The organism is Methylobacterium mesophilicum SR1.6/6, from assembly GCF_000364445.2.
In the GTDB taxonomy this organism is placed as follows: Bacteria; Pseudomonadota; Alphaproteobacteria; order Rhizobiales; family Beijerinckiaceae; genus Methylobacterium; species Methylobacterium mesophilicum_A.
Genome location: NZ_CP043538.1, coordinates 921,022 through 977,700, shown reverse-complemented (window position 1 = coordinate 977,700; position 56,679 = coordinate 921,022). Strand labels below are relative to the sequence as shown.

At 65.5% G+C, this 56,679-nt stretch carries 51 protein-coding genes and 1 pseudogene (2 of these 52 cut by a window edge); 18 read left to right on the top strand and 34 right to left on the bottom strand.

The window, feature by feature from the left end; translation table 11 throughout:
* Window positions 1–43 carry the beginning of a hypothetical protein gene (locus MMSR116_RS04495; RefSeq protein ID WP_010685051.1) on the bottom strand. The gene continues 125 nt to the left of window position 1, outside the view, so 43 of the gene's 168 nt are visible here — the first part of the coding sequence; its start codon is at window positions 41–43; the stop codon falls past the left edge of the window.
* Window positions 44–358: 315 nt separating this feature from the next.
* On the opposite strand from MMSR116_RS04495, the gene MMSR116_RS04490 reads away from it, so the two are divergent.
* Window positions 359–1,234 (top strand): methionyl-tRNA formyltransferase, encoded by an 876-nt coding sequence (locus MMSR116_RS04490; RefSeq protein WP_010685050.1) that lies wholly within the window; start codon window positions 359–361, stop codon window positions 1,232–1,234.
* 453 nt (window positions 1,235–1,687) lie between these two features.
* Here the strand turns inward: MMSR116_RS04490 and MMSR116_RS04485 are convergent, their stop codons facing one another.
* From MMSR116_RS04485 to MMSR116_RS04465, 5 genes are all read right to left on the bottom strand, one after another.
* Window positions 1,688–3,214 (bottom strand): glycosyltransferase family 61 protein, encoded by a 1,527-nt coding sequence (locus tag MMSR116_RS04485; protein WP_083920263.1) that lies wholly within the window; start codon window positions 3,212–3,214, stop codon window positions 1,688–1,690.
* A gap of 123 nt (window positions 3,215–3,337) precedes the next feature.
* A complete protein-coding gene (locus tag MMSR116_RS04480) occupies window positions 3,338–4,186 on the bottom strand; it encodes a hypothetical protein (protein WP_010685047.1) in 849 nt (282 codons plus the stop codon).
* Between the two features lie 66 nt (window positions 4,187–4,252).
* Window positions 4,253–5,374, bottom strand: a complete 1,122-nt coding sequence (locus tag MMSR116_RS04475) for a DegT/DnrJ/EryC1/StrS family aminotransferase (protein ID WP_010685046.1) — start codon at window positions 5,372–5,374, stop codon at window positions 4,253–4,255.
* Between the two features lie 12 nt (window positions 5,375–5,386).
* Window positions 5,387–5,791 (bottom strand): sugar 3,4-ketoisomerase, encoded by a 405-nt coding sequence (locus MMSR116_RS04470; protein ID WP_010685045.1) that lies wholly within the window; start codon window positions 5,789–5,791, stop codon window positions 5,387–5,389.
* A gap of 193 nt (window positions 5,792–5,984) precedes the next feature.
* Entirely contained in the window at window positions 5,985–7,850 is a 1,866-nt protein-coding gene (locus tag MMSR116_RS04465) for a glycosyltransferase family 61 protein (protein WP_010685044.1), read from the bottom strand.
* Between the two features lie 229 nt (window positions 7,851–8,079).
* Between MMSR116_RS04465 and MMSR116_RS04460 the strand changes: the two genes are divergently transcribed.
* From MMSR116_RS04460 to MMSR116_RS04430, 9 genes and pseudogenes are all read left to right on the top strand, one after another.
* Window positions 8,080–8,841 carry a hypothetical protein gene (locus MMSR116_RS04460; protein WP_010685043.1) on the top strand — a complete coding sequence of 254 codons (762 nt, stop codon included), beginning with the start codon at window positions 8,080–8,082 and terminating at the stop codon, window positions 8,839–8,841.
* Complete coding sequence (locus MMSR116_RS04455; protein WP_010685042.1) at window positions 8,838–9,845, top strand: NAD-dependent epimerase/dehydratase family protein; 1,008 nt, start codon at window positions 8,838–8,840, stop codon at window positions 9,843–9,845. The genes MMSR116_RS04460 and MMSR116_RS04455 overlap by 4 nt, the downstream gene beginning before the upstream one ends.
* 79 nt (window positions 9,846–9,924) lie before the next feature.
* Window positions 9,925–10,323, top strand: coding sequence for a DedA family protein (locus MMSR116_RS32465; RefSeq protein ID WP_244625599.1), 399 nt, complete (start codon window positions 9,925–9,927; stop codon window positions 10,321–10,323).
* Window positions 10,320–10,526 (top strand): hypothetical protein, encoded by a 207-nt coding sequence (locus MMSR116_RS32460; RefSeq protein WP_244625598.1) that lies wholly within the window; start codon window positions 10,320–10,322, stop codon window positions 10,524–10,526. The genes MMSR116_RS32465 and MMSR116_RS32460 overlap by 4 nt, the downstream gene beginning before the upstream one ends.
* Window positions 10,526–10,993, top strand: a complete 468-nt coding sequence (locus tag MMSR116_RS32455) for a hypothetical protein (protein WP_010685041.1) — start codon at window positions 10,526–10,528, stop codon at window positions 10,991–10,993. Before MMSR116_RS32460 ends, MMSR116_RS32455 begins: the two co-directional genes overlap by 1 nt.
* A gap of 173 nt (window positions 10,994–11,166) precedes the next feature.
* Window positions 11,167–11,583 carry a hypothetical protein gene (locus MMSR116_RS04445; RefSeq protein WP_010685040.1) on the top strand — a complete coding sequence of 139 codons (417 nt, stop codon included), beginning with the start codon at window positions 11,167–11,169 and terminating at the stop codon, window positions 11,581–11,583.
* A 370-nt stretch (window positions 11,584–11,953) separates the two neighbouring features.
* Window positions 11,954–14,182, top strand: coding sequence for a glycosyltransferase family 2 protein (locus MMSR116_RS04440; protein WP_244625597.1), 2,229 nt, complete (start codon window positions 11,954–11,956; stop codon window positions 14,180–14,182).
* A 220-nt stretch (window positions 14,183–14,402) separates the two neighbouring features.
* The gene (locus MMSR116_RS04435; protein ID WP_010685038.1) at window positions 14,403–15,455 is read left to right on the top strand and encodes a hypothetical protein; all 1,053 of its coding nucleotides are present in this window, start codon (window positions 14,403–14,405) and stop codon (window positions 15,453–15,455) included.
* Between the two features lie 314 nt (window positions 15,456–15,769).
* Window positions 15,770–16,854 (top strand): annotated as a pseudogene (locus tag MMSR116_RS04430) (IS630 family transposase).
* 12 nt (window positions 16,855–16,866) lie between these two features.
* Here MMSR116_RS04430 and MMSR116_RS04425 read toward each other — a convergent pair.
* Window positions 16,867–17,621, bottom strand: a protein-coding gene (locus tag MMSR116_RS04425) for an IS5 family transposase (protein ID WP_106428284.1) whose coding sequence is annotated in 2 segments (ribosomal slippage) — window positions 16,867–17,297 and window positions 17,297–17,621 — 756 coding nt in all. Because the reading frame shifts where the segments join, the coding sequence is not laid out codon by codon here.
* Between the two features lie 369 nt (window positions 17,622–17,990).
* Here MMSR116_RS04425 and MMSR116_RS04420 point away from each other — a divergent pair.
* Window positions 17,991–18,212, top strand: a complete 222-nt coding sequence (locus tag MMSR116_RS04420; protein WP_348529338.1) for a hypothetical protein — start codon at window positions 17,991–17,993, stop codon at window positions 18,210–18,212.
* Between the two features lie 627 nt (window positions 18,213–18,839).
* On the opposite strand, the gene MMSR116_RS04415 is transcribed toward MMSR116_RS04420, so the two are convergent.
* The 7 genes from MMSR116_RS04415 to MMSR116_RS04385 form a co-directional block, all read right to left on the bottom strand.
* On the bottom strand, window positions 18,840–20,486 hold the full coding sequence (locus tag MMSR116_RS04415; protein ID WP_010685036.1) for a GDSL-type esterase/lipase family protein: 1,647 nt from the start codon (window positions 20,484–20,486) through the stop codon (window positions 18,840–18,842).
* A 12-nt stretch (window positions 20,487–20,498) separates the two neighbouring features.
* A complete protein-coding gene (locus MMSR116_RS04410) occupies window positions 20,499–21,743 on the bottom strand; it encodes a hypothetical protein (protein WP_010685035.1) in 1,245 nt (414 codons plus the stop codon).
* 562 nt (window positions 21,744–22,305) lie between these two features.
* Window positions 22,306–22,626: a cupin domain-containing protein gene (locus MMSR116_RS04405; RefSeq protein ID WP_010685034.1), complete on the bottom strand. Its 321-nt coding sequence runs from the start codon at window positions 22,624–22,626 to the stop codon at window positions 22,306–22,308.
* Window positions 22,623–23,354, bottom strand: coding sequence for a glycosyltransferase family 2 protein (locus MMSR116_RS04400; protein WP_010685033.1), 732 nt, complete (start codon window positions 23,352–23,354; stop codon window positions 22,623–22,625). The genes MMSR116_RS04405 and MMSR116_RS04400 overlap by 4 nt, the downstream gene beginning before the upstream one ends.
* Window positions 23,351–23,977, bottom strand: a complete 627-nt coding sequence (locus MMSR116_RS04395; RefSeq protein ID WP_010685032.1) for an HAD family hydrolase — start codon at window positions 23,975–23,977, stop codon at window positions 23,351–23,353. Before MMSR116_RS04395 ends, MMSR116_RS04400 begins: the two co-directional genes overlap by 4 nt.
* Window positions 23,974–24,582 (bottom strand): hypothetical protein, encoded by a 609-nt coding sequence (locus MMSR116_RS04390; protein ID WP_010685031.1) that lies wholly within the window; start codon window positions 24,580–24,582, stop codon window positions 23,974–23,976. The genes MMSR116_RS04395 and MMSR116_RS04390 overlap by 4 nt, the downstream gene beginning before the upstream one ends.
* Entirely contained in the window at window positions 24,579–25,307 is a 729-nt protein-coding gene (locus MMSR116_RS04385) for a glycosyltransferase family 2 protein (protein ID WP_244625674.1), read from the bottom strand. Before MMSR116_RS04385 ends, MMSR116_RS04390 begins: the two co-directional genes overlap by 4 nt.
* Window positions 25,308–25,673: 366 nt before the next feature.
* Here MMSR116_RS04385 and MMSR116_RS04380 point away from each other — a divergent pair, with 366 nt between their 5' ends.
* Complete coding sequence (locus MMSR116_RS04380) at window positions 25,674–27,653, top strand: hypothetical protein (protein WP_010685029.1); 1,980 nt, start codon at window positions 25,674–25,676, stop codon at window positions 27,651–27,653.
* Window positions 27,654–27,735: 82 nt separating this feature from the next.
* Here the strand turns inward: MMSR116_RS04380 and MMSR116_RS04375 are convergent, their stop codons facing one another.
* Window positions 27,736–29,103: a coagulation factor 5/8 type domain-containing protein gene (locus tag MMSR116_RS04375; RefSeq protein ID WP_010685028.1), complete on the bottom strand. Its 1,368-nt coding sequence runs from the start codon at window positions 29,101–29,103 to the stop codon at window positions 27,736–27,738.
* 330 nt (window positions 29,104–29,433) lie between these two features.
* Between MMSR116_RS04375 and MMSR116_RS04370 the strand changes: the two genes are divergently transcribed.
* Window positions 29,434–30,033 carry an acyltransferase gene (locus tag MMSR116_RS04370; RefSeq protein WP_010685027.1) on the top strand — a complete coding sequence of 200 codons (600 nt, stop codon included), beginning with the start codon at window positions 29,434–29,436 and terminating at the stop codon, window positions 30,031–30,033.
* A gap of 13 nt (window positions 30,034–30,046) precedes the next feature.
* Here the strand turns inward: MMSR116_RS04370 and argC are convergent, their stop codons facing one another.
* From argC to MMSR116_RS04340, 6 genes are all read right to left on the bottom strand, one after another.
* Window positions 30,047–30,997 carry an N-acetyl-gamma-glutamyl-phosphate reductase gene (gene argC, locus MMSR116_RS04365; RefSeq protein ID WP_039893825.1) on the bottom strand — a complete coding sequence of 317 codons (951 nt, stop codon included), beginning with the start codon at window positions 30,995–30,997 and terminating at the stop codon, window positions 30,047–30,049.
* A 163-nt stretch (window positions 30,998–31,160) separates the two neighbouring features.
* On the bottom strand, window positions 31,161–31,646 hold the full coding sequence (gene rpsI / locus MMSR116_RS04360) for a 30S ribosomal protein S9 (RefSeq protein WP_010685025.1): 486 nt from the start codon (window positions 31,644–31,646) through the stop codon (window positions 31,161–31,163).
* 2 nt (window positions 31,647–31,648) lie between these two features.
* Window positions 31,649–32,110 (bottom strand): 50S ribosomal protein L13, encoded by a 462-nt coding sequence (gene rplM / locus MMSR116_RS04355; RefSeq protein WP_010685024.1) that lies wholly within the window; start codon window positions 32,108–32,110, stop codon window positions 31,649–31,651.
* Between the two features lie 444 nt (window positions 32,111–32,554).
* On the bottom strand, window positions 32,555–33,151 hold the full coding sequence (locus tag MMSR116_RS04350; RefSeq protein WP_010685023.1) for a CoA-binding protein: 597 nt from the start codon (window positions 33,149–33,151) through the stop codon (window positions 32,555–32,557).
* 30 nt (window positions 33,152–33,181) lie between these two features.
* Window positions 33,182–34,468, bottom strand: coding sequence for a nucleotide sugar dehydrogenase (locus tag MMSR116_RS04345; RefSeq protein WP_010685022.1), 1,287 nt, complete (start codon window positions 34,466–34,468; stop codon window positions 33,182–33,184).
* Between the two features lie 100 nt (window positions 34,469–34,568).
* The gene (locus MMSR116_RS04340) at window positions 34,569–35,987 is read right to left on the bottom strand and encodes a M20 family metallopeptidase (RefSeq protein ID WP_010685021.1); all 1,419 of its coding nucleotides are present in this window, start codon (window positions 35,985–35,987) and stop codon (window positions 34,569–34,571) included.
* A 316-nt stretch (window positions 35,988–36,303) separates the two neighbouring features.
* Between MMSR116_RS04340 and MMSR116_RS04335 the strand changes: the two genes are divergently transcribed.
* From MMSR116_RS04335 to MMSR116_RS04325, 3 genes are read left to right on the top strand one after another with little or no spacing between them, the layout of a single operon-like run.
* Window positions 36,304–38,094 (top strand): peptide ABC transporter substrate-binding protein, encoded by a 1,791-nt coding sequence (locus MMSR116_RS04335; protein ID WP_010685020.1) that lies wholly within the window; start codon window positions 36,304–36,306, stop codon window positions 38,092–38,094.
* Window positions 38,095–38,110: 16 nt separating this feature from the next.
* Window positions 38,111–39,070: an ABC transporter permease gene (locus MMSR116_RS04330; protein ID WP_010685019.1), complete on the top strand. Its 960-nt coding sequence runs from the start codon at window positions 38,111–38,113 to the stop codon at window positions 39,068–39,070.
* Window positions 39,036–39,968 carry an ABC transporter permease gene (locus tag MMSR116_RS04325; RefSeq protein WP_039893821.1) on the top strand — a complete coding sequence of 311 codons (933 nt, stop codon included), beginning with the start codon at window positions 39,036–39,038 and terminating at the stop codon, window positions 39,966–39,968. The genes MMSR116_RS04330 and MMSR116_RS04325 overlap by 35 nt, the downstream gene beginning before the upstream one ends.
* A gap of 304 nt (window positions 39,969–40,272) precedes the next feature.
* On the opposite strand, the gene MMSR116_RS04320 is transcribed toward MMSR116_RS04325, so the two are convergent.
* The 5 genes from MMSR116_RS04320 to MMSR116_RS04300 form a co-directional block, all read right to left on the bottom strand.
* Complete coding sequence (locus tag MMSR116_RS04320) at window positions 40,273–42,762, bottom strand: hybrid sensor histidine kinase/response regulator (protein WP_158168512.1); 2,490 nt, start codon at window positions 42,760–42,762, stop codon at window positions 40,273–40,275.
* 1,136 nt (window positions 42,763–43,898) lie between these two features.
* Window positions 43,899–45,149 (bottom strand): CAP domain-containing protein, encoded by a 1,251-nt coding sequence (locus MMSR116_RS04315; protein ID WP_158168510.1) that lies wholly within the window; start codon window positions 45,147–45,149, stop codon window positions 43,899–43,901.
* 279 nt (window positions 45,150–45,428) lie between these two features.
* A protein-coding gene (locus MMSR116_RS04310; protein ID WP_085988030.1) for an IS630 family transposase occupies window positions 45,429–46,372 on the bottom strand; the annotation gives its coding sequence in 2 pieces (ribosomal slippage) (window positions 45,429–46,036 and window positions 46,036–46,372; 945 coding nt in all).
* 222 nt (window positions 46,373–46,594) lie between these two features.
* Complete coding sequence (locus MMSR116_RS04305) at window positions 46,595–47,734, bottom strand: peptidyl-alpha-hydroxyglycine alpha-amidating lyase family protein (RefSeq protein WP_010687199.1); 1,140 nt, start codon at window positions 47,732–47,734, stop codon at window positions 46,595–46,597.
* Between the two features lie 95 nt (window positions 47,735–47,829).
* Window positions 47,830–48,789: a TAXI family TRAP transporter solute-binding subunit gene (locus tag MMSR116_RS04300; protein ID WP_010687198.1), complete on the bottom strand. Its 960-nt coding sequence runs from the start codon at window positions 48,787–48,789 to the stop codon at window positions 47,830–47,832.
* A 417-nt stretch (window positions 48,790–49,206) separates the two neighbouring features.
* On the opposite strand from MMSR116_RS04300, the gene MMSR116_RS31580 reads away from it, so the two are divergent.
* Window positions 49,207–49,905, top strand: a complete 699-nt coding sequence (locus MMSR116_RS31580; RefSeq protein WP_202882063.1) for an amidohydrolase family protein — start codon at window positions 49,207–49,209, stop codon at window positions 49,903–49,905.
* Entirely contained in the window at window positions 49,800–50,330 is a 531-nt protein-coding gene (locus tag MMSR116_RS32450; protein ID WP_432419901.1) for an amidohydrolase family protein, read from the top strand. The genes MMSR116_RS31580 and MMSR116_RS32450 overlap by 106 nt, the downstream gene beginning before the upstream one ends.
* A 175-nt stretch (window positions 50,331–50,505) precedes the next feature.
* Here the strand turns inward: MMSR116_RS32450 and MMSR116_RS04290 are convergent, their stop codons facing one another.
* From MMSR116_RS04290 to MMSR116_RS04255, 8 genes are all read right to left on the bottom strand, one after another.
* Window positions 50,506–50,772, bottom strand: coding sequence for a hypothetical protein (locus tag MMSR116_RS04290; protein WP_010687197.1), 267 nt, complete (start codon window positions 50,770–50,772; stop codon window positions 50,506–50,508).
* 14 nt (window positions 50,773–50,786) lie between these two features.
* Window positions 50,787–51,263 carry a hypothetical protein gene (locus MMSR116_RS04285; RefSeq protein WP_010687196.1) on the bottom strand — a complete coding sequence of 159 codons (477 nt, stop codon included), beginning with the start codon at window positions 51,261–51,263 and terminating at the stop codon, window positions 50,787–50,789.
* A 4-nt stretch (window positions 51,264–51,267) separates the two neighbouring features.
* Complete coding sequence (locus MMSR116_RS04280) at window positions 51,268–53,205, bottom strand: thiamine pyrophosphate-binding protein (protein ID WP_010687195.1); 1,938 nt, start codon at window positions 53,203–53,205, stop codon at window positions 51,268–51,270.
* A gap of 821 nt (window positions 53,206–54,026) precedes the next feature.
* Window positions 54,027–54,323: a DUF6166 domain-containing protein gene (locus MMSR116_RS04275; RefSeq protein ID WP_010687193.1), complete on the bottom strand. Its 297-nt coding sequence runs from the start codon at window positions 54,321–54,323 to the stop codon at window positions 54,027–54,029.
* Entirely contained in the window at window positions 54,320–54,538 is a 219-nt protein-coding gene (locus tag MMSR116_RS04270; RefSeq protein ID WP_010687192.1) for a hypothetical protein, read from the bottom strand. The genes MMSR116_RS04275 and MMSR116_RS04270 overlap by 4 nt, the downstream gene beginning before the upstream one ends.
* Before the next feature lie 28 nt (window positions 54,539–54,566).
* Window positions 54,567–54,956 carry a hypothetical protein gene (locus tag MMSR116_RS04265; protein ID WP_010687191.1) on the bottom strand — a complete coding sequence of 130 codons (390 nt, stop codon included), beginning with the start codon at window positions 54,954–54,956 and terminating at the stop codon, window positions 54,567–54,569.
* A gap of 64 nt (window positions 54,957–55,020) precedes the next feature.
* Window positions 55,021–55,812: a sterol desaturase family protein gene (locus MMSR116_RS04260; RefSeq protein WP_010687190.1), complete on the bottom strand. Its 792-nt coding sequence runs from the start codon at window positions 55,810–55,812 to the stop codon at window positions 55,021–55,023.
* 370 nt (window positions 55,813–56,182) lie between these two features.
* Window positions 56,183–56,679, bottom strand: partial view of an MFS transporter gene (locus MMSR116_RS04255; RefSeq protein WP_010687189.1) — the 3' portion only. Its footprint extends 928 nt past the window's final position; the window shows 497 of its 1,425 coding nt (coding positions 929–1,425); its start codon lies beyond the right edge, outside the window; its stop codon occupies window positions 56,183–56,185.

The window sequence follows — 56,679 nt, the reverse complement described above, 5'->3', positions numbered from 1 at the left end:
AGTGCCGTAACAGTCTCCAAAACCGGTCGTAATCGTTGCTCAAGGCGCTATAATAACGCGATTTGGCAGCGAGCGTGCGCCGTAGCCTTCCGAGCCCCTTCGCTGATGGTTGGGCCTCTCTGCTTCCCTGAACTGGCTAGAGCGGACGCGCAACTTGCTCATGGGGTAAAGAACCCGCTACCTGCGCTCACTGAGCTGTCGGCGAGAGGCTGGTATGAAAATAAACTCTACCGCTTTCGTTGATCCGTGGGCACAGATCGCCGCTGCCAACCACCACCTTAGCCGCCACCGACACTCAGTAGACTGCAACTTCCGAGATATGGACCTTCTGCTGCCAGCGTAAAAAAGAGCATCTCACATGATTGATAAGCCGACAGTAGTTCTTTGTGGGAAAAACATAGTTTGTAAAGAGAGTTTGTCGCTCATACATAAATATTCCGATAAATATGAAGTGTATTATGTGTATGCGGAAAAAGATTACGACTCGTCCAAGCCCATCATTGATCTTGCAAATTCGCTCGAGGTAAAGGTATTTTGCGTTCGTAATGCCAAAGAGCTGACAGATTTTTACATAATTTCAAAACCTGCCCTTTTGGTGTCGATCCAATTTTCAATAATACTATCGCCGGAGGTAATTGAAGCCGGCAGAGATAGGCTTATAAATCTTCATTTTTCGCCTCTCCCGCTTTATCGTGGGATGGCGCCAATTACCCATGCAATATTGAACGGTGAACCGCGTTTCGGCGTAACGCTGCATATAATAGATAGTGGAATAGACACCGGCGCGATTATAGATCAGGCGGTTTTTGACATACAAAAAATGTCAAATCGAGAAGTTTATACTTCTTGTGAGTGGGCTGGAATAGAACTCGTTAGGTCGAATTTGGATAAAATATTAACAACAATTGGCCTTCGGTCTCTAACCAGCTTGTCTCATGAGCAGGATGACAGCATCGCCACCTATTACGGGCAGTTCGATATCGACTATAACGACAGTGTAATTAACTTTAACCGGACTGCACATCAAGTAGAGCGATTTACGCGAGCTTTTACATTTCCTCCCTCCCTCTATCCCCGCATAAAGATCAAAGAACAAATGTACCGGGTTCTTGCACCTCCGACTATCGGCGAGCGCTCCGAGCCCCACAAGCCAGGGATTGTGTTGCGCACTGACCCAGTGACTATATCTAGCCGTGATCGATTTCTCATTTTCAATGAATTGCAAGAGGAATGAACCGAAATCGCTATCCTTAGCGGGCATGTCCTTACAAGATCAGTCAGTAAGGCAGAAGTTTCGAGCGGTTTTTTGGGGGGCCATCTGTAGCATAGGGATATATGCGACGAACGCGAAAGACAGCTTTAGTCAGCGGGTCGATCCGTGTCACCATGGACGTCGACGCGTAGCCTGTCGCAGGGGAGCCCCACTCGAGACAAAGGGTGGGGGGCAGATCAAAATTAGATACGGGGGGGCGGTCAGCTCGCTTTGCCTATGAGTGCCCCGCTTCCAATGCGCTACTCCGAGCAAGTGGTGCGTGAATGGTAGGACTATCCTCAATGGCCCTCAAATGTCGCCAAGACCAGCCGTGATTAAAGACACACCTACGTGATGGCAAGGCCACAAGCACCGCAAAACGGTGCCTCGATTGTTGGGCCGCGTCATCGGCCTATCGCATGAGCTGCCTCGGTCTTATCTGATATTTAGAGATAAAAAATCAGACAGGCTGCCAGTGTCAATGCTAAAATTTGCATGAATTTGCGCAACAGAGGGCGGGCGATTTCGATAAAGATCTATCTTTGGCCCTGGAGTTGCAATCTGGTGATAATCGCAATTTGCGAAGTGAGCGATATTCTGAAATACCGACATCATAGAATGGCGACTTGATAAGGCTATGATCTTTGTGCCTGGGTTGCAAAAAATCATGTTGGTAAAGGCAGCTCCAGTCGGTCCTGCAATGCATTCAGCTGTTCGGAAGAGATTTATTTGCTCTACGAAACTCAAGCTACCAGGATCAATAACTTCGAAACCCCTCTGCAAAAATATATCTTCGACTTCGGCGGCGTTTGTGATGCTGCGCCCGAATCTTCGCGACAGGAAATACCGACCTCGGGATTGACGTATTGCGTCTAAAGGCGTGTTGGAGAGAACACGATCCCTTAGCCATTTTAAGCTAGCATCGCGGAGGCCCGATTTCATCCAGTCCGGTACTTCGCCAGCATCCGGCAAATAATTCATGACAGACGCAGTGTGTAGTAGATCAACCTTCAAAGCTGTATTAGATGGCCGTTTAAATAGTGGGATTCCTGGAAAGATGATGTTGATCGCTTCGTATTGTGAAGGGAATAGGTCGTCCGTGACTACCAAAGGAATTTGATCAATCAAATTGCAACGTTCAAAAATATACCCTTTTGTTAAGTACTCTAGCATAAAATGGAAATAGTTCTTTGCGCAGCGGCCGCCGAGAAGGATGCCTTCAGGAATCGCCTCCGTGATCGCGGGTATCTTTGCAATTGCTGAGGCGCCGGTGCGGTCAAGGTTCAGGATTATATCCTGTTGGCCGGCTACGAACGAGAATTTTGGATCGGCTGCCGGTTCCTCAACGACATATCGGTTTCCGGCCATTATTTGTGCCGTACCAAAAATAGTGGCGTCATTTATTGTGATGTGCGTCAAGGGCGGAATGATTACTTCTCGGCGTCGTGTCTTATTTCTCCAGCCGACCGGATGCACTTCGTTGAAATAGTAATTGGCTTCGGGTTCTATTTGTGTCCGAGTCAACCAGGGGGCATCATCCCTCCAGGCGCGGAACACCCGGAGACGCTGACCGAAATACTCGGCTACGGTAGAATTTTGCAGGACCTCTGCGTCAGTGATTTTTTTAACGACCCTCACGGCAATTCTGCGTTGAAACGGCTTATTGGCCCAATGCAGCTCCTTAAATCGCACTCTGAATATAGCAAGCCATTCAAGGTTTGCTCGGCCGCTCGCCGCATACCATCCCACCACGACAGGTGAAACTACAAACAGCAACCGAGAAATGGTGCTATTGGGAGCGCGAATTGGTGATGATTTCCAATATTTTGCGTAATGTTTGACCGGGTCGACTTTTGCGACCCCTACATCTGAATAATTCGAGAGATAAAATTCTTTGTTTACGACAATTTTTGCAAGACAATGCTTCAATTTATTCACAAATTTGCTTTTATTGAAGAGCATTTATATTAAACCCACAGTAAGATTTGCTTCTTTCTAATCGTAATCTGTTATTTTGCGGAACTTATTGATCAAGTCAATCTTCTACCCGCGCTATGAGAAGCACCCGATAGCTAAATTTGCCAGCTATGCTCCGGTTGTTGCGCCGATCCTGGAATTGGAAGCCTTGGCAAGGCTGTGGAGAATTGAAGCGGCAGGGTACCTGTTAGTGTTGCTTACCGTGTGCTTACCACATATATTCATTGGTAAGTAGAATACCAAGAAAAATGACGTAAGCCATTGCCCAAACCGATGAAGTACTGTTGAATAGGAATTATCAAACTCCTTCTGGGTCAGAAGGCGCGGGTTCACAGTGCGGCCGCCCTCCTCGGCCGAGATGCCGAACGCGAACACGTAATGGAAAACGCTGTAGCAGAGGACGATGTCGGCTTGGCCGATCGCATCCCGGACGGTGTCCCGGTTCGCCGGGAACGCCCCGGCGATCTTCATGGTCACGCCGGCGACGTCGGACAACTGCGCGAGCATTTCCGCGCTATCGACGAGGGCCAGGCGGTGGTTCCGCTCGCGGCACAAGTCGATGAGGCGATGCGGCGGCCCGGCACATCTGGGCCCGATATCCACGATGGTGGCGCCGGTCCCGAGGAGTGCCGGGAGCTTGGCCGCGATGTCGCGGAGGATCGCTTCCTCGAAGCCGTCGCGGTACGTCTCCGGGAAACCGATCCGCTCGTTGGCGGAGAGGTGCGGGTTCTGCGCGAGGGCGCGGAACCCCTCGAAGGTCAGACCGACCTTGGCAAGATCGATGTCGTGCTCGGTCCTGAGGCGCTCCAAGAAGCGCGACGCGCTTTCGGACGGATCGCCGCCGGCAGCGTTCAGGGAAGACGATGACAGGGCGGCCTCCTGTTGTGGTTGGGATTGGCGCGGGGCCTGGGCAATCCCGGCCTCGCCGCGCTCACGGCACCCCGATTCGGGTGGCACGTCGGTCTGTCCGCGGACATTAGGACCGCTGACGGAACCGGGCCCCGCGGCCCGGCGCTGCGAACCTCACGTCGAGGCGGTGCGAGGGTCCGGCTTCGCGGCCGCTTGGCAAGCGCGCACGACGTGCCGGATTTCCGCGTCCTGGAGATGGGGTCCGATCGGCAGGCTTAGGATCTCCCGACCAAGCGTGCGGCCTAACTGGCTCTCCCCGGCGATCGGCGTCCCCGCATAGGCTTCGGCGTCTGCCGGTGCGATCGGGTAGTGGATCTGGGTGCCGACCCCCGCCTGGTCGAGCGCTGCCGCCAGCGCGTCGCGCTGCCCGGACCGGACGACGAACAGATGCCAGACGGGGTCCGTACGCGGATCGAATTGTGGAAGGGCGAGGTCCGTCTCGGCGAGGCCGTCCTGATACGCGGCCGCGACGGCGCGGCGGCGGCTGTTCCAGTCGTCGAGGTGGCGCAACTTGATGCGAAGGAGCGCGGCCTGTAATTCGTCGAGCCGCGAATTTACGCCCTGCTGCCGGTGCACATACTTCTCGCGCGAGCCGTAATTGGCGAGTTCGCGGATCCTGCGCGCGACCGCGGTGTCCGACGTGGTCACGGCCCCGCCATCGCCCAGAGCCCCCAGGTTCTTGCCCGGATAGAAGCTGAACGCGGCGGCGTGCCCGAGGCTGCCGGTCCGCTGTCCGGCGAAGGTCGCGCCGTGCGCCTGCGCGGCATCCTCGATGCAGACGAGATTGTGTCGGTGCGCCAGGGCGCGGAACGCCTCCATGTCAGCCGGCTGGCCGTAGAGGTGGACCGGCATGATGGCCTTCGTCCGGCTGCTGACGGCCCGCGCGGCTCCGGCCGGGTCCATGTTGTAGGTCGACGGGTCCGGATCGACGGAGACTGGCTTCGCGCCGACCTGGCTCACCGCCAGCCAGGTCGCAATGAACGTGTTCGACGGCACGAGAACCTCGTCGCCGGGACCGATCCCGTAGGCCCGCAGGATCAGGATCAGGGCGTCCAGGCCGTTGGCGACGCCGATCGCATGCTCGGCTTCGCAATAGGCGGCGAACTCCGATTCGAAAGCTTCGACCTCCTCACCCAGGACGTATCGCGAACGGTCCAGGACGCGGTGCCACGCGGCGTCGAGGTCGGCGCGGACGGTATCGTGGGTGCGGCCGAGATCGAGAAACGGAACCTTCATCGCGGGCCTCCTCTACCGGCTTCCCACGGCGCGCAGGAACGTGTCGTATTCCCTGTAATAGTCGCTCTCCTCGTAATGCTGCGAGGCTAAGGAGAGACACACTGCCCCACCGGAGAACTCGTCGATATCACGCCACACCATGCGCGGGACATAGAGGCCGATGTTGGGTCGATTGAGCAGAAATGTCTGGCGCGTGTGGCCGTCATCCAAGTGGACTTTGAAGCTGCCAGAGATCGCGATCAGGACCTGCTGCAACTCCTTGTGGCTGTGCCCCGCGCGCACCGCGCCGTGCGAGACATCGTAGATGAAATAGACGCGTCGGATCGCGAACGGCACATCCTTCTCGGCCTCAATGGGTGTCAACGCACCCCTGTTATCGAGGATGTGGCGAAACTCGATCAGGTGTGGCTGAATCATCGTTTCCCTGCCGAAGTCCCGGCTTTCTGACGTCGGCCCTCCACCGCGGAACATGCGATGGAGCGCGATCGAGGGCCCTTCGCGTCTGGCGCGCGGTCCGATGTTGCGAAGCCCTCTAAGCGCAAGTCGGCCGATCCGCAACGGTCCGGTCAACTATACCGAGCTTTGCGAAATAAATGCAATTTCAGGTTTATTATCCCTCGGTCCGACGCGTGAAGGGGAGCGCGCCGAGCAGTCGATCGACGACCGAGCGAGCGATGGGCGGCGGGTGAGGTGGCTGCAGCGGCGATAAGACGGGAGCCGGCCGCGGCAGATGTCCGAGGGCCGCAATCACGGCGCTCGGCGCGACGTGGTAGCTGGCGTGGAAGGCGTGACCATCCTCGTTCGTGGTTGCGCCGCGCAGGAACGTGATTTGCGCGCCGCTGGCCTCGATGAAACTCGTATAGCCTCGGAAGTTGAAGCTCAGATTGGCGTGGATCAGGCCGAGGATCCGGCAGTCCGGGCGGCAGAACAGTCCATTCGTGAGTGCCGAGCTCGACGAGCCGACGATGATGTCGCCGGCGTGGAACGCGTCGACCTGTTCGAGGAACGTCATCGTCTCCGGCGTGATGACCTCGAAGCCGTGCGGCCGCAGCGCCTCGGCGATCTCGACCTCGTTGACGAGTTGGCGCTGCGCGAAGGCCTTGCGCGAGATGAATAGCCTACGGCCGGTGCGGCCGCTCAGGGCCCCGCGCGCGCGGGCGCTGTCGAGAACGCGGGTGCGCAGATCCACCAGGATGTCGGAGGGCCAGATGGTGTCGTAGACCGGCTGCCCCGGCCGCATCTCGAACGGGAAGAAGGCGGGCACCGGTGCGAGGCCGAGCCGGCCGAACGCCACCGGCCGGGGCGGCAGCTTGATGATCGGGCGGTCGCGCGTGTCGAGGAGCCGGACCACCTCCTCGTGGGTCGCCGGCATGTGGTCGTCGATGCAGAGCGGGATGCCGTCCGGGCAGCGCGGGTCGTTGTACGCCAGCATGCGCGGGACGAACTCGCAGAACCAGTGGCCGTAATTCCGGCTCTGGAGCCCGAACATCGACAGGCCGGCCTCGATGGACAGGCTGTCTTCCGGAACCTCGACGAGGGCTCGCCTTTCCCCGAAGGCCGCCATCACGATCTGGTCCGGGTTGACCCCGTCCTGGAGCAGCACGTCCCGCCGGCGGGGATGGGCGGCGAGGTCGTAGATCAGGTAACCGTCCTTCACGACGAGGTTGCTGCGCGGGAAGGCGTGGCAGCCGTCGACGAACGCCAGGTACTGGCTCGGCGCCTCCAGATCCCCGGGCTCGGAGGTGAGCGGCGGCGGCGGCTCGGTGAACTTGAGCCGCGGTGCCTGGATCGGCCTGGGCGGCCGCAACTCCGCGTAGTCGATGCCGGGCCGGCCGGCCAGGGACGCGGCGGCGACCATGTCGTAGCAGGCCAGGGGGCCGGCGCCGATCAGCCGGCGGGTCGTCTCGTGCAGGGCGACGGCCGCGTCGAATTCGCCGGCCTCGATGAGCGCGTCGAGCTGGAGCCGGCGCAGGTTCTTGATCTTCTTGGCGAGCGGGTCGCCGTCCCGCGACACGAGGCCGGGCGCGCCGCCGTTGAGGTCCAGGGCGAGGCGGTAGAACTGGACGCTCGCCTCGGCCTCGCCGCGCAGCTCCAGCAGCCACGCCCTGTCGATCAGGTCCTCCATGATCCGCGGCCGCAGCCGGTTCGCGTCCGGGGCAAGCAGCCGCGCGACGACCGGATCCGCCTCGGCGAAGCGTCCGCGGGCGCAGAGGTCCCGCAGGCGCGCCTCCGCGGCGGCCAGGGCCCAGCGGCCGCCGTCGCGGCCCGCCAGGGTGGCCGCGAGGTCGTAGGCCTGCGCCGCGAGATCGGGCGCGCCGCCGCCGTCCAGCCGGAACGCCAGGGCGTCGAGATGGCGAATCATCGTGCCGGGGCTGCTCCCGGCCGCCTCCGGATCAGCCGCGAGCGCGCCGAGCCGCACGATCAGGTCGGCCTGGCCGCCGCGATGATCTCTGATCAGGTCCAGGAAGTGTGACATGTTCCGCGCGCTCGACCGGCCCGTTCCCGGCCTCGACGTGGTCCCAACCTCGGACGGCCGCCGGCAGAAGCGGGACCGCGCATCGGGCGTCGTGGCAGGAGCCCACCCTTAGCGTCCCGCCGCGGAACTGGTAAATCCCCGTCCCGAACCGGTCAGCCGGGGCATTGCGCGCCGGCCGCGGGACGCGTCATTGGGCCGGCGCGCGGGCGGGAGAGAGGAAAGCCTTCGGATGCCTGAGTCGGGGAGCCTTGAGATCGACGGTGACCGGAGCGCGTCGGTCCGGACGCTGGCGGCCGGCCGGCAGGCGGGGCGCGACGGGGCGCTGTGCGCCATGGAGGCGGTCGCCCATCTTGCCGGCGAGCCGCTCTCGGACCGGCCGGCCTGCGCGTCGCCCGTAATCGCCGCCTACGTCCGCACCTGGAGCGACGGCCTGCCGCAGGCGGCGCGCGACGGCCTCATCCTCCCGCTGCTTCCCCGCCTCGTCGGGACGCGCGGTCCGGAATCCGTCGAGCGACACCGGGCCGGGATGGTGGCCGACTGGCTCGTCCGCGTCCACCTGCCGGCGTGGTTCCACCTCGCCAAGCTGAACGTCGAGGCCGACGTACTGGCCGGCCTGCCCGAGATCCGCGATCTCGGCGACCTTGCCGGGCTGTGCGACGACCTCCGACGCGCCCGCAAGCGGGCGGTGACCGCCAACCTCACCCTGCGCCAGACCGGCCCCTCCGCGCGGGCGGCGGCCTGGGACGTCGCCCAGCGGGCGGCCTGGACGGCGATCCGCGACGATCTGGAGGCGGCCGGCGGGCCGATCCTCGCCGCAGCCTGGGACGCCGCCTACGCGGCGGCCTACGCGGCGGCTCGCGCCTCCGGCAAGGCGCTCCTGGAGCCGACCCGGCGCGCCCTGGAGGACACCGCCCTGACGCTCGTCGAGCGCCTAATCGCGGCGGGCGAGACCGGGTCCGACGGCGGCCGCCCCGCCGATCCGCGGCCATGAGCGGCGACGCCGCCGGCGGGCCGTCCGGGCCGGGGCTCGCGGGCGCCCGCTGCCTCGTGCTGGGCGGCGGCGGGTTCCTCGGGCTGAACCTGTGCAACCGCCTCGCGGCGGCAGGTGCCGAGGTCACGTGCTTCAGCCGCAGCCACCCGCAGGCCGAGGTCCTGGACCGGCGCGTCGCCCGGGTGTCCGGCCAGTTCTCCGACCGCCTCGCCCTCGCCAACGCGGTGGAGCGCCAGGACGTCGTCTTCCACCTGATCGCCGGCTCGATCCCCGAGAGCTCCAACCGCGACCCGTCGGCGGAGCTCTCGGCCGCGCCGATCGCCACGCTGCACCTCCTGGAGATCTGCCGCTCGGCCCGGATCGGGAAGCTCGTGTTCGCGTCCTCCGGGGGCGCGATCTACGGGATCCCGGGGGCCATCCCGATTCCTGAGCAGGCCCCGACCGACCCGATCTCGGCCTACGGCATCAGCAAGCTGATGATTGAGAAATCGCTCTATCTCTACCGGCACCTGCACGGGATCGACTACCAGATCCTGCGGATCGCCAATCCCTACGGCCGCTTCCAGCTCGGCACCAAGCACCAGGGCCTGATCGGCAGCTACATCCACCGCGTCCTCACCGACCAGCCGCTGGAGGTCTGGGGGACCGGCGCGGTGGTGCGCGACTTCCTGCACATCGACGACGTCAGCGATGCCTTCCTGGGGGCTGTCGCCTACCGGGGGCCGCACAAGGTGCTGAATGTCGGTAGCGGCCGGGGCCTGAGCGTCAATCAGGTCATCGCCGAGCTGAAGGCGGCCTTCGGGCGGGACCATCTCCCCTGCGTGCACCGGCCGAGCCGCGCCGCCGACGTGCCGACCAGCGTTCTCGACACCGCGCTGATCCGGGCGGAGCTCGGCTGGCAGCCCCGCGTCCCCCTGCGGGCCGGGCTCACCGGGACCATCGCGTGGATGCACGCCCACTTGGACCAGTCGCGGGCGGCGGGCGCGCGCCCCGCCGCCGGCTGACCGACCGGATCTTCTCTTCGCCCCGGAGCGGCCACGTTTGTCGGCGACAGCGCGCGGCATCGATCCGCGAGGAGAGCCCATGTCCTTCCTGCACGATCTGCCGATCGCGGACCTGATCGCGCATTACGGCTACCTAGCCATCTTCGTCATCATCACCCTGGAGAGCGCCGGGCTGCCCCTGCCCGGTGAGACGGTGCTGCTGACCTCGGCGGCCTACGCGGGCAGCACCGGCAACATCAACATCGCCGTCGTCGTGGCGATCGCCGCGACCGCCGCCATCCTGGGCGACAATGCCGGCTACTGGGTCGGCCGCCGCTGGGGACTGCCCCTGCTCCTGCGCAAGGGGCACCTGATCGGGCTCGACCACGGCCGGCTCAAGCTCGGCCAGTACCTGTTCCGCCGGCACGGCGGGAAGATCGTGTTCTTCGGCCGCTTCACTGCGATGCTCCGGGCCTACGCGGCGGTCCTGGCGGCGTGAACAAGCTCGACGCGCGCCGCTTCATGGCCTTGAACGCCCTCGGCGGCGTCGCCTGGGCCTCGATCATGGGGTTCGGCGCCTACCTGTGCGGCCGGTCGATCGAGAATGTGATGGGCCCGGTCGGCCTCGGCCTGCTGGCCTTCGTCCTGCTGGGCGCCGTCGCGCTGTGGCTCTTCATGCGCTGGCACGAGAGGCGCGCCTGATGGTCGCCGCCGAGGCCGAGATCCCGGGACCGCTCGGCGGGGGGCTCGGCGAGGCGCGGGTCGAGCCTGTCATGGAGCCTGTCCCGGCGCACGGCGGCGTGGACCCGAGCAGCCCCGTCCAGGCGGAGTTCCAGAATCAGATCGAAGCGCTCCTGGCCCAGCGGGCACGCGCGGCGCCGCAGGCCCCCACGCGCGCGGCCGTCCGGACTCGGCGCGTGCCCTGGCCCCTGTGGTTCAAGATCCCCGTGCTGCTCGTCGCCGCCGGCGCCGGCATGGCGGTGATCTCGTGGCACGATGGCGTCACCGGCGGCTTCTACGGGCGGCTAATCGGGCATGTCGGGATCCTCGGCATCGCCTTGATCCTTGTCGTCCCCGTTCTCCTGCTGCTGGTGGTCGGCCGGTGGCTCCCGCGTCCGGAGGACGAGGCCGACGCGGAGTCCGAGGAGGCCGTCGGTCTGGCGGCGTGACTGCCCGCCCCGCGATCCGAGCGCCCCGCGTGCAGGGTTGACCGGTCCCGGAGCCGATCGTACAGCCGGCCTCGACCCGACAGGGGCGCCACGTCGCGCCGGCCTCCGGCCGATCCCGCCGGCGGCCGCGTGCCCGAGACCCGTCGGGCCCCACGACTGAGACGGAGCCGACCTTGGGCGAGGACGTAGAGGCGCTGCGGGCGGAGCTTGCCGAGACCCAGGCGCGGCTCAAGGAAGCGCAGGGCGAGCTGGCCCGGCTGGTGCGCCTCGCCGAGGCGGATCTCCAGCGCCGGCGTCCCGGCGAGCAGTCGAGCGTCGTCGCCTCGTCGGTGCGCCGTCCCGCCGCCAAGGAGGTCGCGGCCCGGATCGCCCGGTTCGCCCACCTCTACCGGGAGGCCGCCGAGGCCACCCCGGACCGCGCCCCGGTCGTGCCCGAGCAGACGATGCTCGCGTGGCTTGAGACCTCCGGCCTGTTCGACCGCCAGTTCTACCTCGCGTGCAACGACGACGTCGCCAATGCGGGAGCCGATCCGATGATGCACTACTACAATCACGGATCGGAGGAGGCGCGCCTTCCCTCGACGCTGTGAGGCCGGTCGACGGCGCGGGCGCGCGGCGGGGTGACCGATCCCGGAAGTCTATGTCCGCTCTGCGATCAATCACGCCAAGTATAAAGCTAGAAGCAAAGCTGATAGACTTCGCGATCGTCTCTATCGGTCGCGTTGACCCTCCCCGTCCCGTGATCTAGGGAGCTGCCAGAAGGGACACGTGCGAGGGATCAGACCTATGCAGGACGGTGCAAGCGCGAGCGCGCCGGGCTCGACCACGGCTCCGCCCGCGCTCGAGCCGTGGCAGGACGACTTCGCCACGATCTACGCGAGCGGCCTGTTCGACCATATCGGCTACGCGACGCGCTATCCCGATGTCGGCCTGACCGACCTATCGCCCCTGGAGCACTACGTGAAGTACGGCGCCCGGCTGGGGCGCCGGCCCCGGGCCGACTTCACCGCGCCGCCGGACGAGACCTTCGACGGCAGCTTCGTCAATCCCTTCGCGGCCTTGATCCGGGCGCGCGCCGAGACTCGGGCCGCGCCGGTCTGGAACCGGCCGGTCGTCTCGGTCCTGTGCATCAGCTATAATCAGGTGGCCTTCATCCGGCAGACGCTGGAGAGCATCCTCGGCCAAGCCACGGACTTCCCCTTCGAGCTGCTGGTCGGCGACGATCGCTCCACGGACGGGACCGTCGAGATCATCGCCGAGTACGCCACGCGCCACCCCAACCTCGTGGCGGTCCTGCGCAGCGAGAATCTCGGGCCGAACAGGAACTTCGCCGACCTGACGGCCCGCGCCCGCGGCGAGTTCGTGGCGATCTGCGAGGGCGACGATTACTGGACGGACCCGCACAAGCTCCAGCGGCAGGTCGATTTTCTGCGCGCGCGCCCGGAATTCACCCTCTGCTTCCACCGCGTGCGCGTCGTCTACGAGGACATGCCGGGGGTCGACGAGCTGTACCCGAAGCAGTGCGGCCCGCAGCCGTCGCTGTCCGACCTCGTGGCGCACAACTTCGTCCAGACCAACAGCGTGCTCTACCGCTGGCGCTACCACGGCGAGGAGGCGTTCGTGTTCGACGAGGGCATCGCCCCCGGCGACTGGTACGTCCACCTGATGCACGCCGAGGTCGGGCGCGTCGGCTTCCTGCCGGAGGTGATGGCGGTCTACCGCAAGCACGCCGCCGGGATGTGGGCGACCTACGCCACCGAACTTGCCCGCCATAAGAAGCTCGGCAACTCCGAGATCGCGTTCTTCCGCAAGCTGCGCGGCCATTTCGGCGGCCGATACGCGGCGAGCTACGAGGCGTCGCAGAAGGCGATCTTCCGTCGGCTGGCCGAGGCCTATCTCGACGAGGAGGACGTGCCGAGCCTCGGCCTCCTGATCGAGGCCAACCCCGACATCGCCCGGGCTGCCCTTCACGACATGGGCCTCGACGCGCCCGAGGATCTCTCTGGCGAAGTGGACGCCCTGCGCGCGTGGTTGATTGATCAGCTTACCGTCAGTGTTATCATCACCGCCTACAACCACGCTGCCGATATCGGCTGCTGCCTCGACGCGGTGCTGGGCCAGCGCGGGCTGTTCCAACTGCAAGTCGTGATCGGCGATGATAAGTCCATCGACGGCACCGCCGCTATCGTTGAATCCTATCGGACCCGCGATCCGGATCGGATCATGGTGCGACCCCGACCACAGAACTTCGGCATGCTGCGCAACGTGCAGGATTGCCTCTCCGCCTGCACGGGCCGGTACATCGCTTTCTGCGAGGCAGATGATTATTGGCTGTCGGACCGCAAGATCGCTATGCAGATGCGGATGCTGCGCAACGACCGTAGCCTCGACATGTGCTTTAACTGGGTGTTGCTCCATTACCCGGCGACCGGCTCCTACATTCCTCATGACGAGCAAGGACGCTATCCCACCGGCACGATCAGTTTCCCGGTTCTGGCCAACTCGCCGCTTACCGCGAATTTCTCCTGCTGCTTCTACCGTGCTGAGGCCCTGCGTGGAGTGCCGGAGGCCTACTACGAGAATGAATCAGCGGCCGACTGGCTGATGAACCTCTATGTCGCCGACAAGGGTCGCATCGCGTTTCTTCGGGAGTTGCTCTCGGTCTACACGGTCCAAGAAAAGGGGCAGTGGTCGGGCTTGCCGGAGGATATTAAGAATGTGCGAATCGCACAGTATCAGAAGCAATTCGCCCGCATCTTCGGCGAGGGTCGCGGCTTCGAGAAGTACGAGGTCGGCTGCACCGTGGCCGAACTTGACGGCGAGTTACCAGATTCTTTCGCCCGCGCGAACCTAGAGGCTCCCCAGGACCGTGTCTGGGCCGAAATTCAGGACGGACAGGTGGTGCTGGCCGGCTGGGTAGTGTCGGCGAGTCGCGCCAAGGTGACGCTGATCGTGGAAGCCGATGGCGAGGTCAAGCGCATCCCAGTGGAGGTCCATCGGCCGGATGTGATCGCGGCAGTGCTGGGCGATATGCCTACCACCATGGAAGAAGCAAGGTGCGGATTTCGCTTCAACTTGCCCTACGCGCTCCACCTCGAAGTGCTAGTCTCTGTAGAAATTGAACACGAGGTAGTGCCTTGGCTTTCGGTTATATTTACTCATCGAACTAAGGTCGGTAATGTCAAATAAGATCTACTGATCAGCCGTTTGCGAGGCTGATTGGAAGGCATGAGATTGTAATCGCAGCGTTAAGGACAACCAAGCTTCGAGTCGGGCATGCAGCCATCACGTATGAGTTGAGGCTTATGGTATATCAAATTCGTTAGGCAGGGTACGCAAGACAGGACCAGCTAAGGCGACTATAGAATTATTCTAAGTGCATCAAATTCTCACTTAACGGGACTTGATTATGAGATTAGCGGAATATTTGAATACTAAGGGCGTTTGGGTAGATGGGCTGTGTTGGCCATCTTTTAGTCAATCTGGAGGTGAGATCTCTGATGTAGATATTGATCTAGAAAATAATCCGATTAAGATTTATGTGCAAGAGCAGTATGGCCGTTTCGGCAATAATGTCCATCAGTTGCTCAATGCCTTGGTTGTGGCTCGCCACTTGTCTGTCAAAATGATTAGCTGTAATTTCCATCTAGACGAAGTAAAAACTGAATTCATAGTGATGGACGATATTGAGGTGCGTTTTGGGGTCAAAGAAACTCCAAAATCCCCCGTAGTAAGCGCAACAATGTTCTACCTTCAAGGTTTTGAAAAATTTATTTGCTCATTTAACTGCAATCGTGTCAAACTGGACGCTGAACGATTGTTCCGTCTCTTATTCCAAGAAAAAAAATCCAAGCCTCGAGATTGGAATAAAAAGCGGATCGCATTTCACTTTAGATCCGGCGACATCTTCAGTACTAATATAAATCCTATCTACACTCAGCCGCCGCTATCTTATTATACCACGGCATTTGAGCATATCTGTGAGACGTTGCCGAATCGTGAAATACATGTCGTGTACGAAGACAATAGAAATCCCTGCATAGAAAAATTTCAAAGCTTTCTTGGCGAAAAAGGGGTGCCGTATGAAAGCCATTCGTCGAGCTTTATCGACGACGTCCGATTGATCGCCTCAGTTGACTGTATCGTTTCCTCTTACAGTTCATTTTGCGATGTGCTGGCTTTGATGAATGAAAATCTGGGCAGATGGTACGCGTTTCGATCAATTTCAGCTTACGAAGGCGTTGAGCTCTCAATATCCTCAAAATTCGCGAATATATTGGGAAGTGCCGGGACCGAAGTCTATCGTGTAACCGATGATAACAAGTCCTATATAGCACTAGGCGACTGGAAGTTGTCGCCTGAACAAGTTGATCAGCTCCTTAATTATCCGGCCTCGTGTCTATCCATAAAGCGAGAGAATGTGCTGCCAAGTTCTCCGCTGGTCAAGGGTGAAATAATTTGAAGATAGCCCCTCTTTTGAGAGTTGTATGCCGGAGCGGCGCCGATGAGTTGCTTTCTATTGATCGTCGCGGCCTATCGAGTATGAGCAACGATTAAATCTGTTTGGACCCATATCCAAAATAAAGAGCGATTTGGTTCTGCCCGTTGCTAATCAAACGCGGTTGAAAATATCGCCGCGCTTAGATGATCTAAGTAGGACGAGTTGCGACGCGGTGATCTATCGCACACGCCAATCTAGTGGTCTGAGTTAGAAGTTTTCTAACAGCTTGCTCGCGCGAGCACTAGGTAGCGGCCTTCTACGAGGAGGTCGTTACGATGGTCCGTGGTCCCAAGCCTGCCCACCTTGATCTGACCGGGGATGAGCGCACGTGGCTGCAAGGCCTGGTGCGCCGTCGCAATGTCGGCCAAGCGCTGGCCCAGCGTGCGCGCATCGTGCTGGCCTGTGCTGAGCCGGGTTCGACCAACAGCGGAATCGCTCGCGCGCTCGGCGTCAGTCGCATGAGCGTCACGACTTGACGTGCCCGCTTCCTAACGCAGCGCCTCGACGGTCTCGTCGACCTGCCCCGGTCCGGTGCTCCGCGCCAGGTCGCGGATACCGAGATCGAGCAGATGATCACGCGCACCCTGGAGAGCCAGCCGGAGAACGCCACCCACTGGTCGACGCGCGCCATGGCCCGGCAAGTGGGGATGAGCCAGACCATGGTCTCGCGGATCTGGCGCGCCTTCGGGCTGCAACCGCACAAGACCGAAGCCTTCAAACTGTCGACCGACCCGGCCTTTGTCGACAAGGTCCGGGATATCGTCGGCCTCTACATGGTCCCACCGCACCGCGCCGTGGTGCTGTGTGTCGATGAGAAGCCGCAGATCCAGGCGCTGACCGGCACCGCACCGGTGATGCCAATGCGCCCCGGCTAGTCCGAGCGCCAGACCCACGACTACAGACGGGCTGGTACGACCGACCTGTTCGCGGCGCTCGACGTACAGGCCGGGCGCGTCATCGGCCATTGCGCTCGGCGTCATCGCTCCATCGCGTCTTTCTCGGTCAGGTCGAGGCCGACGTGCCGAAGGATCTCGATGTGCATCTGGTTCTCGACAACGCGGCCACGCACAAGACCAAGCTCATCCACGGCTGGCTGCTGAAGCGTCCGCGCTGGCACCTGCACTTCACGCCGACCTCGGCCTCTTGGCTCAACCTCGTCGAGGGCTGGTTCCCGCTGCTGACGCGACGCCAGCTTCAACGCGGCGTGTTCGAGACCACGGGCGATCTCGAAGCAGCCATCCACGCCTACATCGACCAAACCAACGCCGAGCCGAAGCCGTTCGTCTGGACCAAGTCAGCCGACGCCATCCTCGCCAGCGTCAAACGCTTCTGCCAACGAACTTCTAACCTAGATCACTAGGTCGCGGACTCATTAAACTCGCAGCCAGACCCGCAGGGCTGCGAGCTTGACGCTGGCTAGGAAGTTGTCGGGATCCTTGTCGTAACGGGTGGCGACGGCCCGGAAGTGCTTGATCTTGCTAAAGAAGCGCTCGACCAAGTTGCGGTACTTGTACAGGAACGGGCTGAACGCCGGCACTCGCTTGCGGTTGGGCATCGGCTTCACGTTCGCCCACGCGCCCTGCTCCGCCATCCGAGTGCGAAGCGCGTCGCTGTCATAGGCTCGATCCCCCAGCAGGATCTGGCCCGTGCCCAGACCGCCCAGCATGTCGGCCGCCGCGCGCCCATCGTGCGCTTGACCCGCGGTGATCTTGAGCGCCACCGGACGGCCCTCGGCATCTACCAGCGCGTGGATCTTGCTCGTCAGGCCGCCGCGCGAGCGACCCATGCCTCCGGATCGGCCGACATTTTTTGGGCGCAGGCGGCATGCTGGTGAACCCGCACGCTGGTGGCGTCGATCATCTGCAGGTCGCCGTCGTAAGCCTTTGGCACCGCATCCAGAAGCCGATCCCAGATGCCACGCTTGCGCCAGCGCCGAAAACGGTTGCCGCCGGTTGTATGTGGGCCGTAGCGCGCCGGGATGTCGGCCCAGGGCGCGCCCGTGCGCAGCCGCCAGGAGATCCCGTTCAGCACCCGCCGATCATCCACGCGCTCCTTGCCGCGCAAGTCCGTCTGCAACAGCGGTTCGATCACCGCCCACTCCGCATCCGTCAGATCAAACCGCGCCATCAAAGCCCTCTTGCTCAGAGGGCTAACGACGCCGCGGTTCAACCGTGCCAGCCGTTATGGGTTCGCGACCTAGAGTAGGCACCGGCCGGATTGAACCGTCTAGGGTTTTGGCGCGGACGAGGTTGTGATTCGATGTGAGGCTTTCCGAGGCGAAGAGCCGATGGCGTCTGCCCTTGTCTGTTGATTTGCGCGAGCGTGTCGTGGCCGCGATTTGAGCCGTTCCCGGCGGTGTTGCGACGGGATAGTAGTCGGGGCGTTGACCGGTGAAGGAGCCAGCGATGCCTTCGCCATTATATGGGTCCGCCCCGTTCCGGCAGGCCCTGAGCGCGCGGCCTGCGCTGGGCCGTCGGTATCTCGGGACGCAGCAAGGTGTACGCGGCGGACGTGACGATGATCTTCCCCGGCGCGGGGCGGGGGCGACCGCGCGGGCGTTACGTCCCGGATCAGGTCTCGGTCGCAACGGAGACAATCATGGCGGACATGAGCGGCCGATCGGTAACTTGGCGGCGCGGCACTAAAGGCCAACTGCATACTCGCTTATGCACACTACGCCTTCGGTCGGCCACCACCACGGTGATGCCGACACTGTGAAGCCAATCTCAATCTGCCACCCTGAAAACAATCTGCCAAAGTAGCGGTAGAAGAGATCGGCGCCATCAGAGATGGTCGGAATGTGCGGGATTTAGCGAGAGCCATATCCGTGAAGGGCTTTTATCGTCCGGATCCTGCTAACGACGCACCGGTCGAGAGTTGGCTTGTGCCCGTCGTGACGCCCGCAGTTCCGAGAGGATAACCGTTGGTGCCGAGCTCATAGTTCGACGTATCTTCCGGAAGCCCAGTCGAGGGATTAAAGGTCACGGTCGGCTTTCCAAGCTCAATTGGCCGGACCGGGTCGATGGCCTGTCGCCCACCGGCAAGCGGCCGTACGACGTTTTCTGAGCGCACTGCGTCCGAACAGATGCCCTGGCAGATCGGCTCAACGAGGTCGGTCGGTTCGCAGATCGCCCGCATCGTACCTCTGACACAGGCGCACCGGCAGGCCGCAGAGGCTTCCACGGATGTCAGAAGCAGAAGGCATAGGAACACGAAGGATCGCATGGAAACAGCCTTTGGCAAACGGCGCGCGGACTCTTACCAGACCACCGGACCGAGGGCGACCCGCGGCTTCGCGCCGGTTTTGGCCATGCAGATCTCAGATCTCGGCGGTTGGGCCTTGCTCTACCCGCCCCGCATCGCGTCGCGCATGCGTGCGAGCAACGGCTGAGCCCGGCCCCGCGCCAGGGCGCCGCGGATCTCACCCGCCAACCGCGCCGCGACGATCTCGCGGGCGGGATCGTCGTAGTGGACGATGTCGTAGAAGGTCCCCTCCTCCCGATCCTGAAAGATCCCGCTGAGGTCCAGGGCTGTGAAGGTGCGCCGATACGGGCGCCGCGCCGCGAGCGCGGCCGTGAACGCCTCCAGCTTGGCGTACTGGCGGTCCAGGTAGGCCAGGAACGCTCCCGAGGCGACGCCGCGCTCCACCTCTGTGAGGTGTCGCTTGCGCAGCACCGTCGGCTGCAGGACGCTCACGATCGGCACTCCGTGATCGTGGGACAGCTTGGTCAGGCGGTGGGCGGCCAGCTGGTAGTGGTGGACGATGGCATCCTCCCATCCCGGGCTCTGCCAGCCCACCTCGGCGCGCAGCCGCTTCAACTCCTTGTAGATCAGCGTGACCAGCGCCTCGTAGGACAGGCCGTCCTCGCGCGCCCGGGGATCGTGCGTGTCGAAGAAGTGGTCGTAGAGCCGCTCGGTGATGAAGGCGTTGTAAGGGTGGCCCGGCCGGGGATCGTAGGTCCAGGGCTGGAACAAGTCGGTGCTGCCGCTGAGCACCACGATGGCGTCGGGGGCGCAGGTCACGAGCCGCGACCAGATCAGGTGCGTCATCTGCGTGAGGGAGCTCGACATCACCCCGAAATTGTAGACCTTCGCGCCGGCGAGCCCATCCGCCCGCAGGATCCGCTCGATGCGGCCCGGGAGGGTTTTGGCGATGTCGCCGCCGTCGATGGTGGTCGAGTCGCCCACCACGAGGATCCGGGTCTCCCCGGACGGCTTGGCCTCGGTGATCGGGGCCGCGTTCAGGAAGCCGTTCGCGTCGAACGGCACCCCGTAATGGCTCGCCCCGGGCTTTCCGGCGAACTGGATGAACGGGCTCGGATAGCGCGTGTTCGAGTCGAGATAGCCGAAATGGTGCAGGAACTTGCGCCGCCGCGCGGCATCCTCGGTCTCCTCCGGCGGCCAGAGCTGATCGACCCCCGGGGCCGTCAGGGCCGCCATCATCGCCTCGCGGAGCGCCGCGTAGCCCACCCCATTGAGGCGCACCCCGTCGGCGGTCAGACCGGGCCTGAGCGCCCCCGTCCCGATGGCGAGCACGGCGTCGTAGTCGATGAAGTCCGCGCCGTAATCCTGCGCATGGTCGCGCAGCCACGCATTCACCTGCCTGATGAGGGCGAACGGCAATCCGGCCGCACCGGAGGCGGCCGGATCCACCGGCGGGATCGAGCCGACCCAGGCGCGCACGTAGAGGTCGCGCGCGTCCCGCAGCATGGCGGCGATGTCGGCGACGATGGCCTCGCACGTGAGCGAGCGACCTTGCGTGAGGATGTCGTCGCGGCCGGCGATCAGGTGCAGGCCCTTCGCGCCGTAGGCGGCGATGTCGGAGCGCAGGCGCCGCGCCATGTCGCGGGTCGACTGCCCGGCGATGCCCCGGGGCACCGTCTGCGGCCCGGAGAACAGGTCCGGCGTCTCGGCGGTCAGCCCCGCCGTCACCGAATCGCCGAAGAACAGGATCGGCCCGAACGGGAACAGCGGTTTGTCCGCCTCCGGCATCGTCGGGCTGCCTCAGCGCGCGGCGAAGATCTCGATCCCGTCGAGGTGCAGATGCTGCTCCTCGTCGAGATCGACCTTCAGGTAACGGAACCGGGCATTGTCGAACCGCAGGTGGAGGGGCAGGCCGGGATGGCAGTGTGCGTCCACGGCATCGAAGACGAGGCGGTAAGCGTCCTCGGTCTCGCCCAGCCAGACCCGCATCAGCTGTGCCCGCTCGCTGGGCTGGCCCCACCGGTTGTAGATCCGGATCTCCGAGACGCGCGCGACCGCGCCGAGGTCGAGGACGAACCAGGGGTTCCGGTCGAGGCCCGTGTGGAAGAAGAACGACGGGTCCCCGGTGGTGCGCTGGCCGTAGACCCCCGTGGTGCCGGACCAGGGCGAGGCCGAGCTCGCCGTCCAGGTCTTGCCCAGCGCGATGTTCTCCGACGGGCGCGCCCAGACCAGCGCGGCCCGCTCGAACTCGTCGATCAGCGTCCGGATCCGCTTCGACGGCTCGCGCAAAGCCGGGATCTCGAGGTCGAGCTTGTAGATCAGGTTCGACAGGATGCTCTGGTCGAAGCGATGATCGATGAAGCCGTCGAAATCCGGCAGGCCGAGCTGGTTGGGGATGTCGGTGACGACTCTGGCGTCGCACGCGTAGCGCAGCCACTCGGCGACGAGGGTGCGGGTCGCCGGGCTCACCATGAAGGCGATCCAGGAGGCCTGGATCTGATCGGCGTCCCAGTAGCGCTCCGAGTCGCACTCCATGAGCACGAAGCAGTCGCGCTTGGTCCAGAGCCGCTGCGGCTTCCCGTGCAGCACGCCGCCCGCGACCCGGCGCTCGGACCCGGCGAGCCACGTCAGGAGCGGCGCCACCGGCGGGAGCGGATCCTCGCCCACCGCCTGCATCCCCGTGTCGCTGAAGACGATGAAGTCGCCGTCCCGGCGCTTCTCCAGCGCGTCGGCGATGATGTAGGGCTTCCAGGCCCAGTTCCCCGCCCCGCGCGCGCGGTCGAGGATGTCCCGGTGCTCGCGGTAGAACGCCGTCTGGCGCAGCCGGTCGGGCGACCAATTCTCGACCGTGTCGAAGTCACCCGTGGCCGCCGCGGCGGCTGCGAGACGGCGCTGGCTCTCGACGTAGTGGTACTTCGTGGCGAAGCTGACCAGCGTCTTGTGGCGTCCGCGCAGGCGGCGGCGCTGCCCCATCCGCACCTCGGCGCGATGCGTGTCGTACGCGTTGACGCACAATGCCTCGGGCGCCTCGTCCTCCCTGGCCAACGGGGTCCTCCTGGTGATCGGCTGAGGGCTTGTCACCGACTTTCGCATCTTCGGCAAGGTTGCGGCGGACGACCGCGCCGCAGCCGTGACTTGGCCTGCGAGACGTCAGACAATTTCAGGTTGAATTCTTCGGTCTGTGCAACCCGCTGCGCTCGTAAAGACGGCACCGGGCTGATTAACCGGAAGCGATATCAGACGATCCCTGGCTGCCGAACGGTGCACAGAGCACAGGGTTCACGACACGGACCGCGGAGCCTTAGTCATACCGTCTCCGGTTGAACGCTTCGGTCGGTGCAGCCCGCTCCGTCATTGCGAGCGTAGCGAAGCAATCCAGGGCTGCGATACCCCAGGGAACCTGGTGCCGGCTGGATTGCTTCGCTCCGCTCGCAATGACGGCGGAACCGATCTGATCAACCGGAAACGGTATCAGCTCTCCAACCCACGCCCTCATCCTTCGAGGCCCGCTGACACAGGCACCTCAGGATGAGGCGGTGGGTGGGATCACCCGATCGGCTTGCCGCCGGGTACGATCGCGCCCCGTGAGCGGGACCGGCTCAGCGGCTCAAGCCGGATACTTGTCGGAGGGGACGGACGGCGTCTTCACCACCACGGTCACCGCGTCCGTCAGGGCCTCGAACGCCGTCGCGTCGCCCGGCTCCACCGTTATGATGTCGCCGGCCTGCCAGACCTGATCGAACATCCGGACCGTGCCGGACACGATGACCGTCAGCTCGGTGGCGATCTTGTGGAAGTGTTTGTCCTCGCGCGCGCCCGCCGCGTAGCGCTTCACGCCCACCTCGGCGTCTGAACTGCGCGCCGCGCAGGGAGCGAAATCGCCGAGGAACCAGCCGCCCTTCATGTCGTCGAGACGGTGATGCTTCATGTCGCGGATCCGCCTTCGGTGAGGTGTTCGTAGTTGCTGAGCTGCCGCGGGGACTTGATCGGCCTGTAGGCATCCTTCGAGAGCCCGATCGTCCGGATGACCTTCTGCCGGAGGATCAGTTCGTTCAGCGCCGGCGCCACGTAGAACAGGCCGTTCACGTGGGCATCCTTCAGCACCATCGTCTGCAGGGCGTCGAAGAAGTCACCCGCCCGGCGCAGCCAGTAGAAGCCGGCATTGGCCTTCCGGCTGATCGGCCGCTTCTCCGCGACCTCGATCACCCGCCCCTCGGCGTCGATGCGCACGAAGGAGTAGCGCGGGTGGAGGGAGTCGAAGGTGAGCACCCCGCCGTCGGCGCCGCTGGCGCGAAACCGTTCCACGATCTCGGCGAAGTCGACGCTGATCTGGTCCGTCGCGTTCAGGATGATCAGCTCCTCGTCGGCCTGGATCCGATCGATCGCCATCAGGGCGGTGCAGGCCGCTCCTGCGGTCGGGCGCTTGATCTCGACGGTGTCGGCCTTTGGCGAGATCAGGCGGACGATGTCCCGGACATGGTGCCGCGCGTTGTCGCTGGCGCGCACGCAGACGATGTAGCGGTTGGGATCGAGCGGCGCGAGCGCCGTCATCTGCCGCTCCAGCATGAGCTGTCCGTCGACCTCGGAGAGCCAGACCGGATAGGGGTCGTCCTCGGTCTGCGCACTGGCGCCGGCGGCCAGGATGAGGATGTTCATGGCGCCGCCTCGATCTCGGCGATCCGCCGGTCCACGTTCGCCAGCGTGACGTCGGCTGGCGTCTGGACGACGAGCAGGTGCGCCCCCGATTGCCGGGCCGCCTTGATGCCGTGCTCGTTGTCCTCGAGGATCAGGGTCTCCTCTGGCGCGACGCCGAGGCGCTCCATGGCGATCCGGTAGATCTCCGGATCGGGCTTGGCCCGGGTCACGTCCTCATTCGACAGCATCAGGTCGAGGTGCGGCGTGAGGTTGGCGCGCTCCATCATCATCGTGACCGAGTCCCGGACGGAATTCGACGCCACCGCGAGCTTGACGCCGCGCGCCTTGAGGCGGGCCAGGGCGAATTCGTGGGCGAAGGTCGGCCGGCACCGGGTGCTGACGATCTCCAGCGTGTAGGACTGCTTCAGCCGGTTCAGGAAACCGTGGAGGCCGCCCGGCAGGTTCTCGGTGGCCGTCAGCAACTCGAGCTTGCGCCGGGTCGGCAGGCCGTCGAACGTCGTCAGGTGGTCGGTCCGGCTGATTTCCATGCCGAACAGGCCGAGCGCGCGGTTCAGCGCCTCGTAGTGCCAGTCCTTGGCGTCGATCAGGACGCCGTCCATGTCGAAGATGACGGCCTTGATCATGGGCTGATCATGCGGTGGGCCCGATCCGGGAAATCGGTGCACAGGGTGATGTCGCCGGGCATCGCCAGGAGCCAGTCCCAGACGGGGCGCGGATCGCGCCCGTGCAGCTCGGGCGAGACGACGCAGACGGCCTTGCCGGCCGCCAGATGCCGCTCGATCACCGACCTGTCGAACCAGTCGCCGCGGAAGGCGTCGAGCCACACCCCCTGCGCCGCGCCGTACAGGATCGGCTCGGGCTCGACGTCGCTGTGGCGGGTGTAGAACGGCAGGCCGGCGTTCGCGTACCAGACCGTCTCCGGGCCGGACATGTCGAAGGCGAACCAAGAGATCCCGCGTCCCTCGAACGCGCGTGCGAGCGCCGGCCCGAGCCCGTCGGCCTTGACGTTGACGGCGAGCGGTAGCCCGGTCCCAGAGAACAGGTCGAGTAGGGCCTCCCAGGGCAGCGCCTCAGCCTCCGGGGGATCGTGCGCGACCACCAGCCGGCCTGCGCTGTCCCGGACATCGGTCTCGGTGCCGTAGCCGGCGGCGATCGTGCGCTCGAAGGCCGGGACGGTGTTCTTCTCGTCCGGCTGATGCCACCAGCCGCGATGGCTGATGATCCTCATGCGGCCGCGGCGTCCCGCGAGATCGGCAGGCTCAGGAACAGGTCCAGGTCTGCCGGCGTGCCCAGCCCGTACATCCCGTCGGCCTCCCGGCCGATATTCATGTAGGCGATGTGGGCGCCGGCCTCGATCAGCTCCTCGTAGACGGGCGCGACGTAGAACTCGCCGTTGACGCGCTTCTCGGCTGCGATCATGCGCTTGGCCGCCTGGACGAAGTCGTCGCCGCGCCGGAAGTTGTAGATCCCCACGGTGGCCTCGTCGGAGATAGGCTGCTTCTCGACGACCCGCGTCACCCGACCGGTCTCGTCCAGGCCGACGAACGACCATTTCGGATCGTGCGCCGTCATGGTCATGATCAGGCCGTCGACCGCGGGGTCGTCGGTCCGGCTCAGATACGCATCGATCGCGCAGTCGATGAACTGATCGCTGTTGGCGATCATCAGCGGGTTGCCGGAGAGATGCCGCTCGGCGAGGAGCACGGTGCAGGCCGCACCCTCAGTGACGCCGTCGATCGCGACGAGCTCGGCGTTCGGCGCCCAGTCGGCGAGCTTCCGATCCAGGCCGTAGGCTTCGACATGCTCGCGCTGGCAGATGAAGATGAAGCGGTGCGGGCGCGTCGGGCGCAGGTTGTCGATGACCACCTTGATCATCGGGGTCTCGTGGATCGGGATCAGCGGCTTGGGCTGAGCATATCCGACGGACGCGAACCGGCTCCCCCGTCCAGCCATCGGTATGACGATATCGAGCATGATGGGCCGGCAGGGTCCGGGGCGTTCGGGGAGGTCGGGACGCCATAAGCGATCTGCCTGCGAGGCTCAAGGTGACCGGATCGCCCGCCCGGCTACCCGATCCCCGACGTCATGGCCGACGCGACGCCGGACGCCCTGGGCGCGGATCCGGTGGGACGGCCGCCCTCTCGCCTGACCGGCGGATCGGATATACGGCGGGATCGACACCCCGGTCCGGACGGGAGATGCGGACGCGCCCGGCACCGCGGTAATGCCACGTTCGACGATGGAGGCGGCACGCGGGCTTCTTAGCGCGAGCGCGAGCCCGGCGCTGCTGTCGGAACCGAAGTGCAGAGACGGGATGCGATGACCGACCGTATCGGTTTGAGGACGGGATCCGATCGAAGCCTCGTGGCGGATCGGATCGCGCGGGCGATCTACGCGTATGCCGGCCGGACGGGGCACGCCGTCGGACACGCCACCGTGCGCAAGGGCATGGCCCTCCTGCCCGCGCCCGTCGTCGAGACGATCACCCAGGCCCTGTGTCGCGAATTCGCCGGCCGCGCCGGAACGCAGCCGTCACAGAGCGAACTCCAGCGATTGGCCTTCCTGTACGGCGTGTTCCCGCGTGATCCCAACCTCATCGCGCTGACGTTCCGCGTGAACGTGTATCCCGACACCAACGCGCGCGCGATCGAACACCTCCTCGCCCGCGTGACGCCGGACATGGAAAGGCGCGACGACCTGAACGTCATGCGCCTGTTCTACATCCACAAGACATCCCCGGCCGGGTTCGATCCGCAGCAGTTTCAGAGGATTGCGTTCGACGCCATTCGGAACGACGGCATTCTGGTCGACATCTGGCGGGTCCTCTTCATCAAATTGGTGATGGAGAAGATGGACGGCGGCCCCTTCGATAAGGCGATCGTCCGGCATTACATGGAAATCGAGGGCGATCCGAATATTTTATATTCGATCCTTTACATATTGTTCGACCGCTTCAATCGGCTCAACGATCTCGATGCTCTGGCAGACGTGGTCGCGCAGGCGCGGTTCAAGACGTCTGCCGAGGGCTTCGCGGTCGCGTATTTCTTCCTGGTGTCGTTCGGCTTCGCGGCACAGGCCAAGGCCTTGGAAGACGCACACCGCGGTCTCCCGAACGCCCTCCTCCACCCCCTGTTCATCAAGGGCCGGCTGGCGCCGCAGCCTGTCTCCGCCGCCCCGGAGGCGCGCCCGGACGGTGACCGCGTCGATCCCGCCTACGCCGCCCTGGCCTGGGCCTGGCGCGACGCCGAGCTTGAAAAGGCGGAGATCAGGACCCGGTTGGCGCGCCGGCCGCGCGCGGCGTCGCCGCGGGCTCCGGACGCTCCGGCGAAGCCCCGCCTGCTGGTCGCCGTCTTCGGGCAGATGCGGTTTCCCGAGGCGACCCTGCCGGGGGTGCGCGACTGGATCCTGAACGACTTCGCCGCCCACGCCGCGGAGGTCGACCTGACCTTCGCGGTCTGCACCTGGCGCGAGACCGGCGGCAAGGTGTTCCTGCCCGACGACCACATCGATACGATCGGCGGCTTCCTGTCGCCGCCGGTCATGGCGCTCCTGAAAAGCCTGGGCTGCTGCACGATCTCGGATCTCCGCCCGCATTGCCCGCGGGTCGCGAGCAAGATCCTCGACCAGGCGCCTATCAGCACGGAGATCGATGAGGGCCGGATCGCCCGCTCCTTCCCCGGCGAGACGACTTTCGACGTCGACAGCGAGGGCGGCTACATGCGCGCGCTGGGCCGAACCATCGCGGACGCGGTCGACGGCAACACGATGCTGATGAATCAGGGGCGGATGCTCTCGCGGATCAGCGCGGTGACGCAGATCCTGGCAGCCGTCGACCGGTCGCGCCCGGCGCCGACCCACGTCCTGTTCATCAGGCCGGACCTGTGCGACCTCTCCGGCTCGCTCGCCTCCGTCTTCCAGCAGATGCGAGGCCGGTCGAACTGGGCCGTCGTGGACCAGGATGCCTACGCGCAGGTCGTGGAGGGCGTCGGAGACCGCTTCATCCTGGCGGACAGGTTGGCCGCCGAGGAGATCGCCGGGATCGGGACCTATACGCGGCGGATCTTCGACGGCGCGGACCCTGAGAGCGTCCTGCGCCGGAAGCGCCTGGAGCCGCACCAGATGCTGCGATCCCTGATGTTCGAGGCCGGCATCGATATCCGGACGGTGTCGCGCCGGATCGTCGGCTGGAACCTGTTCCGCGGCGCCGTCAACCGGGACACCGTCCTGGCGGAACTGCGGGTCGATGTGGCCCATATGGCCGACGGCGCCCTCAAGGAGGCGTTCACGGAGCGCCTGTGATCCCCGCCGTCCGATCGCGGCCGAGGTGCGGCGTCTGCGCGGTGTGGCCGCGACCTGGCGCCGGCCCGCGATCAGCCGGCGATCACGTCCGGTCGTCGAAGGCGAGCTGCTCGATCGGGTAGTCGATCATCATCTGGCGGCGCTCCGGCGAGTTATCCCACTCCCCGACCTTGGTGTAGGCACCCGCACGGTCCACGACCTCGACGATCTTGCCGATGGTCGGGATGCCCCTGAAGTGCTGCGGCCATCCGGACGCGAAGTAGTACACCTCCTCCACGCGCTCGGAGAGATGGCAGACGCCGGGACCGAACGTGCCGAGGCCGAAGACGAGATAGCGGCCGTTCACCAGCGCGGCGACGTCGTCGGCGAGCGTCCCGCTCTGCGTCGTGAACGGGATGCCCAGGCCGGCGATATGCGCCTCGAGCTCCGGGATCACGGGGTTGAGACGGTTCTCGAACACCAGCTTGATGGAGGCGATGCGCTTCTCCGCCATCAGGCGCGCGATCACGAGCTTGTAGAACGCCAGCGGCGGCTGCGGGTAATGCGGCGCGACCCAGGTGCTGAAGATGTCGCCGGAGCGGATGTGGATGAGGAGCTGATCGTCGGGCTTCTCCGGAAACCGCGCGGGCAGCCGGTTGAAGAATGGGCGGATGTAGTTCGTGATGATGTGGCGCGAGCGCTCCTGCTCCAGATCGCCGGCGAGCTTCTGGACTTGGACGTCGAAGAACATCCCCGACAGGAAATAGCCGTCGGCCGGCAGCGGATGCGAGGCCGGGATGAAGGTGATGCCGCCGATCTCGCGCGGTTCCGCGTAATCGAGGACCTCGCTCCGGTCCCGGGCAGGCAGCTTGATGTACTTCAGCTTGAGGGCGATGCAGATCCCGATGGCCAGCAGGCACTGGATGATGAAATTGCCGAAGGCGCCGTTCTCGTAGAGATCGATGCCGACGACCGACAGGCTTCGCTGATCCGGATGGCCGAGAAGGCGGTAGCCCCTGTAGAGATCGACGCCCGGCCGCTCGGAGACGAGGTCGAAATCCGCGTTCATGAGCGTGCGCCAGACGATCAGATCGAAGGCGGCGCGCTCGGTCCAGACCCGCGCGGCGGCTTCGTCATCGCGGGCGGGCTCGGCGGCGGCGACACGGATGTAGCGGGTCCAGCTCGCCTCGCCCGGCACGATCACGATCGCCGCCGCGGCGTTCGCACTGTCGGACCCGGGGACGATTTCGGGGGACGCCCACGTCACCCCGTCGTCGGAGAAGGCGATCCGAACCTCCGAGGGAGCCGTCCCGGCCCGCCCGAGCGCGATGGTGTGGACGGGGAAGCGGAGTCCCAGGTCGACCTGCCGCCAGGCGCCGGTCCCGGACGCGCCATCTTGATCGACGACCGTCCACGGGCTGCCCGGAGCGAGTTCGACGAGGTCGCGAGGAGAAGCCTGTTCGTCTGCCATCGACTGCGTTCCGTGTTCCCCGCCCGACGTCGCGCGCTGGCTCGACCGCGGTCCATCCCGGCAGGCTCCGATCGCGAACGTCGCCGCAGGCCGAACATTCCGCGCCGTCGCGTACGACGCCGTGATCCGGATCCGCGCGCCGTCTCTACGGGAGGCCGGCGGGGAGGTCGAGGGGCCGCTTCGGCGCGCCGCGGCGTCGCGCGCCCGACATGGACAGGCTGCGCCGGTCGGTGCGATATCTGACGCCTTCCGGTCGTTGCGCGCCCGCGTGCCGCGAACGCCGTCGTCGCGACCGCTCGCCCGGGCCCTCCCAGCTGAGATCGACCAAGCATGCCTATCAAGATCGTCGACCTCGGCCACAACAATCAGATCGACGCCGCGGACGATTTCCTCGAGACGCAGAACGGAACCATCTTCTTCGAGCGCAGCAACAATCACGTGATGATCGGGAAGAACTCCAACAGTGACGATATCTATCTTCACTGCGGGTCCGACGCGACGGTCCATGTCGGGGATCACGTGCGGCTGGCCAAGGCCCGGATGCACATCGTGGCGCCGACCAAGCTGATCGTGGCGGAGTTCACGTCCTTCGTCGGGAACGCGCAGATCTCCGCACATGAAGCGGCCGAGATCACCTTCGGCCACAACTGCCTCATCGCCGACGAGGTGACGGTCTCGGTGAGCGACATGCACTCGGTCATCGATCTGGAGACCGGCGCGCGGATCAATCCCGCCCGCCCGATCCTGATCGGTCACCGCGTCTGGATCGGCGCGCGCTCGACGGTGCTGAAGGGCACGACGATCGGCGACGGATCCTTCATCGGCGCGCATTCCCTGGTGCGCGGCAGCATCCCGTCCAACGTCATGGCCGCCGGCGTGCCGGCGAAGGTGATCCGCACCGGCGTCACGTGGCGCACCGATCTGATCTGACGCGGCGGCCGCCTCAGCCGTCCAGCCCGAGCATCAGCCCGAGATTCTGCACCGCCGCCCCCGAGGCGCCCTTGCCGAGGTTGTCGAGGCGCGCCACCAGCACGGCCTGACCGTGCTCGACCGAGCCGAACACCCGCAGCTCCAGCCGGTCGGTGTCGTTGAGATCCTCCGGCTCGATCTTCTCGCGGTGCGCGCCCGTGGCGGCGCCCGGCACGACCTGCACCAGCGTCTGGCCGGCGTACCAGTCGCGCAGGGCCGCCTCTAGGTCGCCCGCCGTGGGCTTGCCCGGCAGCGCGTCGAGGTGGAGCGGCACGCTCACCAGCATGCCCTGCCGGAAATTGCCCACCGAGGGCACGAAGATCGGCCGCCGGGTCAGCCGGCTGTAGCGCTGCAGCTCCGGCAGGTGCTTGTGGGCGAAACCGAGGCCGTAGAGCTGGAACGGCGGCGCCGTGCCCTGCTCGTAGGCCTCGATCATGCTCTTGCCGCCACCGCTATAGCCGCTCACCGCGTTGAGGCTGATCGGGTGGTCGGCCGGGATCAGCCCGCTCTCCACCAGGGGCCGCAGGAGCGCGACACCTCCGGTCGGGTAGCAGCCGGGATTGGCGACCCGCCGGGCGCGGGCGATGGCCGCGCCCTGCTCCCGGGTCAGCTCGGGGAAGCCGTAGGTCCAGCCTTCGGCGACCCGGTGGGCGGTGCTGGCGTCGAGGACGCGCGGGCCGCCGCCCGGCAGGCTGTCGGCGAGCGCCACGGTCTCCTTGGCGGCCTCGTCGGGCAGGCAGAGCACGACGAGGTCGACCTCGGCCAGCAGGGCGCGCTTGGCCTCCGGATCCTTGCGGTGCTCGGGGGCGATGCTGCGCAGGGCGACCCGGCCGTCGCGCTCCAAGCGCTCGCGGATGCCGAGGCCGGTGGTACCGGCCTCGCCGTCGATGAACACGGTGGGCTTCCTCGCGCCGTCGCCAGCCATCGTCCGTCTCGCTCTCGAAATCCCATGCACCGCCCGAGTCGGGCACGGCTGTTCAGGTGATCGCGCTGCACCATCGTGTCAACGGCAGCACTGGACCGTCAGAAACGCGAAAGGGCGGCCCCCGCAGGAGCCGCCCTCTCCGTGACACCGGTGTGACCGGATATCAGCGCTTGGAGAACTGGAAGCTGCGGCGGGCCTTCTTGCGGCCGTACTTCTTGCGCTCGACCACGCGGGCGTCGCGGGTGAGGAAGCCTTCGCGCTTCAGCGGGGCGCGCAGCTCCGGCTCGTAGTAGGTCAGGGCCTTCGACAGGCCGTGGCGCACCGCGCCGGCCTGACCCGAGAGGCCGCCGCCCGCCACCGTGACGGTGATGTCGTACTGGTCGACGCGGCCGGCGATCTCCAGCGGCTGGCGCAGGATCATGCGCAGCACCGGACGGGCGAAGTAGGTCTCCACCGGGCGCTTGTTGATCGTGACCGTGCCCTTGCCGGGCTTGATCCAGACGCGGGCGACCGCGTCCTTGCGCTTGCCGGTGGCGTAGGCACGCCCCTGGGCGTCCAGCTTCTGGACGTGCACGGGGGCCTCGTTGGCCGGATCGACCGCGCCGGTGTTCGACCGGTTGAGGTCGGCGAGGGACTGCAGGGTCGCCATGATCAAGCGCTCACGTTCTTGCGGTTGAGGGCGCCGACGTCGAGCGCCTGCGGAGCTTGCGCCTCGTGCGGGTGCGCGGCGCCCTTGTAGACGCGGAGGTTGCCGAGGATCTGACGGAAGAGCGGGCCGCGGGGCAGCATGCGCTCGACGGCCTTCTCGACCACGCGCTCGGGGAACCGGCCCTCGAGGATGAACTTGGCCGTCCGCTCCTTGATGCCGCCCGGGTAGCCCGTGTGGTAGAAATAGCTCTTCTGATTGTACTTACGCCCGGTGAACTTCACCTTCTCGGCGTTGATGACGATGACGTTGTCGCCGCAATCGACGTGGGGCGTGTAGGCGGCCTTGTGCTTGCCGCGCAGGCGCATCGCCACGATCGACGCCAGACGGCCCACCACGAGGCCCTCCGCGTCGATCACGATCCACTTCTTGTCGACCTCGGCGGGCTTCAGCGAGGTGGTCTTCATAGCCAAATCCCAGGGGTTCCGACGGATCCGGCCCCGACGGATCGGGGCATTCAGGCATCGGGGTGCCGAAAAACGAGCCGCCGCGTGGGGTGCACGCGGCGGCGGTGGCGGGTGGATAGCGGGACCCGCCGGCCGGGTCAACAGGAAAATCGGAGATCGTGAAAAGATAAATCGATAGAAGGAGTTGACGATAGCGGTATCCTGATACCACATGATCTGTGGTTCGCGACCGCGAAGGGTCGGATCGGCTGTCCATCCTTCCACCTCATCCTGAGGTGCCGGAGCGCAGCGAAGGCCTCGAAGGAGGGCTCCAGGGATCGCGGTGCCTTCTGGAGGGCTCCTTCGAGGCCCGCTGACGCGGGCACCTCAGGATGAAGGGGTTTGCGTCGGATCATCCGATCAGCCTGCCACGGTGCATTGTCGTGGGCCGTGAGCCTCCCGCATTCACGTGCCGCGCCGGCCCCGCTCCGCAATGGTGAGCTTCTGCACGCCCTTGGCGGCGAGGACGGGCTTGCGCGCGCTGAGGATGCGGGAGTTCACCCCGGTCCAGCCGATCTCGCCCGAGAGCCGCCCGTACTCGATCTTGGGACAGCGATTCATGATCACCGTGAGTCCCCGTGCCTCGGCCCGGGCGGCGGCCGCGTCGTCGCGCACGCCGAGCTGCATCCAGATCACCTTCGGCAGCGGGTCGAGGGCGAGCGCCTCGTCCACCAGCGGGCCGGCGGCGGCGGAATTGCGGAAGATCTCCACCATGTCGATCGGCTGGCCGCCGAGGGAGGCCTGGACCTCCGCGAGGGAAGCCAGGACCCGGCGCCCGAGCAGATCCTGCCCGGCGAGGCCGGGATTGACCGGCGTGACCAGATAGCCCCGGTCGATGAGGTACTTGAGCACGATCCAGCTTGGCCGGGCGGGGTTCGCCGAGGCGCCCACCAGGGCGATCGTGCGCGTGGCGTTCAGGATCGCGCGGATCTGCGCGTCGGGGTAGCGGGCATGCCGATCCACGATCGCCGTGGTGCCGGACTCGTCGGCCGTCTCGTGCATGGCGTGCCTCCCTGCTTGTTCCGGCCCGCCTCAGAGCCGCCAGACCTCGTAGCCCAGCCGCGCGAAGGCCGCCCGGTCGTGAAGCGACTTCACGTCGACCACGAGCCCGCCGGGCTTCAGCCGCGCGGTGATCGCCTCCGGCGCCATCTCGGCATAGTCTTGGTGCGGCACCGCGATCACGACGGCGTCCGCGTCCTCCGGCAGCGCGTCCCAACCGACCAGGGCGATCCCGTACTCGGCCGCGGCCTCCGCCGCGCTGGCCCGGGGATCGTGAACCGAGACGGCGCAGCCGAACTCGGCCAGTTCCCGGACGAGATCGGCCACCTTGGAGTTGCGCAGGTCGGCGCAGTTCTCCTTGAAGGTCAGCCCGAGCACGATGACCCGCGCGTTCCCGGCCCCGCCGCCCCGCCGGACGATCCGCTTCACCGTCCCGCGGGCGACGTGGGCGGCCATGCTGTCGTTGATGCGCCGCCCGGCCAGGATCACCTGCGGGTGATAGCCGATCATCGCGGCCTTGTGGGTCAGATAATAGGGATCGACCCCGATGCAGTGGCCGCCGACGAGCCCTGGGCGGAACGGCAGAAAATTCCACTTGGTCCCGGCCGCCTCGAGCACCTCCAGGGTGTCCAAGTCGAGCTTGTCGAAGATCAGCGACAGCTCGTTCATGAGGGCGATGTTCAGGTCGCGCTGGGTGTTCTCGATGACCTTGGCGGCCTCCGCGACCCGGATCGACGCGGCGGCGTGGAGGCCCGCATCGACGATCGTCCCGTAGAGAGCCCTGAGCCGCGCCAGGGTCTCCGGGGTGTCGCCCGAGACGACCTTCACCACCTTGCCGAGGCTGTGCTCCACGTCGCCCGGATTGATCCGCTCCGGAGAGTAGCCGACGAAGAAATCCGACTTCCAGCGCAGGCCGGAGGATCGCTCCAGGACGGGGATGCAGACCTCCTCGGTGGCGCCGGGATAGACCGTGGACTCGAACACCACGGTCGTACCGGGCCGCATATTCTGCCCGACCAGCGCCGAGGCCTGGGTCAGCAACTCGAAATCCGGGCACTGCGCCGCGTCGACCGGGGTCGGGACGGTGACGATGATCACGTCCGCTTCAGACAGCCGGGCCGGATCGTCGGTCACCGACAGGTGGGCGGCGGCCCGGAATGCGGCCGCGCTGACCTCGCCGGCCGGGTCGAGGCCGGCCCGGTAGGCCGCTACCTTGGCGGCGTCGCGCTCGTAGCCGACCGTGGGCCGGGACCGGCCGAAGGCCAGGGCGAGCGGGAGCCCGACATAGCCCAGGCCGACGATTGCCACGCTCTCCGACACGTCGGGTTCCCCTGCGGACCGGCGCGCCGGTGACGGCCGCGCCCGCCGGCGGCGTATAGGGGTGGCCCGGGCCCGCGTCGAGCCGTGGCGTGAGGGCGGCTCACCCCAGCGACATCCGCAGCGGCGGCTCGACCTCCGGCGGCAGGGGCGAGACGTAGCCCCTCGCGCCGACCCGCCGGGCGAGATCCGCCTTGGCGGCGTCACGCAGGCCTTCGTCGGTGAGCGCCCGCGCGCCGGTGGCGGCCATCGCCTTGGCGACCTGCACCATCGCCTTGTGGGCCGCCGGGGTCTTGCCCTGCGCCACCACCTGCCAAGTGTGGAACGGCGTGCCGATCGCCACCGTCGGCGCGTGGGCCTGCACGGTCGGCACCACCCAGCTCACGTCGCCGACATCGGTGGAGCCCACCGCCGGGTTGCGGGGCGCGTCGAGGGGCACGAGGAAGTCGGCGAGCGGTGCCTCGGTGCGCGGCATCCCGACGGCGCGGAACACGGCGTCGATGTCGCCGTCGGTGAGCGTCGCCCGAATCTGGCCGGCGAAGTCCCGGTCGGCGGCGTCGAAATGCGGCGGCCCGAGCTCCTCCATGACGCCGTGCAGCGCCCGCTCCAGGGGATCGTTGCCCAGCAGGTTCGACACCGCGCTGACGATCCGCACCGCGACGGCGGTCTCGGTCATCAGGGCGGCGCCCTCGGCAATCTTCTTCACCCGCTCGACCAGGGCCAGCATGCCCGGCAGGTCGCGGGCCCGGATCGAGTACCGCACCGTCGCGCCGGCCTGGACGACGTTCGGGGCGATGCCGCCCGCGTCGAGATAGGCGTAATGCACCCGCGCGTCGGACGGCATGTGCTCGCGCATGTAGTTCACACCGACGCTCATCAGCTCGACCGCGTCCAGCGCCGAGCGCCCGAGATGGGGCGCGGCCGCCGCGTGGGCGGTGCGCCCGGTGAAGGTAAAGTCCACCCGCGTGTTGGCGAGCGCCACCGGCGGCGCCACCTCCCAGAAGCTGCCCGGATGCCAAGTGATCGCGATATCGGCATCCGCGAAGGCCCCGGCGCGCACCATGAACGCCTTGGCGGCGCCGCCCTCCTCGGCCGGGCAGCCGTAGTAGCGCACGCGGCCGGGCGTGCCGGTCTCGGCGAGCCAGTCCTTCAGGGCGGTGGCGGCGAGCAGCGCCGCCGAGCCGAGGAGGTTGTGGCCGCAGCCGTGGCCGTGGCCGCCCGCCTCCACCGGCCGGTGCTCGGCGACGCCCGCCTCCTGCGACAGGCCGGGCAGGGCGTCGTACTCACCGAGGAAGGCGATGACCGGACCGCCCTCCCCCGCCTCGCCCATCACCGCCGTGGGGATGCCGGCGACCGCTTCCGTGATCCGGAAGCCCTGGTGGCGCAGCTCGGCGACGTGTTCGGCGCAGGAGCGGCTTTCCGTGTAGCAGACCTCCGGCATGCCCCAGACGCGCTCGGACAGGGCGATCAGCCGATCCGACTGCGCGTCGACGTGGCGCCACACGGCGTTGCGGTTGTCCATCGGGTCCACTCCGGGAAAGCTGCGCGTCGAGGTCGCGCCACCATAGCGGGCTCCGCGCCGTCATCGCGAGCGCAGCGAAGCGACCCAGGGTTGCGCGCCCTCGGGAAGCGCGGCGCTGCTGGACTGCTTCGCTCGCGAAGACGGATACGGCGCGCGCCCCGCTGCTGCCTGCCCGCATGCACCGCTCAGGCCATGCTGCTGCCCGAACCAAGCATCCATCAACACGTTCCGATTGAACCGTCACTGGCCCGCCCCTTGCCAAGGCCGCTGCCGGAATGTTGCTGTGCCTGTCACGGCGGTAAACGGGAAAGCGTACATGGACGAGCGGGATCTGCGCGGCCTTATCGGGCAGGTGAAGGACGGCCGCCTGTCGCGGCGCGCCTTCGTGCAGCGGATGGTGGCTGTCGGCCTCACCGCGCCCATGGCCGGGCTGATGCTGGCCGGGAACGGGGTCGCGATGGCGGCCGATATCCGGGCCGGCTACAAGCCGACCAAGGCCGGCGGCGGCGGCGCGCTCAAGCTGCTCTGGTGGCAGGCGCCGACGCTGATCAACCCGCATTTCGCCATCGGCACCAAGGACCAGGACGCCTCGCGGATCTTCTACGAGCCGCTCGCCGCCTGGGACGCGGACGGCAACCTCGTGCCGGTGCTGGCCGCCACGATCCCGTCGAAGGAGAACGGGGCGCTCGCCGCCGACGGCCGCTCGGTGGTCTGGACGCTCAAGCCCGGCGTGAAGTGGCACGACGGCAAGCCGCTCACCGCCGACGACCTCGTCTTCACCTGGGAATACGCCCGCGACCCCGCCACCGCCGCGGTGACGGCCGGCTCCTACAAGGATTGCAAGGTCGAGAAGGTCGACGACCTCAGCGTCCGGGTGCTGTTCGACAAGCCGACGCCCTACTGGTGCGACGCCTTCGTGGGCATCGTCGGCATGGTGCTGCCGAAGCACCTGTTCGGCCCATACAGCGGCGCGAAATCGCGCGACGCGCCGCAGAACCTCGCCCCGGTGGGCACCGGCCCGTACCGGTTCGTGGAGTTCCGGCCCGGCGACATCGTCCGCGGCGAGCGCAACCCCGACTACCACCTGCCGAACCGGCCGTATTTCGACACGGTCGAGATGAAGGGCGGCGGCGACGCGGTCTCGGCCGCCCGGGCCGTGCTCCAGACCGGCGAGTACGACTACGCCTGGAACATGCTGATCGAGGACGAGGTGCTGAAGCGCCTTGAGACCGGCGGCAAGGGCCGGGTCGACGTGGTCTACGGCGGCAAGCTCGAGTTCCTGCTCCTCAACGCCACCGACCCGAACGTCGAGGTCGACGGCGAGCGCGCCTCGATCACCACCCGGCACCCCGCCTTCTCCGACCCGAAGGTGTGCCAGGCGATGAACCTCTTGGTCGACCGCAAGTCGATCCAGACCTACATCTACGGCCGCACCGGCAAGCCCACCGCCAACACGGTCAACGGCCCCGATCGCTTCGTCTCGAAGACCACGCGCTTCGCCTTCGATCCGGCCAAGGCCAACGCGCTCCTCGACGAGGCTGGCTGGAAGAAGGGCTCCGACGGCATCCGCGCCAAGGACGGCAAGAAGCTCAAGCTGGTCTTCCAGACCTCGATCAACGCGCCGCGCCAGAAGACCCAGGCGATCATCAAGCAGGCGGCCGCCAAGGCCGGCATCGAGATCGAGCTGAAATCGGTGACCGGCTCGGTGTTCTTCTCCTCGGACCCCGCCAACCCCGACACCTGCACGCATTTCTACGCCGACATGGAGATGTACGCCTACAGCATGACCCAGGCCGATCCGGCGATCTGGCTGCTCATGTACGCCTCCTGGGAGGTGGCCCAGAAGGCCAACAAGTGGCAGGGCCGCAACGTCGTGCGCTGGCGCAACGACGCCTACGACAAGGCCTACAACGCCGCCCAGAGCGAGCTCGACCCGGTCAAGCGCGCGGCCCTTCTCATCACCTGCAACGACCTCGCGGTCTCCGAGAACGTGCTGCCGCTGATCCACCGCGCCGAGGTCTCGGCGGTGGGCGCGACGCTCACGGCCCCCCGCAGCGGCTGGGACAACGACCTGTCGTTCCTGCCCGACTGGTACCGGGAGGCCTGAGCGGGAGCGCCGCGCCATGGGCGCCTACATCCTGCGACGCCTCCTGATCGCGATCCCGAGCCTGCTCGGCATCAGCCTGATCCTGTTCACCGTCCTGGCGCTCGCGCCGGGCGACCCGTTCGGCGAGCTCGCCAGCAACCCGAACGTGCCCCCGGAGGTGCGGGCGGCGCTCCGCGTCAAGTTCGGCCTCGATGACCCGATCCTCACCCGCTACCTGCACTGGCTCACCGCCATGCTGCAGGGCGACTGGGGCTTCTCGTTCGCGAGCCGGGTGAATGTCGACACCCTGATCCTGCAGCGGCTGCCCACGACCCTGTTCGTGGTCGGCTCCTCGCAGGTCCTGGCGCTGCTGATCGCCGTACCGGTGGGCCTCTACGCGGCGCGCCGGCCCTACTCGCTCGCCGACCAGGTCGCCAACACGCTGGCCTTCGTGGGCTTCTCGCTGCCGACCTTCTTCACCGGCCTGCTGTTCATCCTGCTGTTCTCGATCAAGCTCGGCTGGCTGCCCTTCGTCTACCAGGCCGACCTGCCGGGCTCCGGCCTGCCCTGGCTCTGGGCGAATGTCCGGCAGGCGATCATGCCGGTGGCGGTGCTGGGCTTCTTCCAGGCCGCCTCCTACACCCGGTACGTGCGCGCCTCGGCGCTGGATGTCGCCCGGCTCGACTACGTCACCACGGCCCGCGCCAAGGGCCTGACCGAGGGCACGGTGACCCGCCGGCACATCGCCCGCAACGCCCTGATCCCGGTGGTGACGCTCGTCGCCCTCCAGATCCCGGCGGTGTTCGGCGGCGCCATCGTCACCGAGCAGATTTTTCGCATTCCCGGCATCGGATCGCTGCTGATCGACGCGATGCTCGCCAACGACACGCCGGTGGTGATGGCGGTGACCTTCGTGTTCGCCGGCCTCGTCATCCTGTTCAACCTCGTCGCGGACCTGCTCTATGGCTGGCTCGACCCTCGCATCGCCCTCCGATGAGGCGATTGCCCCTGCCCGCGCGCCGGCCTCGCCGGGGCGGGAGACGTGGCGGCGCTTCCGGCGGCACCGGCTGGCGCTCGCCAGCGTCGGCGTGCTGGCGCTCCTCGTCGCCGGCGTGGTGTTCGGCGGCCTGCTCTGGCCGGTCGCCATCGACGACATCGACTTCGCGGCCCAGCTCCAGGGCCCGTCCTGGGACCACCCGTTCGGCACCGACGATCTCGGCCAGGACCTGCTCGCCCGGATGATCTACGGCGGCCGGATCTCGCTCGCGGTCGGCTTCGCCGCCATGGCGGTGGCGAGCCTGATCGGGGTGCTGGTCGGCGCGCTCGCCGGCATGTCGCGCCGGTTCCTCGACCCGGTGCTGATGTGGCTGACCGACCTGTTCCTGTCGCTGCCGCAGCTGCCGCTGCTGCTCCTCGTGATCTACCTGTTCCGCGACAGCCTGAAGGCCGTGTTCGGCAGCCAGGGCGGCGTGTTCCTGATGATCGTCGCGGTGATCGGGGGCCTGCGCTGGATGCCGGTCGCCCGGCTGGTGCGGGCGCAGTTCCTGTCCCTGCGCGAGAAGGAGTTCGTGGAGGCGGCCCGCTCGCAGGGGGCGACGACCGGGCACCTCGTGCGCCGCCACATCCTGCCGAACGCGCTGGGGCCGGTGATCGTGGCGGCCTCGATCGAGGTCTCGGCGGCGATCATCGCGGAATCGACCCTGTCCTTCCTGGGGCTCGGCTTCCCGCCCGACATCCCGACCTGGGGGCGGCTCCTGTTCGACGCCAAGGACCACCTCGACGTCGCGCCGCACTGGGCGCTGTTTCCCGGCGGCGCGATCTTCCTGACGGTGCTGTCGATCAACTTCATCGGCGACGGTTTGCGGGATGCGCTCGATCCGCGGCGGGTGCTGTAGGGCATGCGGCGGATTCGTTTCGAGAAACACCGGTTCCGCGTCTTTCCCTCCCCCCTCTGCGGGGGAGGGTGGCCCCTGCGTCAGCAGGGGTCGGGAGAGGGGCCACGGGTTCAGAATTGCGNTCCCACGAAGGAATCAGCGAAATTCGCCCCGCGCAAGAGACGACCCGCGCAAGAGGCAAGCTTGGCTCGGCAGGAGCGCAGCCGCGGGCGTTCAACCGACGACCAAGCTACCCCGTGGGTAATTACCGGTCGGTTCACGCACAGGGCATGATCCTGATCTCGCGGGCTCAACGAAAACTGGTTCACTGGGTCGTCTTCGCGCCATCCAGGAAGCGATGCCGAATGAGCGCGGCCTCTGTCTCGAGGATGACTTCTCGAAGCGCGGATCCGGACCCGCTCGCACCATCGTCCACGCGCGCTTGAGTCTCGAACTCTTCCGCAAGGCGCTGCAGGGCTGAAAGTCCGAGCATGCCGGCTGCTCCTTTCAAAGCATGCATTTCATCGGCTTTCTCGCGTCCGGTCAGGTCCTGGCTGCCGATCTTCTCACGGGCGTGTTCAGCGTGCTCGAGAGCGTCACGAAGGAGATTCGCGAGATCTGGACCGAGTTTATCCTTCAATCGGTCGAGCTTCTCTAGCTCAAGCATGTTCGATCGATCGACGGAGAAGGTGGTTGACAGTGCATCGATGACCGGCAGCGCTTGGCTTCCGGCTGTAAGTCGCGAGATTGTCTCGTCGAGGACGCTCCAATCGATCGGCTTGGCGACACAGGCGTTTATGCCGGCCGCAAGATATCGGCGGCGTTCACTTTCGAAGACATTCGCGGTCAACGCTATAATCGGAATGTTCTGGACCGGACCGGCCCGGCTGCGGATCTGACGAGTTGCCTCGACGCCATCCATAATAGGCATCTGGATGTCCATCAATATTAGATCAAACGTCTGCTGTGCGGCTAGATCGACTGCCTCAGCCCCGTTTCGCGCGAAGGCGAGCGTATGTTTGTCTGAACTCAGCATGGAAGCGATAATGCTGCGATTCAGATCTACGTCTTCAGCGATCAAAATTCGAAGTGGCCGCAGTGAAAGATTGTTACTTTCCTGAGAATATTGAATAAGTGAATTACTTATTTGTTGGAATGGAATTTCGAACCAAAATGTACTGCCCTTTCGAGGCACGCTGATAAAATCGATCTCTCCATCCATCGCAACGACAAGGCGTTTGCAAATGGCCAGACCTAACCCGCTGCCGCCATACCGACGGGCGGTCGACTTATCTTCTTGCGTAAAGGCATTGAATATTTCCGATTTCTTTTCTTTATCGATGCCGATGCCGGTGTCGTGAACGTCGAAACGAAATCGTAATGTATCCGCATCGATACGGCGGTGTTGGGCTATGAGCCTGACGCCACCATGATGGGTAAATTTGATCGCGTTGCCGACCAGATTCAATAAAATCTGCTGTGTTCTGGTGGGGTCGCCCATCACATATTCGGGCGCTGTATCGGGGAAATTATAATCGAAATCTATGTGCTTCGCGTGACAGAGTGGTTGCGCTGTCGCACAGACTGCCTCGAAGACAGACTTTATGGAAAATGATGTCGACTCAATCTCTAACTTTCCCGAGTCGATCTTCGAAAAATCTAGGATGTCGCTGATTACATTCAGCAGATGTTGACCGGACTGCTTGATGTGATGAAGATAGACTTTCTGCCCGTCGGTTAGAGGTTCCTTCGAGAGGAGGTCGACCAAGCCTAGGACCCCGGTCATCGGCGTTCTAAGCTCATGGCTCATGACGGAGAGGAATTCGCCTTTCGCTCGACCGGCAGTCTCTGCTCTATCACGCGCCGCCTCTGCGTCTCGACGAGCTCGATCTGCGGTAATTCCAACCTCGCGCAGCCGCTCGGCAGAATTCTCAAGTCGAGCCAAGAGCACGCCGAGAGGCACAGCAGATAAAAGGGCTGTTAGCGTGAATAAATGGTATACAACTAGTAATTTGGCGCTTTCTGCCGTAGCGGGCAAATTGATGTGGCCAGACCCTTCGAACGTAAACCACCTTACGACAAGGGATAAGCTGAACACGGCGGCTGTGCTTCCAAGAAGTCCGCCGCTGAGTGTCGCCAAAAGGAGAAGCGGTATCGCCAGAAACAGGAATGGCGTGCCGGATGCGAGCAAGAAATAACTGGCAGTTGCTGTCGCTATTGTGAGAATAAACGTTTGCGTAAATTGCTGGATGTTCAGGCTGCGAAGAAGATTTCTTTCGGTCCAGCTCGAGGCGAGTGGCAGGGCCACGAGTAGATCAAGCGCTTCGGTGATGGATCGGGCTTTTATGAGGGATTGATCGTGGATAGGAACGGAAACGCCAATCCAAACAAACTCAAACGAAGTGCTCAGTAATGATGCGGACAGGCAGGCAAAAGTCAGCAAAATTATGCATCTCAGGGAGAGGTACCATCGGTACTTGATGTTAAGTCGCTTGAAGGCGGCGGCAGTAAATAGGACTTCGAAAATGTCGGCGACGACAATGCCTGGCACCGCTGCGCGGGGTGTTCCCATCAACCAATGAGCCACAAAATCTCCCAATCCCGCGATCGAGATCAAAGGCAGCCAAAGGCGAGACGGCGTGCGAAGCAGCGCCGCCAGGAACGTGCAGGTCGCACACCATGCAATAATACTCGCGCCGGCCTCGTTCCGAAGATAGGCACTACTCAGTGCGGCCCCGAGGAACAGCATCGGCGGGACGCTCAAGGCGACCAGGAAGGTCTTCAAACTGAATTCACGAGGTTCAAGTTTCTCCATCGGACTGCTTTGGCACATGCAGAGCTGCCTCAAGGATCACGATAAGAACGCAGCTTCTGCTGTCTTCGAGGCTGGTTGGCGGCACAAGATGCGGGAAATGCGGAACGCGTCAACCGTAACGAGAGTCGGGCACCATCTCCGACCGATTCAGAATGTTCAGGCGCCGATAGCCGCTCGACCACTTCAGTCGACGATGCCGCAGTGCGGCAGTGCTGGATGCTGATCGATCTCCTCAGGCATATGCTGCTCGAACGCGATGACAGATGTGCACCGCTTCCAGCGTTCAGGGGCGCGGAGATGGTGTCGGGACGTGGGACGCCAGGATTGAGCCGATGCGACGTCGAGATGGTGGTTGGGCGTCGGCAGTCAGGTCGTCAGGCGCAAAGCGGGTTTGCTCCGTCCAATCCTCGTCCTGGCGTCCGTCCGGCTCCCCATCCGGTCGGGATTGATAGCGCGGAGGTTGCAGGGACTGGGTACGAAGGCCCCGTCAGCCGTTCGGCCGGCCGTCTCGGGGCGCGTTCTGGCCGGCTTGGCGACTTGCGAACGGAGTGCTCGCGCCCAAACCATCGGCTCCGCGCCTGCGCTTGAGCTGCAGCGTCCGGCTCCCTCATGAAGCGAGCATACCGGCAGGGCCCGCTGTGATGCGTCGGAGATCGGATCTTGCGCATTCGTGTGATGCGGTGATCTCGGGGGTCTTCCCGACGTGTCGCCAAGCCGCCAATGATCCGTGGCTCAAGCTGGTAGGCGAGGTACTCCAGCTTGGAGACGGGCTGCTCGAACCGGTTCAGGTCGCGGTTGTGAGTGGCCAGGTACAGGAGATGGGCTCCGGCCGCGCGAATGACTCGGCAGCCGGCCTCGTCCTTGTGGCACCGGAGCTTGCCTGAGACGACGATCTCGCCCGGCGTGAGGAGGGGCGCAAGCACGTCGGTGACGTAGCCGTGGAGACGGTGCCGTTGTCCGGTCCATCGATGAGCCAGGATTTCGAGCCACCGACCGCCGCTTACACCTTCGCGTTGACGGTGGGCAGTTCCGATTTTTTCTTCCCAAGCGGTGATCTTGCCACATGACAGAAGCCGCAGCGGCGTGCTGCGGCCTCAGGTTCGTGAGACTTCCGGGCGGGCGCCCGCTAAATGGGACTACGATCGGCCCAGGTTGTTGGTCAGCTCGGTCAGCGCGGGCTGGGTAGAAGACGCATTTCCACCTGTGATCCTGGACGACGCGACCGAGGCGCCCGTCTGAGCTGTCAGGTCGGTCGAGCCTTCGCCTCCGCCGAGCCGGAACGCGTTCATGAGTGTCAGGATGTTCTTCTGAGCCGTTGGATCGCTCAGCAGGCCGCTCACCGAACCGTTGCTGCTCAGCCTGCTAACCAGGTCTCCCAACGATCTCAGAACATCCGCGTTCGATACGCTAGAACCATGGGGCGCCTGTGCGAAGACCGGATTCATCCCGGGATTGACGGAGCCCCGATCAATGGCAGCCCCAGCACCGCCCGTCGCTCCGTCGCCTCGGTCGTCGCCCCGGCCGCTGCTGCCGCCTTTGCCGCGGCGATGACTGTGACCATGACCGTCGTCGCTGTGGCCGTGGCGATGACCGTGGCGATGTCCATGGCTGTCGTTGCCGTGTTCGTCCGGATCGCGGGTTCCGGTGGCGCCCGTCGAACCGGTGGTGCCGGTGCCGCCCGTGGCGCCGGTCGAACCCGTCGATCCGGTGGTGCCCGTGCTGCCGGTGGCGCCGGTCGAACCCGTCGATCCGGTGGTGCCTGTGCTGCCGGTGGTGCCGGTCGAACCCGTCGAGCCAGTGCTGCCCGTGCTGCCGGTCGAACCCGTCGATCCGGTCGGACCTGTGCTGCCGGTGGCGCCGGTCGAACCCGTCGAGCCAGTGGTGCCGGTCGATCCGGTGGTGCCGGTCGAGCCCGTCAGACCCGTGCTGCCCGTTGCTCCATTGCCAAGCTCCGCCCGCTCCTGCGCGTTGGGCGAGGCAAAATCTTCAGTGACGAAGACAACGTTCTCGTAGCCACCTATATTGCCAAGATGCAGGCCAATGCCGACCTGATCGAAGTTCGGGCTCAACAGGTTTTCACGATGCTCGGGTGAATTCATCAGCGCTCGATTGAGCGCGTCCACGGTAGCCTTGTCCATGCCACCGGACGCGTATGCGATGTTCTCGCCCCAATTCTCATAGCCATAGCCGGCTGCTGCTATGCGATCCGCCGGACTCGACCCGTTCACGCCCGTGTGGCTGAATGTGTCGGTCTGGTCCATCCAAGCTGAGTGATTGTCGGCTGCCGCCAAGAGTTCGCCGTCAAAAGTAAGGGTCTTAACGCCTGCAGCTGCTCGTTCCTGATTGACTAGGGAGAGAAAATAGTCTTCCAACTCAGAGGGAGTCATTTGGGGATCGCTCAAATCTCACCTCTATTGTTTTCGTGCTGCCGAATCGCCGACCAATATGTGAGATATCCTCAGCCAATATGGCAAAACGACGATCCGGCGAGGCAGGCGAAATGTCGCGGACATACGAACCGAGGCGCAGCAGCTAGCGCCGTTCCGGTGCAATTGGATTGGTCGACGCTGCCGCCAGCAGGCCTGTCGACGAACACTTCCGAGGCAGCCCACATTCGCAATCACGCTGATCGGCGGAATGGATGTCGACACTAGAGCGGTTTCGGTTTAATCGGGGTCGTATCCTGCCGCGACGAAGAAGTTTGCGGCCTCGTCGGGCGTGACGGCATCGACGAGCCGCCCGATTGTGGTCCAGAGCCCTTCGCGCGTGCGCTCGGCGGCCTTACGCAGCCGCGCCTTCAACTTCGAGAATGCCATCTCGATCGGATTGAAATCCGGCGAGTAGGGCGGGAGGAACAGGAGCCGCGCGCCCGCCGCCTCGATCGCCGCGCGCACGGCCAGGCCTTTGTGGCTGCCGAGATTGTCCATGATCACGATGTCCCCGGGTGCGAGTTCGGGCACCAGGACCTGATCGACGTAGACTTGGAAGGCGTCGCGGTTGATCGGCCCGTCGAGCACGAACGGCGCGGCGATCCCGGACAGGCGCAGGCCCGCCACCAGGGTGGTGGTCTTCCAATGACCGTGCGGGACGGGGGAGCGCAGCCGCTGGCCGCGGGGACAGCGCCCGCGGGTGCGGGCCATGTTGGTGGCGGTCCACGTCTCGTCGAGGAACACCAGCCGGTCCGGGTCGAGATCGGGCTGGCTCTCGAACCACGCTTCCCGGGCGGCCTTCACGTCCGGCCGATCCTGCTCTGCGGCGTGGGCCGTCTTTTTTTGTACGTCAGGTCGCGCGCGTCGAGGAAGGCCCACAGCGTGCCGAGCCCGACGGTGAGGCCATGCTCGTCCTGCAACCGGGCGCGCATCTCCTCCAGGGTGATGTCAACCTTCTCGTCGATCAGCGTACGCAGGAACGTCTCGTACGGGTCGAGCTTGGAGCGGCGGGCACGCCCCTGCGGCCGGGCGGCCACCGTCCCAGTCGCGGCGAGCGCCGCCATCCAGCGGATCGCGGTTGCTTGGCCGACCCCGAAGCGGGCGGCCGCCTGACGGCGCGAGGTCGCCGCAGCCGCGGTCACCACCCGCTCGCGCAGGTCCAAGCTGTAGGGGCGGCCCATGCATCACTCCGGCTGTCGACCGGCCGAGTGAATCAGCCTCCCAGCGCCGCGTGAACCCCACCAAGCCGACTCAGCCCAAACCGAAAACGCTCTAATGCTGGATAGCTTCGTTCAATGAGGGGGTAACTCCGCTCCACACCGCTGGTCTCGTGCCGATCGCCCAACACGCTGCTCAGCCTCCCTGTCGCTCAAGGGGAGGCACTGCCGTGGTGCTACGCGCGATCACGGATGCAGGACCAGCTTCTGTGGGCGCCAGTTCAGCAGTTCGCCGACGTAGATCTCGTTCTCGGACGGACAGGCGATCTCGTGGATCCAGCCGAACTGCTTGAGCTGTTCTTCCGTCTCGCCGAGTACACCCAGCACCTTGCCGTCGAGCGAGAGCTTGTAGATCCGCCCCGGGAAGGCGTCGGCGACGTAGAGCACCTGCTTCGGTCCGGGTGTGATGCACAAGGCCCAGGGCGCCCCCGGCGTGAACAGGTCGAGCATGGCGCGGTCCTTGGCCGGCTTGCCGCGGATGATGGCGCGCGCCTTGTCGTAGTCGAACGGCACGTCGATCTTGATGATCCGCTGGATGTGGCCAGCGGTGTCCATCACTTGGATGCGAGCGTTGCCCCAATCGGCGATGTAGATGTTGTCGTTCGCCTCCGAGGCGATCGAGTGCAGGGTGCGAAACTGACCCGGCTCGGTGCCGTAGCTGCCGGAGGAGTCGACCCGGTTGCCGTCCTTGTCGATCTTGGCCACGCGTGAGTTGATGTAGCCGTCGCTGATGTAGGCGTTGCCGGCCTTGTCCCAGGCCACGTCGGTGACCTGCCGGAATTGACCCTGCACCGGTGGCAGCGGCGGCATAGGGTGCTTCCAGGGTTCGGCCGTCTCGTCGGCGGCCTCGGTCTTGCGGCCCCAGACCATGGCGACGCGGCCCTCGGGGGTGAACTTCACCACCATGTCCGAGCCCTTGTCCATGACCCAGATGTTATCATCAGGGTCGACGCGCACGACGTGGGCGAAGGACCAAGCGTAGAGGTTGCGGCCGATCTCCCGGAGGAAGGTGCCGTCCGGGTTGAACTCGAGGAGCTGGGCCGCCGCGGCGCCGTAGGCCGGTCCCTGCGTCGCGCCGCGCGACAGGATGAAGATGTGTCCCTTCGAGTTCAGGGCGATGCCGGCGACCTCCCCGAAGTGGATGTCCGGCGGCAGCTTCAGGAAGTCCGGGACCGAGTCGAACGCGATCTCGGGAACCGACGTCGCGGGCGCTGAAGATGACGCCGCCGAGGAGGCCGGGACAGCGCCTGGCTTGATCTCGTCAGCGCGCACGGCCGGCAGCATCAGGGTGAGCGCGGCCGCGGCAACGCACAGGGAGCGGATCATCTCGGGCTTCCTCACGGGCCAGCCGGTTCAAACGCCGAGCTTGGCCATGTAGACGTAGCCGGAAGAGGCGTCTCGCGAAAGCCGGCCCGTCGTGATCACTCCGAACGAACTCCGATCTCGTGGAGATACGCCGCCGTTCCCGGGTGCAGCCAAGCCGCCGGCACGTTCGAGACCAGGTTGCGCGGGTCGCTCTCGCGGCCCTGAGGATAAAGCCGGGCCAAAGTCTCTCGTCCTTGATCGATCGCGCGCACGAGCCGGGTGACGACGGCTTCGTCCAACTCCGGTCGAGCGAGGATGAAGCTCCAGGACCCGACGGTCTCGATCGCCACCTCCTGTCCGCGAAACGAGCCGGCCGGGACGGTCAGGCGGCGCATCGAGGCCCGCAGGCCCAGGATCTTCGGGATCGCTTCGGGCGCCGGGCCGAAGAAGCGGGCGCCGCCGGGCGTGTCCGCGAGGGTCTTGAAGCCCGGCCAGCCGAGGCTCGCGCCCCACAGGGCCGCCGCCCGGCCGTCGAGGACCTGTGTGGCGCCATCGCCGGCGTCGTCGAGGAGGATCGGCGCGATGTCGTGGTCCGGATCGAGGCCCGAGCCTTGCAGCACGGTCCGCCCCATGATCGTGAAGCCTGAGCCGCGCGTGCCGAGTGCGACGGGACGGCCGCGCAGATCCTGCACGCTCCGGATCGAACTCTCGGCTGGTACCACGAACATGCCGGGCGAGGCATCGATGGGTGCCACGACCTTCAAGCTGCGGTCGTTCACACTTTGGCCGGATAAGGCCTCGTAGGCGTACTCGCCCTGCACCAACGCGAGGTCGAGCTCGGCCGCCCTGAGCAGGGTCAGGTTCTCCGTCGAGCCCTTCGTGATCCTCGGCGCGATCACCACACCCGGATCGACCTCATGGACCGCCGCGATGAGCGCGCGGCCGAAGGCCGGGAACGAACCGCCCGGCGTCGCGGTCCCGAGGGTTAGGCGGAGCGCAGCATCAGGCTGTTGAGCCCGTGCGGGCGAGATCGCGGCGAGACCTATCAGCCCCAAGAGCAATTCACGCCGTCGCATCATAATCTCCCCTACTGAGATGTTCGCTCCGGACCGGGAACGCTGGAGCTGAGCGGCACACCTCGACAAGCGCGCCGGAAAGCCCTCACATCCACAGCCGAAACATACGCGGGTTCCAAGGTCGCACGCCAAGCAGGGTGACCGACAATGTCCCGTGCTGGATCGGGAGGAATGTGCGATGCGACGGGACGCGCTGCTGCCGGCTATGGTGGCTGCCATGAGCCTTCTCTGCGTCGGCGGCGCCGCCGCGAAACCGCTGGCCTTCACGGGCATTTGGCTGATCGACGGTCGCTCAGCCAAGCCGATCGAGGACGCGGTGCTGATCGTCGACGGCGACCGCATCGCCGCGGCAGGACCACGCGCGACTGTCACGTGCCCTCCGATGCCGAGATCCGGGATCTGCACGGCCGCACGATCATGCCGGGGCTGATCTCCGATCACTCCCACGTGGGCATCGTGCAGGGCGTCGACGTCGGCGCCCAGAACTACACGCGCGAGAACATCCTCACCCAGCTCAAGGCCTACACGGACCGGGGCGTGACCACGGTCATGGCGCTCGGGCTCAACGGCGCGATCATGCCCAAGATCCGCGCCGAGGCGCACGCGGGGCAGATCCCCGGCGCCGACCTGTTCGGGGTCGATCGCGGCATCGGCGTGCCCGACGGGGGACCACCGCAGGCGATGATCCGCGTGAGCGCCGACCAGCTCTTCCGCCCTGCTAACGCCGAAGATGGCCGCGAGGCGGTTCGGGCGATGAAGGCGCGCGGCACCGACATGGTGAAGCTCTGGCTCGACGATTTCGGTGGCTCTGTGCCGGCCAAGATGCAGCCGACCGTCTACGCGGCCGTGATCGACGAGGCCCATCGCCTTGGGCTGCGGGTCGCCGCGCACGTGCACGACCTGGAGGATGCGCGGGCGGTCACCGAGGCCGGTGTGGATGTGCTGGCGCACGGCGTGCGCGACAAGCCGGTCGACGCGGATATGATCGCGCTGCTCAAGGCGCACGGCACCTGGTACATCGCGCGCTTGCCCTGGACGAGGCAACCTTCGCCTACGCCGATGCACCCGCCTGGGCGCAATCACCGTTCGTCCAGACAGCGCTCTCGCCCGCCCTGAAAGCCCGTTTCGACGATCCCGCTTGGCAGCGTGAGACGCGCGCGAGCGCCAAGGCGCAGGCCGCCCGCGACTCGCTGGCGATGAACCTGGCCAACCTGAAGCGCCTGTCAGATGCCGGCGTGCGGATCGGGTTCGGGACCGACAGCGGCGCGGCGCCCGAGCGCGTCCCAGGCGTGGCGGAGCATCGCGAGTTGGCGTTGATGGTCCAGGCGGGCTTCACGCCCATGCAGGCCCTGATCACCGCGACGTCACGGGCGGCCGACCTTCTCGATCTCGCCGATCGCGGTAGCTTGGAAGCCGGCCGCCGCGCCGATCTCGTCATCCTGGCTGCAGACCCCTCCGAGGATATCGCCAACAGCGCCCGGATCGTCGAGGTGTGGCGAGGCGGTCGTCAGCAGGCCGTAGCCTCAGGGGCGTCGCCCTGAGTGAGCTCGCGACACGCAGGGCGTTCGGCCGAGCGGCTCGACCTCTTGAACATACACCGGCGAGCCGCCGCCAGCAGTGGCTCGCGTGTCTGTGAGAGAGTTAAAATGGGCAATGGGTTGGCGGTGAGACGCTGATCGTCCCGCACGCGCTCGGTTCCGGCCGTGATGGGTGCTGCTATCGAATCGCGTCCGGGCCTCCGTCATCCGAGACGCCCAGCACGGTCGTGAGATACGTGATGACCTTACGGGCGTCGTCCGATTCCGGATCTGTGCCCATCATCACGCGCCAATACCGACGCGCGCTCTGGTCATCGTACTGCTTGCTGACCACCAATCGGCCGTCGTGGCAGCCCGAGCAGGTCTGCTTGACCAGGGCCGCGTTCTCGCCCGGCGGGAAGGGCGACGTGTCCTGCGCAGCCGCCGGGCTGGCGAGGAGCAGCATGAGCGGCCAGCACTTCATTCCTGCGGTGCTCCGAGGGACCGATGCGCATAGTCGGTCCAGTACATGTTCAGAAACAACATCAGCTCGTGCACGACATTGACCAGCTTGCCGGTGGCGTAGGCCCAGTCTCGGTCGTCCGCCACGCGCAAGGCCAGGGTGAGGCGCCGTGCCCGCAGCGAAGGGGTGACCTTGGCGCGCGATGGATCGATGCGCCGATGCTCCGGCAGTTCCTCGGCATGGCGCCCCTCCAGGAACGCGTCGATGGCCGCGCGCAGGGGCGAGCGCGCCTCGATGTCGAGCAGCAGGGCCGGGCAGGTCAACCGGCCCTGCCGCGGATCGGCGACGACGCGCAGCCGACGCGGCAGCATCCACCGGAACTCGGCCGCCCAGACGCCGTCGCGACCGGCGTGCTCTTCAAACTCCAGGAACACGCCGCGATCCGCATAGCGATACAGGACGGCAGCGGCTTGCTGTGCGGGGCTGGTGCACACGGCGTCAGTGATAATAGGCCATCACGCCCGGCTCGACCTTGCCGAGGAAGCCGGGCTCGTAGGCCTCCTTGACCCAGAAGTCCTTCTTGGCCTGGCAGTTGATCACGGTCGGCCGGCTCTCGGTCTCGGCCACCTTCCAGGCGCGTTCCAGAGCCGGACGGAACGCCTCGGGGGTGCACACGTACTCGCCGTGCCCGCCGAGGCCCTCGGCGACCCGGTCGTAGCGCAGGTTCTCCTGAAACAGGTGCAGGGGCGCGCGGTTCGCCTCGTTGCGGGCCGGGTACCACGTACCCCAGGAATTGTTGTTGTAGACGATGATCACCACCGGCATCCGGTACTTCGCCAGGGTCTCGACCTCCATCCCGGTGAAGCCGAAGCCGGCGTCGCCCGTGATGCAGACGATCGGGTGCCCCTTGTGGGCAGCCTGCGGACCGATGCCGCTCTGGACGGCCGCGGCGACGCCCACGGCATAGCCGACGTCCGGTCCGATCGCCCCGTACTGGTAGGCCCCGTTGCAGATCTGTCCGGCGCGATTGGCCTGCAGCCAGCGGCGGGTGTAGCGGGCGATGCCGTAGCCGCCCGAGACCACGGTCGTCTGATCGGGCGGGAGGTCGCCGCGGTACAGGAAGTCGGCCAACTCCTTGCCGATCACCGCCGGATGGACGGCATCGGTGTAGCCGCGTCCGAGCCCGTAGTACCGGTCATTCTCCGCGAGGAACGCCTTGCGAGCTGTGGCGATCTCGTTCAGCCACGGGTCGTGGGCCAGCTTGGGACAGGCCTCCGCCAGGGCCTCGAGCGCCAAGCGCTCGTCGCTCACGATGCCGAGGTCGATCGGCAGGTTGCGGCCGATGTCCCCGCCCTCGGGCTCGATGCGGATGTACTTGGCGTCCGGCCCGAAGGCGTACTCGCCCACCGTCGGCATGCAGTACTGGCCGACGAGAAGCACCAGGTCGGCGCTGGGCAGCGCGCTCGGCGCATCGCTCGCGGTCAGGGGATGGTTGTCGGGGAATTGCCCGCGCACCGGGCCGGATTCGACGACCGGGATCTGCGCCTGTTCGGCGAAGGCGCGCAAGGCATCCCAGGCCCGGCTGTAGAACACGCCAGTGGAGGACACGATGATCGGCCGCTGCGCCTGCTGGATCAGCGCTACCGCCTTGCGGATGTCGGCGGCGGCCGGTCCGGGCCGGCTCTCGGTGCGATAGCGATCCTTCTCCACGTTGTAGGCGATGTCCCGGGCCGTCCGGAACCGGGCGACGGCGACCTCCTTCGGGAAGTCCAGGTGCACCGGTCCCGGGATGCCCGTGCGCAACTGGCGGAACGCATAGGCCGCGTACTCGTGTACCCGGGACGGCAGGATCAGGCGCTTGCCGTACTTCTTGATCCCTTCCGTGAGCGGCTGCTGGTACAGCATCTGGATGCCCTGCTCGGAATCCTCGCCGCGCAGGTCGCGGTTGCTGGCGAGCACGAGCATGGGCGTGCGGCAGGAGTTGGCGGCGGCGATGGCGCCGATCATGTTGGTGAAGCCTGGCCCCTCGGTGCCTGAGCAGGCGGCGACTTCGCCGGTCACCCGGATGAAGGCGTCCGCGGCACTGGCCATCGCGCCCTCGTTGCGGCCCGAATAGGCGGGGATGCCCTGGTCGGCGATGGCGTGAATGACTTCATAGTTGCCGGGGCAGCAGAACAGGGCGGCCAAGCCTTCAGCCTTGCAGGTGCGCGCGAACACGTCCGCCCCGGTCATCGGGAAGTCGATGTTCGGGAGGGGGGCTGAGGCGCGAGAGGCTACCGCGTCCGGGACCTTCGGCTCCGGGGTTGCCGGCAGCCCGTTCTGCTGGGTCGCGGCATCGGCCTGCGAGACGGCGGTCGCGGCAGCGGCTCCCGCCCCGACTGCCGCAGCGCGGAGGAAGCTTCTCCGCGAACTGACCGAGGCAGGATCCTGGTTCATCATGACCTCCCGGAAGGTATTATTGCTTATCGAACAAAGCAGATCATGAACGCGGTCGGAGCGTCAATCGAGTGAATGGGGTCGCTGTTGCACGACGCCGCATATGTAACGATCAATTCTACAAATAATTTGACGGTGCGATTATCGGCATGCCGACCCAACCCCGAGAGTTTCACCCCCGGAGGTTTCGGGTAAAGCTGTCGCGACGGCATCTTCATCGACGATGCCACCTGCGCACAGCGCGAGGTATCAGCTGAGCGGCGCCCGGGGGCGATCGACGGCCCGGCGCGCCGGCTCCTCGCCGGGCCCGCTACTTTCCAGGCCGGTTCGGGATCGGTGGCTTGCCGTCTGCGCCCTCGACCGTCCCCACGCCCGGCGAGACGTCCGTCGTTCCCTTAGCTTCAGGCCTGCGCGGGGCGCTCTCGCCGTTCCTGCCCGGTTCAGCGCTGGTTTGTGTCGCGCTGCCGGCGGTGGGTGGCCTGTCGCCGGCCGGATTATCCTGAGCCGCGGCGATCCCGTGTATGGAAAAGCAGAGCAGGCAGGCGAGGCTGCGGGACAGGGGGCTGCGGACCATAGCGGTTCCTCCATTTCTGTCTTCGCCGCGGCGCTCGGAGCGTCGCGGTCGATCAATGCCCGGACGTCACCGGCCGCTTTGGTCTTCACGGCGGGGAAGGCGCACTCTGGCCGGGAAATGGTGCTCCAGGCTCGGCGGTTCAGAACTGGAGCAATCCTCGGGCGGACGGATCCGACGCGATCCGCGTGCATCGCTGCTGCAGGGCCCGGCCGTGCGCCGCTCGGCCTGAGCTCGCCGTCACGCCTGCCTAACAGAGGCGCTGCAGGACGCGGTCGATGTCGGCCGTCGTCATCTCCCATTCGTTCTGAAAGTTGGCCACGACGCTGCGCATGAACTGAGGCTGAAGGCGCTCGGCTTCAACCGTGTCGCCGAGGTGATCGACGAGCAGCGCGTAGGCGAGCTGCGACGGCTCCGGCCCCTCGTAACTCCACTCGAAGCCGTTGCGCGAGTAGCACTTCGTATCGGTCTTTTCCTCGAGCGGTTCGCCGTCGACGGTGACGACGATCCCGTCGATGGTGCGGTCCCCCACGTAGACCTTGTTCACGAACGCGCCTCCCTCATCTGATGGCGCGGCGTGCGGCCGTCGGAGCGGTTGCGCATCACCTCGGGGAAGATCCAGAGGCTGACCATCATGAACGGGCCGAGGAACGCCACGGCCCAGCGCGGGCCGACCTGATCGAGGTATCCCATGTAGAACCACCCCGCGAGCGCGGCCAGCGCTACGGCGACGGACAAGCCGAACTTGATGGGAAACGGCATCACGTTCCTCCCGGACCGGTGGTTGTTCTTACAGGGTGAAGACGGAGCCGACCTGCTGGAGCAGGCCGAGCGCGCCGCCGAGCCCGGCCAGCACGATGGCGAGCCCGGCCAGGCCGTCGCGCCAGCGCTGGGGCCAGACGTTGAACAGGCCCGGGGCGAACAGGACGGCGAGCCCGCCCACGATAACGAGGCTCGTCCAGCGCAGATTGGCGGCGCCGTAGGCCAGGCCACCGCCGACCAGCGCCAGCAGCATGAGGACGTTGGCCGCCAGCAGCAGCAGGCCGAGCGGCCGATCCCTCAGGTCGGGGCGGGTCTCGAGCGGGAACATGCCCGCGAGGACGTAGAAGCCGACGCTGGCGACGCCGGCGAAGAGGGCGAACCACGCCAGCGCGGCGACGTTCGGTTCGATCATGCTCATGGAGGACCTCCCAATTGTTCGGGGCCGCGTCTCGTCGGCGCCGCACGTCGCGTGTGGCGGGGGCTTACTCGGCCGGCTGCATTGCGCCGGGTTCGGCGGCTCCGGGCGTGCGCGACGTCTTGCGCATGTTGGTCCTCACGTGGCGCGTGTCGTAGCCGTTGAAGAGCGTGCCGATGAGGCCGCGGTTGAGGTCCGAGGTGCCGAACAGCCAGTCCATGATCGGGAAGGTGAGGTTCATGTTCCGCTCCATCATGATCGATTGGTCATGGTGCGCGGTGTGATGCCGACGATTCGTGTTGATGAACGGCATGTTCCGGACGAACCAGTTGTCCTCGACGTGGCAGCAGAAGTGCATGAACTCGTAGATCATGTAGATGCTGGTCGTCGTGGTGATGAACAGCCAGCCGACGTTGGCTGTGAACACGTTGCCGAGCACGATGGCGCCCGGGATCGACATCAGCGTGAAGGTCGCGAGCGCGTAGGGTGGAAAGAACGTCACCCGGTAGTCGCGATGATCGGCGAAGCGCATCTCGTGATCGGTGAAGAACTGGTGGTGCTGGAGCGTGTGCCGGTTGTAGACGGCGCGGCCGATCGGATTGCTCTGCGGGCGGTGCATCACGTAGCGGTGCAGCCACCACTCGAAGAAGTTGCAGAACAGGAACACGACCGGCACCGTGGCGAGTTCCGCCCAGGTCGGGGCCTTGATGTTCGAAATGTAGATGTACAGCGCCGTCAGGCCGATGGTGTAGATGATCGCGATGTGCAGGAAGCCGTTGTACCAGCCTGCGACGCGCTGCCGGTAGTTGGCCCTGTAATTCCGCTGCCGCGCGCTCATCTTGGAGACCGCGAGTTCCATTGCACCTCTCCCCTATCCGAATGCGCTTTGAGCGGTCGTGTCGACCGCTCTAGCGAAGCTGTTCAGTCGGTCATCGTCGGCGAAGCGCCGCTCGATAGATGAGTCGGTCGCGCGGCGGCAGACACTGCACCGTGTGACCCCGTGATCTTTGGTGAGGCGAGCGGCTCTCCCGGACAGGTTTGCCGGGTGTCCATCGCATCCTCGATGGACGGTGCGAGTCGACGTTCCTCCCGCCGCGCGCAGCCCGGTACCTATTCACTCGTCCCACCTCACCATGTGAATATCATTGATATATCAGATGTCAACAATTGAGGGCGGCTTTCGCCGCAGGTTGGGGGTGCGAGGCGCCGCGCGTTTCCCTCCTCTTCGATCAGTGCGAGATCGCCTCCAGGGATCTGCCCTTGGTCTCGATGCCGAGGATGCCGACGCTCGCCGCGGCGATGACGAACGACCCGGCGCCCAAGGCGAACACGCCGCCGTGGCCGAGCGTGGGCAGGATGAGCCCGATGACGTAGGGGCCGATCAGCGAGCCGACGCGGCCGACGGCCGAGGCGCAGCCGGCCCCGGTCGCGCGTGCACGGGTCGGGTAGAGCTCGGGCGTGTAGGCGTAGAGCACAGACCACATGCCGAACAGGAAGAACTGCATCATCAGCCCGAAGGCGATCAGCCAGGTGAAGTTCGGCGAATGGCCGTAGAGGTAGGCCGCCACGGCGCTGCCCAGCAGCATCAGGACGGCGGTCGGCTTGCGGCCCCAGCGTTCGACGAGGATGGCCGAGGCGATGAAGCCCGGCACGCCTGCGAGCGAGATCAGGATCGTGTAGGTCACTGACTTGGCGACGCTGTAGCCTGCATCCTGCAGCAGGGCTC

What these genes read in the sequence shown, in the direction of transcription:
- MMSR116_RS04465 (WP_010685044.1), bottom strand. Translation starts at nt 7,850, where the DNA reads ATGTCACACTTCCTGGACCTGATCAGAGATCATCGCGGCGGCCAGGCC.
- MMSR116_RS04270 (WP_010687192.1), bottom strand. Translation starts at nt 54,538, where the DNA reads ATGCCGTTTCCCATCAAGTTCGGCTTGTCCGTCGCCGTAGCGCTGGCC.
- rpsI (WP_010685025.1), bottom strand. Translation starts at nt 31,646, where the DNA reads ATGGCGACCCTGCAGTCCCTCGCCGACCTCAACCGGTCGAACACCGGC.
- MMSR116_RS04380 (WP_010685029.1), top strand. Translation starts at nt 25,674, where the DNA reads ATGACCGACCGTATCGGTTTGAGGACGGGATCCGATCGAAGCCTCGTG.
- argC (WP_039893825.1), bottom strand. Translation starts at nt 30,997, where the DNA reads ATGGCTGGCGACGGCGCGAGGAAGCCCACCGTGTTCATCGACGGCGAG.
- MMSR116_RS04435 (WP_010685038.1), top strand. Translation starts at nt 14,403, where the DNA reads ATGAGATTAGCGGAATATTTGAATACTAAGGGCGTTTGGGTAGATGGG.
- MMSR116_RS04455 (WP_010685042.1), top strand. Translation starts at nt 8,838, where the DNA reads ATGAGCGGCGACGCCGCCGGCGGGCCGTCCGGGCCGGGGCTCGCGGGC.
- MMSR116_RS04290 (WP_010687197.1), bottom strand. Translation starts at nt 50,772, where the DNA reads ATGCTGCTCCTCGCCAGCCCGGCGGCTGCGCAGGACACGTCGCCCTTC.
- MMSR116_RS31580 (WP_202882063.1), top strand. Translation starts at nt 49,207, where the DNA reads ATGCCGGGGCTGATCTCCGATCACTCCCACGTGGGCATCGTGCAGGGC.
- MMSR116_RS04470 (WP_010685045.1), bottom strand. Translation starts at nt 5,791, where the DNA reads ATGATTCAGCCACACCTGATCGAGTTTCGCCACATCCTCGATAACAGG.
- MMSR116_RS04330 (WP_010685019.1), top strand. Translation starts at nt 38,111, where the DNA reads ATGGGCGCCTACATCCTGCGACGCCTCCTGATCGCGATCCCGAGCCTG.
- MMSR116_RS04485 (WP_083920263.1), bottom strand. Translation starts at nt 3,214, where the DNA reads ATGCTCTTCAATAAAAGCAAATTTGTGAATAAATTGAAGCATTGTCTT.
- MMSR116_RS04415 (WP_010685036.1), bottom strand. Translation starts at nt 20,486, where the DNA reads ATGCCGGAGGCGGACAAACCGCTGTTCCCGTTCGGGCCGATCCTGTTC.
- MMSR116_RS04335 (WP_010685020.1), top strand. Translation starts at nt 36,304, where the DNA reads ATGGACGAGCGGGATCTGCGCGGCCTTATCGGGCAGGTGAAGGACGGC.
- MMSR116_RS32465 (WP_244625599.1), top strand. Translation starts at nt 9,925, where the DNA reads ATGTCCTTCCTGCACGATCTGCCGATCGCGGACCTGATCGCGCATTAC.
- MMSR116_RS04350 (WP_010685023.1), bottom strand. Translation starts at nt 33,151, where the DNA reads ATGCACGAGACGGCCGACGAGTCCGGCACCACGGCGATCGTGGATCGG.
- MMSR116_RS04340 (WP_010685021.1), bottom strand. Translation starts at nt 35,987, where the DNA reads ATGGACAACCGCAACGCCGTGTGGCGCCACGTCGACGCGCAGTCGGAT.
- MMSR116_RS04320 (WP_158168512.1), bottom strand. Translation starts at nt 42,762, where the DNA reads ATGGAGAAACTTGAACCTCGTGAATTCAGTTTGAAGACCTTCCTGGTC.
- MMSR116_RS04400 (WP_010685033.1), bottom strand. Translation starts at nt 23,354, where the DNA reads ATGAACATCCTCATCCTGGCCGCCGGCGCCAGTGCGCAGACCGAGGAC.
- MMSR116_RS32455 (WP_010685041.1), top strand. Translation starts at nt 10,526, where the DNA reads ATGGTCGCCGCCGAGGCCGAGATCCCGGGACCGCTCGGCGGGGGGCTC.
- MMSR116_RS04315 (WP_158168510.1), bottom strand. Translation starts at nt 45,149, where the DNA reads ATGACTCCCTCTGAGTTGGAAGACTATTTTCTCTCCCTAGTCAATCAG.
- MMSR116_RS04305 (WP_010687199.1), bottom strand. Translation starts at nt 47,734, where the DNA reads ATGATCCGCTCCCTGTGCGTTGCCGCGGCCGCGCTCACCCTGATGCTG.
- MMSR116_RS04395 (WP_010685032.1), bottom strand. Translation starts at nt 23,977, where the DNA reads ATGATCAAGGCCGTCATCTTCGACATGGACGGCGTCCTGATCGACGCC.
- MMSR116_RS04375 (WP_010685028.1), bottom strand. Translation starts at nt 29,103, where the DNA reads ATGGCAGACGAACAGGCTTCTCCTCGCGACCTCGTCGAACTCGCTCCG.
- MMSR116_RS04370 (WP_010685027.1), top strand. Translation starts at nt 29,434, where the DNA reads ATGCCTATCAAGATCGTCGACCTCGGCCACAACAATCAGATCGACGCC.
- MMSR116_RS04390 (WP_010685031.1), bottom strand. Translation starts at nt 24,582, where the DNA reads ATGAGGATCATCAGCCATCGCGGCTGGTGGCATCAGCCGGACGAGAAG.
- MMSR116_RS04475 (WP_010685046.1), bottom strand. Translation starts at nt 5,374, where the DNA reads ATGAAGGTTCCGTTTCTCGATCTCGGCCGCACCCACGATACCGTCCGC.
- MMSR116_RS04490 (WP_010685050.1), top strand. Translation starts at nt 359, where the DNA reads ATGATTGATAAGCCGACAGTAGTTCTTTGTGGGAAAAACATAGTTTGT.
- MMSR116_RS04260 (WP_010687190.1), bottom strand. Translation starts at nt 55,812, where the DNA reads ATGGAACTCGCGGTCTCCAAGATGAGCGCGCGGCAGCGGAATTACAGG.
- MMSR116_RS04385 (WP_244625674.1), bottom strand. Translation starts at nt 25,307, where the DNA reads ATGGCTGGACGGGGGAGCCGGTTCGCGTCCGTCGGATATGCTCAGCCC.
- MMSR116_RS04460 (WP_010685043.1), top strand. Translation starts at nt 8,080, where the DNA reads ATGCCTGAGTCGGGGAGCCTTGAGATCGACGGTGACCGGAGCGCGTCG.
- MMSR116_RS04405 (WP_010685034.1), bottom strand. Translation starts at nt 22,626, where the DNA reads ATGAAGCATCACCGTCTCGACGACATGAAGGGCGGCTGGTTCCTCGGC.
- MMSR116_RS04280 (WP_010687195.1), bottom strand. Translation starts at nt 53,205, where the DNA reads ATGAACCAGGATCCTGCCTCGGTCAGTTCGCGGAGAAGCTTCCTCCGC.
- rplM (WP_010685024.1), bottom strand. Translation starts at nt 32,110, where the DNA reads ATGAAGACCACCTCGCTGAAGCCCGCCGAGGTCGACAAGAAGTGGATC.
- MMSR116_RS04325 (WP_039893821.1), top strand. Translation starts at nt 39,036, where the DNA reads ATGGCTGGCTCGACCCTCGCATCGCCCTCCGATGAGGCGATTGCCCCT.
- MMSR116_RS04265 (WP_010687191.1), bottom strand. Translation starts at nt 54,956, where the DNA reads ATGAGCATGATCGAACCGAACGTCGCCGCGCTGGCGTGGTTCGCCCTC.
- MMSR116_RS04300 (WP_010687198.1), bottom strand. Translation starts at nt 48,789, where the DNA reads ATGCGACGGCGTGAATTGCTCTTGGGGCTGATAGGTCTCGCCGCGATC.